Here is a 55062-nt window from a genome sequence, read left to right as displayed (position 1 = left end):
TCCAGATCATCGGCGACGAGCAGATGACCACGATCAACTTCCCCAAGAACTACGTCTATTACGCCGTGCTGCTCGGTTTCGTGCTGATGTTCCTGCGCTCGTTGCAGGCGGCGGTGCAGCACTGGCGGCAGGGTTACTCGGTCCTCGAACGTCCGGGTGCCTACGACGGATCGGAGATATAACGTCATGCTGTTGTTGCTCGGAGGCTTTCTCGTCCTGATGCTGCTCGGCGTTCCCGTGGCGATCGCCATGGCCGCGTCGTCGCTGCTCTACATCCTGGTCAGCGGCGTGACGCCCGACGTCACGCTGGCACAGCGCATGATCGCCGGCGTGGAGAGCTTTCCTTTGCTTGCCGTGCCGTTCTTCATCCTGGCCGGCAACCTCATGAACATCGCCGGCGTCACCGGGCGCATCTACAAATTCGCCGTCGCCCTCGTGGGCTGGATGCGCGGCGGCCTCGGCCACGTCAATATCATCGGCTCGGTGATCTTCTCCGGCATGTCAGGCACCGCGATCGCGGACGCCGCCGGTCTCGGCACCATCGAGATCAAGGCGATGAAGGACCACGGCTACTCCACCGAGTTCTCGGTCGGCGTCACCGCGGCCTCGGCGACGCTCGGGCCCATCATCCCGCCGTCGCTGCCTTTCGTCATCTACGGCATGATGGCGAACGTCTCGATCGGCGCGCTGTTTCTCGGCGGCGTCATTCCGGGCGTCGTCCTGACGCTGTTCATGATGATCACCGTCACCTATTTCGCGCACAAAAACAAATGGGGCAGCGACACGCCGTTCTCCTGGCCGCAGCTCGGCTCGGCCGGCCTCGAGATCGTCATCGTGCTCTCGTTCCCGATGGCGATCTGGCTGATGGTGCTGGCCGGCCTCTCGGTCAACGTCGCGGTGGTCATCGGTCTCGGCACGCTGCTGGTGATCGACTGGTACTTCGACTTCTCGGCGGTGATGGCGCTGATGGCGCCGGTGATCCTGATCGGCGGCATGACGCTCGGCTGGTTCACGCCGACCGAAGCTGCGGTCGCCGCCGTGATCTGGTCGCTGTTCCTCGGCCTCGTCCGCTACCGCACCATGACGCTGCAAACCGTCGCGAAGGCGACGTTCGACACGATCGAGACCACGGCCTCGGTGCTGTTCATCGTCACGGCAGCATCGATCTTCGCCTGGCTGCTGACGGTGTCGCAGGCGGCGCAGACGCTGTCGGACTGGATGCTTAGCGTCACCCACAACAAATGGGTGTTCCTCGCGCTCGCCAACGTGCTGATCCTGTTCGTCGGCTGCTTCATCGACACCACGGCGGCGATCACCATTCTGGTGCCGATCCTGCTGCCGATCGTGCTCAAGCTCGGCATCGATCCCATTCATTTCGGCCTGATCATGACGCTGAACCTTATGATCGGCCTCTTGCATCCTCCGCTCGGCATGGTGCTGTTCGTGCTCGCGCGCGTCGCAAAGCTCTCGGTCGAGCGCACGACGGTGGCGATCCTGCCCTGGCTGGTGCCGCTGATGCTCGCGCTGATCGCGATCACCTACATCCCCGAACTGACCCTCTGGCTGCCAAAATACATGGGACTCTCCAAATGACCTCGACCGCTCTCGCCGCAACCCTGTTCGGTCCCGAAGATCTCCGCATGATCGAGCATCCGCTCGACAGGCTCGCCGACGGCATGGTGCGCATCCGCTTCGGCGCCGGTGGCATCTGCGGCTCGGACATGCACTATTTCCGCCATGCCCGGACCGGCGATTTCGTGGTGAAGTCGCCGCTGGTGCTCGGCCACGAGATCTCGGGCGAGGTCGTGGAGATCTCCGGCTCCGCAGCGAACCTGAAAGTCGGCGACCGTGTCGCCGTCAACCCGTCACGCTGGTGCGGCCATTGCGTCGCCTGTCGCGAGGGCAGGCCGAACCTGTGCGAGAACATCTACTTCATGGGCTCGGCGTCGAAGACGCCGCACATGCAGGGTGGTTTCGCCAATTATTTCGACGCGATCCCCGCGCAATGCGTCAAGATTCCCGACCACGTGTCCTATCAGGCCGCGGCCCTGGCCGAGCCGCTCTCCGTCTGCCTGCACGCGGTCGCGCGCGCCGGCAATATCGAGGGCAAGCGCGGCATCATCTTCGGTGCCGGCCCGATCGGGCTGCTGACCATGCTCGCTGCGCACCGCGCCGGCATGGCCGACGTCACGGTCGCCGATATCGCGCCGGCGCCGCTCGCCTTTGCGACCAGGCTCGGCGCTTCGCATGTCGAGAACGTTTCCGCCGGCGAGGAAGGCCTGAAGGCCCAGGCTGCGGCGCGTCCCTATGACGTTGCCTTCGAGGTCTCGGGCACGGCCGCAGGCCTTGCCAGCGCGATCGGCATCGTCAGGCGCGGTGGCGTCGTGGTGCAGATCGGCAATCTGCCGGGCGGCCAGATCCCGACGCCGTCGAATGCGGTAATGGCGAAGGAGATCGACCTGCGCGGCTCGTTCCGCTTCGGCTTCGAGTTCATGACCGCGGTGGAGCTGATCTCCAATGGCAGCGTCGACGTGTTGTCGCTGGTCACCGCCGAGCGTCCGCTGTCGACCGCGCCGGATGCGCTGCGGCTGGCGCTCGACCGCTCGCAGAGCGTCAAGGTCGTGCTGACCGCGAACTGATCGGAGGGATTCATGATGTTGGAGGGATGGCGCTGGTACGGACCCGATGATCCGGTCTCGCTCGACGACGTGAGGCAGGCCGGGGCGAGCGACATCGTCTCGGCGCTGCATCAGGTGCCGATCGGGGAGGCCTGGACGCGCAAGGCAGTCGAGGAGCGCAAGAACTTCATCGAGAACGGCCAGCCGGGCCGCTCGCAGCTGACATGGTCGGTGGTGGAATCGATTCCGATCCCCGACGACGTCAAGCGTCTCGGCGGCAAAGCGACCAAGTCGATCGAGGCCTGGATCGCGAGCCTGGAGGCGGTCGCGAGCGCCGGCATCAGGATCATCTGCTACAACTTCATGCCGGTCGTGGATTGGTGCCGCACCGATCTCGAATGGGAGCTGCCGAACGGCGCCCGCGCCATGCGCTTCGACCAGGACCGCTTTGCCGCCTTCGAGCTGCATATCCTGAAGCGTCCGGCCGCGGTTCGGGAATATTCGCCGGAGCAGCAGGCCCGCGCGAAAGCGTTGTTCGAGAAGATGAGCCAGGCCGATATCGACTATCTCGTCATGGTGATCGCCAGCGCGCTGCCGGGCTCGACCACCGAGCCGATGACCATCCCGCAATTCCGGGACCGCCTCGAGACCTATCGCGACATCACGCCAAAGATCCTGCGGCAGCATCTCGCCGAGTTCCTGGCGCGCGTGACGCCGGTCGCCGAGCAGCTCGGGGTGTCGCTGACCTTGCATCCGGACGATCCGCCGCGCCCGCTGTTCGGCCTGCCGCGCATCGCCTCGTCAGGCGACGACTATCAGGCGCTGTTCGACGCCGTGCCGTCCAAGGCCAACGGCATCTGCCTGTGCACGGGCTCGCTCGGCGTGCGCGCGGAGAACAATCTGCCTGAAATGGCCGAACGCTTCGGCCCGCGCATCGCCTTTGCGCATCTGCGCGCGACCAAGCGCGAGGCGGACGGGCTGTCGTTCTACGAGTCCGATCATCTCGACGGCGATGTCGACATGGTCGCGGTGCTGAAGGCGCTGCTGAAGGAGAACGCGAAGCGCGCGCCGGACAAGAGGATCGTGTTCCGTCCCGACCACGGCCACCGCATGCTCGACGATCTCGCTGCCACCAAGCGCACCAACCCCGGCTACACCGCCATCGGCCGCCTGCGCGGCCTCGCCGAGCTGCGCGGTGCGATCCGCGCGATCGAGCATCGGTAGGGGGCTCTGAAGGCCGTGTGCCCCGGACGCAGCGCAGCGCTCCTTCAGCGGTGCGCTGCAGATCCGGGACACGAGACAATGTGACGCGATCGCCGCCCGCTTGCTGCTTCACCCCTTCGCCCCCAGCCACGCCAAAATCATCTCGACGATCTGCGTCCGGCTCTTCGCCAAGACCTTCGGCTCGCTCAGATCCCGATCGAACAGCGCGCCGAACGTGTGGCGGTTGGCGACGCGGAAGAAGCAATAGGAGGAGATGGCGAGATGCAGATCGATGGCATCGACGTCGTCGCGGAAGACGCCTTCCGCGCGGCCGCGCTTCAAAATGCCGTCGAGGGTTGCGATCACGCTGGCATTGAGCTGGCGCAGCTGCAAATTCTGCTTCAGGTGCTTGCCGTGGTGGATGTTCTCGATTGAGACGAGGCGGATGAAGTTCGGGTTTCGCTCGTCGTGGTCGAAGGTCGCTTCGATCAGCCGGCGCAGTCCCTCGCGTGCGTCGCAGCTCGCAATGTCGAGCTGGTCCTCCAGCGCGCGGATGCTGCGATAAGCCTCTTCGAGCACCGCGAGGTAGAGCTGCTCCTTGCCGCCGAAATAATAGTAGATCATGCGCTTGGAGGTGCGCGTCCGCGCCGCGATCGCATCGACGCGCGCGCCGGAATAGCCTTCCGAGGCGAATTCGGCCATCGCCACTTCGAGGATGTCGCGCTTGGTGCGCTCGGGGTCGTTGGTGCGCTTCGATGGGGGCGGCATGCGCTCGAGCATTGCTGTTACTCCCGCCAGTTTCCACGGATCACCTTGAAGGTGAAGGCAAATTTGGCGCCTTCCGGCGGTGATCCAACGCGTATTGCATAAACGTACTAGTTCGTACATTATGGCGTAAAACCACTGCTGCGGCAATCTGAACCAGAAACGCGCGCGAGGCGGCCCGCCTGACGCGAACCGCACCGGCCACATGGGGAGGAGATTCGAATGACGTTGACGTCAACCGCGGCGCTGCGCGCGTCATCCGGCGCGGAAGCCGCGCAAGACAAGCTGCCCAAGCGCGCCGCGCTGGTCAGCTTCGTCGGCAGCATGCTCGAATACTACGATTTCTTCATCTACGGCACCGCGGCGGCGCTGATCTTTCCAAAAGTGTTCTTCGCCAATGTCGATCCTTCGACGGCGACGCTGCTCGCGCTGCTGTCCTTCGGCATCGGCTACATCGCCCGGCCGGTCGGCGCCGTCATCCTCGGCCATTTCGGCGACCGCATCGGCCGCAAGACGGTGCTGCTGTTCACGCTGGTGCTGATGGGCGGCTCGACGCTCGCGATCGGCCTGCTGCCGGATGCCAAGGCGATCGGCAATGCCGCGCCTGTCATCCTGACGCTGCTGCGCCTGCTGCAAGGCCTGTCTGCCGCCGGCGAGCAGAGCGGGGCGAACTCGCTGACGCTGGAGCATTCCGCCAATTCCAACCGCGCCTTCTTCACGAGCTGGACCTTGAGCGGCACCCAGGCCGGCGCGATCCTGGCAACGCTGGTTTTCATCCCGGTGTCGAGCCTGCCGGAAGACCAGCTCCTGAGCTGGGGCTGGCGCATTCCCTTCCTGCTCTCCGCGCTGGTGCTGCTGGTTGCCTATCTGGTGCGGCGGACCATGCCCGAAACGCCCGTGTTCGAGGACATCAAGGACAAGGCGCAAGTGGCGCGCTTCCCCGTCGTTACGCTGCTGCGCGACTACTGGCCCGATGTGCTGCGCGTGATCGTCTGCGCGCTGATCGCCACCGTCAGCACCATGACCGCCGTGTTCGCGCTCGGCTATGTCACCTCCAAGTTCGGCGTGGCGCGTCCGACCATGCTGTGGGCCGGCGTGCTCGGCAACGTCACCGCGCTGATCACCCAGCCGCTGTGGGCCTTGCTGGCGGACAAGATCGGCCGCAAGCCGGTGTTCATCGGCGGCGTGCTGGGCTGCGCGGTGCTCGTGTTCCCCTATTTCATGCTGGTGACCTCAGGCAATACGCCGACGATCTTCGCCGCGGCGATGATCCTCTCGGGCATCGTCTATGCCGCGCCCAACGCGATCTGGCCGTCCTTCTATGCCGAGATGTTCGAGGCGCGCGTGCGCTATTCCGGCACCGCGATCGGCACCCAGCTCGGCTTCCTGGCCGCCGGCTTCACGCCGCTGGTGAGCGCGAGCCTGGTCGGCGAGGGACCGAACGGCTGGATTCCGGTCGCGATCTTCGTTGCCTGTTGCTGCGTGATCTCGGCGGCGGCCGCGGCGACCGCGCGCGAAACCCACACCGTCGACATCGCTGATCTCGGCAAGCGGCGTGCTTGAGCGACGGGCAGGGTGACAATCGCATGTTGACCAATGCAGTTTCGACCACGAGCGGGCCCGTCACAGGTCTCGTGCAGAACGGCATGCGCGTCTTCAAGGGCGTGCCTTATGCGACGGCGCGCCGCTTCGCGAAGGCGGTGCCGCCGGCTGGCTGGACGGCGCCGCTGATTTGCACGGATTTCGGTCCTTACGCGCCGCAACCCGGTCATCTCGATCATGCCATTGAGGAAGCCTGTCTCAGCCTGAACATCTGGGCGCCGGCGGGGGCCGATCGTCTGCTGCCGGTGCTGTTCTTCGTCCATGGCGGCGCCTTCGTCACCGGCGGCGGTGCGGACTATGACGGCGCCTTCCTCGCCGCGAACGGCCCGGCGGTGATCGTCACCATCAACTACCGGCTTGGCCCGCTCGGATTCCTGCAGCTGCATCGTCACGGCCTTCACGAGGCCAACAACCTCGCGCTCCAGGATACGCTCGCCGCGCTTCATTGGGTGCGCGCCAATATCGCGAATTTCGGCGGCGATCCTGACGCAATCACATTGTCCGGCCAGTCGGCTGGCGCCTCCATGGTGATCGCGCTCGCGACCTTGCCTCAGGCGAGGGGAAAATTCATCCGCGCGCTCGCGCTCAGCGCGCCCGGGCGAACCATCATGCGCGCCGATCACGCCGACGACGTCGCGCGCCGCGTGCTCGACGAGCTCGAACTGGCGCGCGACCCAGCCGCGATCGGGTCCGTGCCACTGCCAAAACTGTTCGCTGCGGTGGAGCGGGTCGGCCGCAGGCTGGCGGACGAGACCGAGCAGGGCACGTTGTTCGGGCCGGTGCTCGACGGCGCCGTGATCCCGCGCGAGCCGCGCGATGTCTTCGCCAGTGGGGCCTTGCGCGACATTCCGCTCTGGCTCGGCTCCTGCCGCGACGAGATGGTGATGTTCCTGAAAAGCACGCCGCCGGCCGCGATGATCCGCGCCACCGAGCGGCAGCTGCGCGCCTCATTCGGCGATACCGGCTGGGAGCGCCTGTTGTCCTCATACCGTGCCACCGCGCGCGCCGATGAGGATCCGTACGAGGCGCTGTTGTCGGATGCGTTCTGGCATCGCCCGATGGCCGATCTCGCGCGGCTGCAGGCCGGGGCGGGCGGCGCAGTGTGGCTCAGCCGGTTCGATCACCGACCGGCGCTGGAGCCGTTCCTGTCGCAAGGCCCGACCCACGGTGCCGACAACGCCTGTCTCTGGGCGCATCTGCCTGATTTCGTCGATCGCCCGATCCTGAAGCGCAAGGGCGGCCCGATGATGCCTGACGACGTCGAGGTCGCGGCGCGTTTTCAGGCCGATGTGCTGCGCTTCGTCACGACCGGCGTGCCCGACGCCGCGGAGGCCTGGCCGCGGTTCACGTCAGGCAACGAGCCGCTCGCGATTTTCGGCCAGCCGTTCCATGTCGTCTCTCTCAAAGACGAGGTGCGGTCGCGGCTATGGACGGAGCTGCTGGCGCAATTGGGCGGGCCCAAGGCGCGAGGCGTCGCTTAAGATCCCCCGATGGCGAAATCCGCCGCCGTCTCCGCGTGAATGGCCGTGGTGTCGAACGTCTCGACCGAGGTATCATCGGGCCCGACCAGCATCGTGATCTCGGTGCAGCCCAGGATGATGCAGTCCGCACCGGCGGCGACGAGCGCTGCCATCACGTCCCGATAGCGGCGACGCGAGGGGTCAGTGACGATTCCAAGGCACAGCTCGTCATAGATGATGCGGTTGACGTCGGCGCGCGCCTCGGTGGGAGGAACCAGCACGTCGAGATCATGCGCGCGCAACCGGTCGACGTAAAAGTCCTCCTCCATCGTGAACTTGGTGCCGAGCAGCCCGACCCGCCGGTAGCCTTTCGCCCGGATCCGCTGCGCCGTCGCATCGCCGATGTGAATGAACGGAATGCTGACGCCAGAGATGATCTCGGGCGCCAGCTTGTGCATCGTGTTCGTGCACAGCACGATCGCCCGTGCACCAGCGCTTTCGAGACGCCGCGCGACCTCGGCGAGGCTGGCCGCCGCCTCTGCCCAGCGGCCCGCATATTGCATCTGCTTGATCTTCTCGAAATCGTAGGAGTACAGCAGCAGCGGAGCCGAATGCAGCTTGCCCATGCGTTCGCGGACGCGCTCGTTGATCAGCTTGTAATAGAGCGCCGTGCTCTCCCAGCTCATGCCGCCGATCAGGCCGATGGTCTGCATTCCGGTGTCCCCGTTGAGTTCGGCCGGATCGTAGACGAAAACGTCGCGGCTCGGTAGCCGCCGCAAGTGCATGCGGTCTGGGCAGCGCACGCGTGCCTGTGTCGGCCTCTGTCAAGCGCAGCGTCAAAAATATTCTACTTTACCGAAATTCGGTTTCGGCGTATGTGTCGTCCATCCCGATCCGGCGAAAGGGGCGGTCGTACGTCGTTTCGAACCGCGGATCGGGGAGCGGTGGACGCAGGCGGCGTCGTGCACGACAGGCGGGAGCAGGGCGGGATCAACCCCGTGAGGTCCTGGCCGCGTGCGGACGAGCGGCGCTGAAGCGTACGGCCAAATCGCGTGGTCCTGGCTGTCGTTGCTACAGTCAAGCCTTGCGGAGGTGCGCCGAGCCCAACCGGGCAAGGCGCGCCGTCAATCCGCGAGACGAGGGAGGCCAAAGGAAAGGTCGGCTCCCGGGAGAGCGCGCCATACGCCGTCAAACATCGCGCAGGGAAGGCCGGACGTTTCCGGCTTCACCTGTCATCCGTTGTGCATTGCGTGTGCATTTTCATCGCACGACGGACAAGCGGGTGCCAGCCGGCGCCCGGCCTTCCCTGCGCCCTTTCATTGAGGGCGTGACGAGAAGCGCAAGACTCGGGCGCAAGGCGCTGCGAGAAGGCGAAGGCGCGTCTGCAAGCGAGATGGAGAAGAGCGATGCTGTTGCGTCATACTCCGTCATTGCGAGCAGCCTGTCGTGCAGGGGGCACGGACCGGCATGACGCCTGCGCAGGCTATGATCGCCTTTGGCGCTTGCGCGCTCTGTCGGCGTGTCTTACCCAGTTCGGCGAATAATGGCGTATCGCCAGAGCCTTGAGGGAGCCGACATGACCATCCGCAACACCCGCACCGGCGGCCAGATCCTGATCGATCAGCTCGTCGCGCAAGGCGTCGACCGCGTCACCTGCGTGCCCGGTGAGAGCTACCTGGCGGCCCTCGATGCGCTGCATGACAGCCCGATTGACGTCGTGATCTGCCGCGCCGAAGGCGGCGCTGCCATGATGGCGGAAGCCTACGGCAAGCTCACCGGGCGGCCCGGGATCTGCTTCGTCACCCGCGGCCCCGGCGCCACCAATGCCAGCCACGGCGTCCATATCGCCATGCAGGATTCGACGCCGATGATCCTGTTCGTCGGCCAGGTCGACACCGGCATGCGCGAGCGTGAGGCGTTCCAGGAGCTCGACTACAAGGCCGTGTTCGGCTCCATGGCGAAATGGGCGGTCGAGATCGACCGTCCCGACCGCATTCCGGAGCTCGTGGCGCGCGCCTTCCGCGTCGCCATGCAGGGCCGCCCCGGTCCCGTGGTGATCGCGCTGCCGGAGAACATGCTGACCGAGACTGCCGCCGTTGCCGATGCCATGCGCATCGAGCCGGCGGTGAGCTGGCCCGCCCCGGCCGATCTCGAAAAGCTCGGCGCCATGCTCGCGGGCGCCAAGGCGCCGCTGGTCATCCTCGGCGGCTCGCGCTGGACCGACGAGGCGACCAAGAGCATCGCGCGCTTTGCCGAGCGCTTCGACCTGCCGGTCGCGACCTCGTTCCGCCGGGCCTCGCTGATCGATGCCGATCATTCGCATTATGCCGGCGATCTCGGCATCGGACCGAGCCCGGGTCTGAAGGCGCGCATCGACAACGCCGACGTCGTCCTGCTGATCGGCGGCCGCATGTCTGAGATGCCGTCCTCGTCCTACACACTGTTCGACATTCCCAATCCGAAGCAGAAGCTGGTTCACGTACATCCCGGCTCCGAAGAGCTCGGCCGCGTCTATCAGCCTGATCTGGCGATCCAGGCAACGCCCGCCGCGTTCGCTGCCGCCGTCGAGACGCTGAAGCCCGCGGGCGCAATTGCCTGGAAGGGCGAGGCCGCCAAGGCGCATGCCGATTACCTCGCCTGGACCGACAAGGCGCGCGAGCTGCCCGGCACGTTCCAGTACGGCCAGGTCATGACCTGGCTGCGCGACCGGCTGCCGAAGGACGCCATCGTCTGCAATGGCGCCGGCAATTATGCCGGATGGATCCATCGCCATCACCGCTTCCACAGCTTTGCGGCGCAGCTGGCGCCGACCTCGGGCTCGATGGGCTATGGCGTGCCAGCGGCGGTGCTTGCGAAACGGCAATATCCGGATCGGATCGTCGTCGCCTTCGCCGGCGACGGCTGCTTCCTGATGAACGGCCAGGAGTTCGCCACCGCCGTGCAGTACGATGCGCCGCTGATCGCCATCGTCGTCGACAATGCGCAATACGGCACCATCCGCATGCACCAGGAGCGCGATTATCCCGGCCGCGTCGTCGGCACCCAGCTCAAGAATCCCGACTTTGCGATGTATGCGAAGGCGTTCGGCGGACATGGCGAGCGCGTCGAGCGCACGGAAGAGTTCGCGCCGGCGTTCGAGCGCGCGCTGGCCTCGGGCAAGCCGTCGATCCTCCACTGCATCATCGATCCCAGGGCGATCTCCGTCGGCAAGGACTTTACGCCGGCGGTGAAGGCTTAAAGCGATGGCGCCCGGTCGCCATGTCGCCATCATCGGTGCTGGCGCGGTCGGTGTGATCAGCGCCATCGAGGCGCTGCGCGAGGGCCACCGCGTCACGCTGATCGATCCGGGCGAGCCCGGCGGCGAGCAGGCGGCAAGCTATGGCAATGCCGGCTGGCTGTCGTCGCATTCGGTGATCCCGCCGGCCGAGCCGGGCATCTGGAAGAAGGTGCCGGGCTATTTGATGGACCCGTTAGGGCCGCTCGCGATCCGCTGGTCGTATCTGCCGAAGGCGCTGCCTTGGCTGATCAAATATCTGCTCTCGGGGTGGACCGCGGCGCGGGTTGAGACCACGGCGTTCGCGCTACGCGATCTCCTCAAGGACGCGCCGCTGCTGCACCGGAAGCTGGCCGAAGAAGCTGGTGTCCCCGAGCTGATCGAGCGCAATGGCGTCATGCATGTGTTTCCCTCGCGCGGCAATTTCGACAATGATCTCGGCTGGCGCCTGCGCCGGAAGGTCGGCGTCGAATGGCTGGAGCTTTCCGCCGACGAGATGCGCCAGCGCGAGCCTGACCTGCATTCGCGCTACACCTTTGGCGTGGTGGTGGAAGAGGCCGGCCGCTGCCGCGATCCCGGCGCTTATGTCGCAGCCCTCGCCAATCATGCGACCGCTGGCGGAGCCAAGCATATACGGGCCAAGGCGACCGGCTTGAGGCTCGACGGCGACAAGCTCGTCGCCGTTGTCACCGAGACCGGCGAGATACCTTGCGATGCTGCGGTGGTGGCCGCCGGTGCGCGATCGAAGCAGCTCACCGCCTCCGTCGGCGATTTCCTGCCGCTGGAGACCGAGCGCGGCTATCACGTCATGATCGAGAATCCGGAAACAGGTCCGCGCAGTTCGATGATGGCGTCTGACGCCAAGATGGTGGTGAACTGGACCAACAAGGGCCTGCGCGCCGCCGGCACCGTCGAGATCGCGGGCCTTGAGGCCGCGCCGAACTGGAAACGCGCCGAGATCCTGCGCGATCATCTTCTCGGCATGTTCCCGAAACTGCCGAAGGACATTCCAGCTTCGCGCATCAAGACGTGGTTCGGCCATCGGCCGAGCATGCCGGACGGGCGCCCCTGTATCGGCCATGCGCGCGCCTCGCGTGATATCGTCTATGCTTTCGGCCATGGCCATGTCGGCCTGGTCGGCTCGGCCCGTACCGGCCGCCTTGTCGCGCAGCTCCTCAGCGGCAAGCCGCCCGAAATTCCGCTTCTCCCTTTCGCGCCCGAACGTTTCCTCTGAGGTCGCAACATGACTTATCCTGCCAACTCGTCATCCCGGATCGCCCGTGGCGGCAAGGCCATCTATGGTGCGCCGCTCGGCATCTTGATGCTGGAAGCGCGCTTTCCCCGCATTCCCGGCGACATGGGCAACGGCACGACCTGGCCGTTTCCCGTGCTCTATCGCGTGGTGAGCGGCGCCTCTCCCGAGAAGGTGGTGCTGAAGGGCGCGGCCGGCCTGCTGCCTGACTTCATCGACGCGGCGAAGGATCTGGTGCGGCTGGGCGCCGAAGCCATCACGACCAATTGCGGCTTCCTCTCGCTGTTCCAGAAGGAGATCGCGGCCGCGGTCGGCGTGCCCGTTGCGACCTCGTCGCTGATGCAGGTGCCGTGGGTGCAGGCGACCCTGCCGCCGGGCAAGCGCGTCGGTCTCGTCACGGTCTCGGGCTCGACCCTGACGCCGGCCCATCTCGAAGGCGCCGGCGTGCCGCTCGATACGCCGCTGGTCGGCACCGAGAACGGCAAGGAGTTCTTTCGCGTCCTGATCAAGGCCGAGAAGGACGACATGGACATCGCACAGGCCGAGCGCGACGTGGTCGAGGCCGGCAAGCAGCTCGTCGCCAAGAATCCTGACGTCGGCGCCATCGTGCTCGAATGCACCAACATGCCGCCTTACGCGGCGGCGCTTCAGGCCGAGGTCGGGTTGCCCGTCTACGACATCTATTCCATGATCACCTGGTTTCATGCTGGACTGCGCCCGCGCGTCTTTGCGTGAGCGCGTCCGCGACATCGTCACAAGTCCTGGAGTGAGCCCATGAAACTATCCGGCAAGGTCGCCGCCATCACCGGCGCGGCGCGCGGCATCGGCAAGGCCTGTGCGAAGAGATTTTTGGACGACGGCGTCAAGGTCGTCATCTCCGACGTCGATGCCCAGGGCCTTGCCGCGACGGCCGCCGAGTTGGGCCGCCCGGACGCCCTGCGCACCGTTGTCGGCAACGTGGCCAAGCGTGCCGATGTCGATCAGCTCGTCGCCACCGCCGTGAAGGAATTCGGCCGGCTCGACATCATGGTCAACAATGCGGGCGTCGCCCGCAACCGGGACATCCTGGAGATCTCCGAAGAGGAGTTCGACGAGATCATCGGCATCAACCTGAAGGGTGCGTTCTTCGGTGTGCAGGCCGCGGCCAAGCAGATGATCGCGCAAGGTGGCGGCGGCGTCATCATCAACATGTCCTCGGTGAACGCGCTGCTGGCGATCCCGGCTCTCGCGACCTATGCGATGTCCAAGGGCGGCATGAAGCAGCTGACGTCGGTCGCCGCCGTCGCGCTCGCTCCGCACAACATCCGGGTCGTGGCGGTCGGGCCGGGCACGATTTTGACCGACATGGTCGCGTCGTCGATCTACACATCGGAGGAGGCCCGCAAGACCGTGATGTCCCGCACGCCTGCGGGGCGCGGCGGTGAGCCGAGCGAGGTGGCCTCCGTCGTCGCGTTCCTCGCGAGTGACGATGCGTCCTACATCACGGGACAGACGATCTATCCGGACGGTGGGCGGTTGATCCTGAACTACACGGTGCCGGTGAAGGAGAAATAGAGGCACTCACTCCGCGGCAGCGGTGATCCCGTGACCCAGCCGCTTCGAGATGCCGCCGGCGCAATCCCGCAAAGCATGCGCGATCGGGCTGTCCCAGCGCGCATCGAAGGTACCTTCCGGCCCCATCGCGGTGATGACCAGCGCGACGTGACCGGAATGGTCGAACACGGGGGCCGAGAACGCGTTGACGCCGGGCAGGGGATCGCCGAGCGCGCGGGCGAGGCCGTGCTTGCGCACCTCGGTCAGCATCTCCGCGACCTTGGCGCCCTTCACCGCGCGCTTGGGATTGTAACCGACGCCGTGACGGTCGAGGCCGCTCTCGAGCGCGGCGTTGATCGTCTTCTCCGGCAGGAAGGCCGCAAACGCCCGGCCGGTCGCGGTCTCCAGCAATGCCATCACCGAGCCGGCGCGCATGACGATGTGGACCGGCTGAGCCGGCTCTTCGAGCTGGACCACGGTCGGACCGTGCGTGCCCCATACGGCGAGGGACACCGCATGTCCGATCTGGCTCGCGAGCGCGGCGATCTTCGGCCTTGCGATGTGCACGCCGGAGAGCCGGCGCAGGCTGATCAGGCCGAGCTCCAGCGCCAGCGCGCCGATCTCGTAGCGGCCGGTGGTCTCGTCCTGCTCGATCAGGCCGATGCGCGAGAAGCTGGCAAGATAAGGGTGCGCCTTGGCCGGCGTCATGCCGGCCTCGCGCGCGAGATCGCGCAGCATCATCGGCTCGCCGCTGCGGGCGAGCGCGCGAAGCAGTTCTCCGCCGACCTCGATGGACTGAATGCCGCGGCTTTCTCTCTTCATGCGCCTCCGATGCGCTTGGCTTTAGGCCGCGTCGCGCTTGGCGGCGCTGTCGGCGAGATGCCGGCCGGCAATGTAGCCGAAGGTCAGCGCGGGCCCAAGCGTGATACCGGCGCCGGGATAATTGCCGCCCATGATGCTCGCCATGTCGTTGCCGGCGGCATAAAGCCCGGGAATCACCCGTCCCTCGGCATCGAGCGCCCGGGCATTCGCGTCGGTGACGATGCCGGCATAGGTGCCGAGGTCGCCGACCACCATCTTGATGGCATAGAACGGCCCGTTCTCGATTGGCGCGACGCAGGGATTCGGGCCGTGCATCGCATCGCCCTGGTAGCGGTTATAGGCCTTCGAACCCTTGCCGAAGGCGGCGTCATGACCTTGCGGCGCGGTCGCATTGAACTGCCTGACCGTCTCGGCGAATGCCCTGGCATCGATGCCGGTCTTCGCCGCCAGCGCCTCCAGCGTATCGCCGCGCATGAGATAGCCGGTCTCGAGGTGATGACCCAGCGGCATCGGGAAGGGCGGCACGCAGCCGAGGCCATATTTGCGCAGCGTCTTGTGATCGCAGACGAGATAGGCCGCGATCTCCTCGCCGGGCTTGGCCGCCTTGATCATGGCCTGGACGAAGTCGTGATAGGAGTTGCCCTCATTGGCAAAGCGCTTGCCGTCGCGCATCACCGCGATGACGCCGGGCTTGGCGCGGTCGATGAAATGCGGCATCACGCCCTTCGAGCCGTCCTTGCGCGTCGTCAGCGACACCGGCACCCAGGCCGCCGCGTTGGGCAGGCGGTCCTCGACATGGCCGCCGGCGCGTTCAGCGAGACGCAGGCCGTCACCGGTGTTGCCGGTAGGCCCCGGCGAATAATGCTCGTTCCCGGTCGGCGCGTGCGGAAACATCTTTTTGCGGCGCTCGACGTCGTGCGGGAAACCGCCGCAGGCGAGTACGACGCCGTGTCGCGCGCAGACGCGGACTTCGCGTCCCTCGCGCGACACGATGGCGCCGGTGACCGCACCGTTCTCGACCGTCAGCTCGCGCACGGGCGAGGACAGCCACATCGGAATCTTCAGGTCGAGCGCGGATTTGGCAAGGCGCCCCGCAAGCGCATTGCCATTGGTCAGCATCATGCCGCGGCCATAGCGCAGCACGTCCATCAGGTGTCGCGACAGGCGTTTGGCGACGTAGACCGCGGAGGTCAGCGACTTCGTCACGCGCATGAAGTGGATGATCTCCTTGCCGCTTCCGAGCATCATGCCGAACACGGTGAGCTCGGGCAGCGGCATGCCCAGCGACTTGATGAGGTCGCCGAGCTCGCGGCCGTCGAACGGACGCGTCACCATGGAGCGACCGCCTTGCGCGCCGCCGGGCGCCTCGGCGTGATAGTCCGGAAACACCAGCGGCATGTCGAAGCGCAGCGCCGTCTTGGTGGTGAAGAAATCGACCGCCTCGGGGCCGGCCGTGAGAAATGCATCGACGCGTTCCGCATCGAAATTGTTGCCGGCTTCGTGCCGCAAATAAGTGCGGGCCTGCTCCGGCGTTTCCGCGATGCCATAGGCCTTCGCCAGCGAGGTGCCGGGAATCCAGAGCCAGCCTCCGGAGCGGGCGGTGGTGCCGCCGAAGCGCGGCTCCTTCTCGACGATCAAGACGTCGAGGCCGCGGGAGCGGGCTGTGATCGCGGCCGACATGCCGGAGCAGCCCGATCCGGCCACGAGCACATCGCACTCGTAGGTTTCGCTTGCGCCATGCCCGTTGCCTGTCATCTGGACCTCACTTCTTCAGCAGCGGACATTTGGACTCGGAGACCGGGCGGAAGGCGTCCTCGCCCTTCACGGTCTTGACGATGTCCAGATAGTCCCACGGTTCCTTCGATTGGTCGGGCGATTTCACCTTGGCGAGATACATGTCGCGGATGACGCGGCCGTCCTCGCGCAACTTGCCGCCGTGGACGAAGATATCCTCGATCGGTAGCTCGCGCATCTTGGCCATCACCTTGGCGGAATCGTCGGTGCCGGCGGCCTTGATGCCTTTCAGGTAATGCAGGACCGAGCCATAGACGCCGGTATGGATCATGGTCGGCATCACCTTGGTTCGCTCATAGAACTTCTTCGACCAGGCGCGCGTCGCCTCGTCCATGTTCCAGTACGACGCCGTCGTCATATAGGTGCCTTGCGCGGCTTTGAGGCCGACCGCGTGCACGTCGGTGTCGAACATCAGCAGGCCAACCAGCTTCTGGCCGCCCTGCACGAGGCCGAACTCGCCGGATTGCTTGATGGCGTTGTCGGTGTCCTGGCCCGCATTGGCGAAGGCGACGACGTCGGCTTTCGAGCTCTGCGCCTGCAGCGCAAAGGACGAGAAGTCCGCGGTGTTGGTCGGATGCTTGACGCCGCCGAGCACCTTGCCGCCCATCTCATTGATGAAGCGCGTCGCGTCCTTCTCGAGCTGCTGGCCGAAGGCGTAGTCGGCGGTGATGAAGTACCAGGACTTGCCGCCTTCCTTGATCACGGCTGAGGCCGTCACCTTGGACAGCGCATAGGTGTCGTAGGTGAAGTGCACGGTGTTGGGGCTGCACAGCTCGTCGGTCAGCGAGCTCGCGCCGGGGCCGGAGAGCAGCGCGATCTTGTTACGCTCGCGCACCATGTTGTGCACGGCGATCGCGATGCCGGAATTGGGGATGTCGACGACGGCATCGACCTTGCCGTTGTCGAACCAGCCGCGCACGATCTGCACGCCGACATCGGTCTTCATCTGGTGGTCGGCGCTGATGATCTCGATCGGCTTGCCGAGCACGGTCGGCCCGAATTCCTCCACCGCCATCTTTGCCGCCTCGACCGAGCCTGGCCCCGAATTGTCACGGCCCCAGCTCGACAGATCCGTCAGCACGCCGATCCGCACCGCGTCGTCGGAGACTTGCGCGGTCGCGGCTGTGGTTACGGCAGCCGATGTCATGGCCGCGAGCAAGGCGCAGGCCAGAAGCCCTCTCATGGTTGTTTCCTCTCTCTTATTGGCCGCATGGCGCGGCGGGCTGGTCCTAGAAAAGTTAGATATAAGCGAATTAGTTTGTCAATAGCGAATATCTCTGGGTCTCTGTCGGGCTCTAAAAATTTTTGAACCGCCCCTTGAAAGCTATTTCTGATTTTCTAAGTCGTTTTTCGCCGCGAGAGCGGTGTGCCGGACGCCCGTATCGGGTCCGGTGCGGGCGCCGGGCCGGCTTCGGACCTCGTCTGGGATCCTGTCCTGCGCTCCTTCGTATCCATCTTGCTCTCAGGAGGACTTGGTTATGAGGACCAGTTTCGACTTCGCGCCCCTGTGGCGTTCCACCATCGGCTTCGATCACCTGGCCGACCTCGTCGACAGCACGCTGCGCCAGGCGACCGAGGACAATTATCCCCCTTACAACATCGAACGCTCCGGCGAGGACCATTACCGGATCAGCCTCGCGGTGGCGGGCTTCGGCGCCAGCGACGTCACGGTGACGGCCGAACAGAATGCGCTGACGATCGAGGGCAGGAAACCCGAGACCGCCGCGCGGGAATATCTGTACCAGGGCATCGCTGCGCGGCCCTTCCGGCGCGTGTTCAACCTTGCCGACTATGTCCAGGTGAAGCAGGCCTCGTTCCAGGACGGGCTGCTGATCATCGACCTCGTCCGCGAGGTTCCGGAAGCCATGAAGCCCCGCCGGATTCCGATCACGGGTGCCGCGCCTGCGGCCTCGCAGATCGAGCAGAAGAAAGCGGCTTAAGCTCTCGCTGTTGCAACCAACAGCATCAAGCTGGACGGCGGCGATTGTCGCCGCCGTCTCGTCGTCAACAAGCTCGTCCCTTGGAAAGGAGCATGAGGGGAGGTTCAGAAATGACCAACGTGAATAGCAATGCCGGGACTCCCAATCCGCTATTTTACCCTGCAGCCCATTACGATTCGCCTGACGATGTCCTGAATGCTGAGGAACTCTCTCCGCCGGAGAAGCGGATCATCCTGTCGTCCTGGGCATCCGACATGTACGCGGTCGAATCCTGTCCCGGCTTACGCGAGATCCCCGGGATGAGCCACACGGTACGGCTCGCCGATATCCTGGCTTGCTTGCGCAAGCTCGACGGCGACAACGACAATGACGATCCGCCGCGCGGCGGCGGCGTGCCGATGCGGCTGCGGCGGCCCTGGGCCGCCGCTGAGGGGCATGATCCATGATGCTCACGCAGACTGTTCTGGGATTGGTGTTGCTCGGCCAGGTTTCGGCGACCTTCGCCGCTCCGTTCCTCGCCATGCAAGGCTGGATCGCCGCGTCACGCGACGGCGAGTGAGCCACCCCGTTCTGCGATATCCATACAAGGCGGCAGGAAAAAAGATGAACGCTGTGCGTCCGCTCTTGCTGGCGATGCTGATGCTGACGCTCACGGCGTCACAGCCTGCTGCCGGCCAAATCCCCGACATGAAGACCGGCGGCTCGGTGCCGACCCTGGCGCCTCTGGTGCGCCGGGTGACACCCGCCGTGGTCAACATTTCCGTGCACGGCCGCGTGCGCGAGGACAACCCGCTCTATCGCGATCCCTTGTTTCGCGAGTTCTTCGACGTTCCCCGGCAGATTGAAAAGGAGGTCAACGCGACCGGCTCCGGGGTGATCGTCGATGCCGAGCGCGGTTATGTGCTGACCAACAATCACGTGGTCGAAGGCACGTCTGCCGTTCAGATCACGACCAAGGATGGTCGGCAGTTCTCCGCCAAGGTGGTCGGACGCGATCCGCCGACCGACGTGGCCGTGCTCCAGGTCCAGAACCCCACGGGCCTCAAGGCGCTGCCCTTCGGCGACAGCGACGCACTCGACGTTGGCGATTTCGTGCTCGCGATCGGCAATCCCTTCGGGCTCGGGCAGACCGTGACATCGGGCCTCGTCAGCGCGCTCGGCCGCACCGGCCTCGGCAAGCAGGGCTATGAGGATTTCATCCAGACCGATGCTGCGATCAATCCAGGCAATTCCGGCGGGGCGCTGGTCAGCCTGCGCGGCGAACTGGTCGGCATCAACTCGGCGATCATCTCGCCTGCCGGCGGAAATGTCGGCATTGGCTTTGCCATTCCGGTCAACATGGCGCGCAAGGTGATGGAGCAGATCGTCGCGAGCGGCCGCGTCGAGCGCGGTCGCATCGGTGTCTCTCTGAAAGACCTGCATCCGTCGATCAACAAGGGACTGACCCAGGGCGCCGTGATCGCCGAGATCGCTACAGACTCGCCCGCCGAGAGGGCAGGCCTGCGCAAGGGTGACGTCGTGACCGCTGCCGACGAGCGTCCGATCCGCACCGCCGCACAACTCCGCAATACGATTGGCCTGGCACGTGTCGGCGAGGAGGTGAGGCTCAATCTGCTGCGCAATGGCACACCGCTCACCGCGACCGTGCGGGTGGCACCGGCGAACCAATCAAGCAGTGCGCTCGCAGGCCCCAATCGCCTCGTTCGCTAGAGCATGACGGGATGAGGTTCAATTGCCGCGATGACGGAGGTGCGCTCCCTCCCCGCTCGCGGGGAGGGCCGGGGAGAGGGTGTCTCCGCCTCCCCCGCAAGCGGCAGAGGCGGAGCAAGTTAGGCGGCGCGATAATCCGGCTCGTCCTGCAGGTCGCGGATCAGCCGACGTTCGCGCTCGATGCGCTGCTGATAAAGCTCGCGCTCATGCTCGGTCTTGGCGCTCGCGAGCAGAAGCTCGTAATGGCCGATCACCTTTTCGCTGCCGCGAATGAGCAGCGCCCGCTGACTGTTCATTGCGCCACCCCCATCACCTCGGCCGTCACCCCGGGTGCGCGGAAGCCAACAGGGAAGGTCGCCGCGGTCAGCGCATCGAGCGCCGACTTCTCTTCTACGAGGCGCCGCTCTATGAAATTGCGCTCCAGCCGCGACAGCCTTGTTTTCAGCAGCCGCCGATAGCGGTGAATATTGTTGCGGTGCGCGCGTATACGGGCCAAATTCTCATCAAGCATCATCGTCTCTCCAGACGGTCGCTTTGGATCCTTTGATTCTCGAGGGTGAGAAAGTGCTTTCTCGACGAAAAAAATATTCAGCGCGAAGCAGCTGTCAAGATGTTTGAAGCCCGCACCGCGGCGTTCCTGTTGCTGGCACGCTGAAGATCGACTATCAGCCGGAGCGGCGCGCCTGAAGCGGCCCAACGACAAGGAAGGGAGCCCCGAGATGAAACGGACCTCACCGACGCGACGCGATCTGCTTGCAACTGCCGCCGTCGCGACCGCGGCAACCATGGCCGACGTCGTTCCGGCCGCAGCGCAGGCTGGACCCAAGCCGATCTTTCCGGTACCGATGGTGACCATCCCGATCGTCGGCGAGAAAGAGGTGTTCCAGGTCCGGCGCATCTACTGCATCGGGCGCAATTATGCCGCACACGCGATCGAGCGCGGCTCGGATCCGAACCGCGAGCCGCCGTTCTTCTTCCAGAAGCCGACCGACGCGATCCAGAACGTCGCGGTCGGCGAGGTTGCCGATCATCCCTATCCGTCGCTGACCAAGAACTATCATCACGAGGTCGAGCTGGTCGCTGCGCTGAAATCCGGCGGCACCAATATCCCCGTCGATAAGGCGCTCGACCACGTCTATGGCTACGCGCTCGGCCTCGACATGACCCGGCGCGACCTTCAGAACGGCATGGCCGCGGAGAAGAAGCCCTGGGAGATCGGCAAGAGCTTTGACCACGCCGCGGTGCTCGGCCCGATTCACCCCGCCAGCAAGACCGGCCATTTCGAGAAGGGCGCGATCTCGCTGGCGGTCAACGGCACGGTCAAGCAGAACTCGGATCTCAGCAAGATGATCTGGAGCGTGGCCGAGCAGATCGCAAAGCTGTCGGAAGCGTTCGAGTTGAAAGCCGGCGACATCATCTATTCCGGCACGCCGGAGAATGTCGGTCCCGTCGTGAAGGGCGACGTGCTGCTGTGCAAGCTCGAAGGCTTGCCGGATATGTCGATCAAGATCGTGTAGCTGCTTTCGCCCTCCCTGTGCGGCCGGACGATCGCGTTTGAGCGATTTGCGGCAACCTGGTCTCCACATCGTCATGGCCGGGCTCGTCCCGGCCATGACGATGTGCGCACCGGCGGGAGGAGTGCCACCGTCGCCCGACGCCCGGTTCCACCCGGCGATTGCCATTTGTTGGCCGGCAAGCGAACCTCGTGCGGCCATATTTGAGCAGGAGTGGTTTCCCGTGAGGGAGACGCTCCGATGACCAAAGCTCTGATCACTGCTGTCGCATTGCTGGCCTTTGTGCCCGTGAGCGCGGTTGCGCAGGAGCGTGCGGGGGACGCGGCGCTCGGCGCGGTGACGGGCGCGGTCGTGCTGGGACCGGTCGGCGCGGTCGCCGGCGCCTTGATCGGCTACACCGCGGGACCTTCGATCGCGCGATCGTGGGGCGTGAGAGGTTCGCGCTCGGCAGGACATCGGCCGCCGCCGCGTCGCGCAGCCGCGGCCAGGAACCAACCGCGTATGCGCCAGGCGATGGAGGCCAATGGCCAGATGAGAGCGGCCGCCAATCCGGCCCCGCCGCCGGTTCAAGCCGCGCCTGCCGTACCGGCGCAGAGTTCGACGCCGCCCGTTCAAGGTTTCGACTGAGACCGCAGCGTCAAGCCGGCGCCTTCGGCCGCAGCCGATCGACCGTGCGCGCGATCAGCGCGGCGACCTCGCCGACCCTGGGACCAATGCGGAATTCCGGGCCGGCGACGACGACCGAGAGGCGGCGGTCGCCGACCGGCAACGGGATCGCAGCGCCGGCGAGATCGCGGCTGTAATCGCCAAAGCTCTGGCAGTAACCGCGCGCGATCGAGTTGCGCAGCTCGGTCTCGACCGCCTCGATGCTGATCGGCGTCGACGAGCCGTATTGCTTGAACTCGATCTTGCGATAGACGGAGTCGCGCTCTTCCTGCGAATATTGCAGCAGCAACGAGCGGCCGCTGGCCGTTGCATGGATCGGCACGCGATGGCCGATGGTCGCGAAATAACGGATCGCAGCCTGAGATTCGACGACGTCGATGAACACGGCCATCACGCCGGCCGGCGCCACGATCGAGGCGGTCTCGCCGGTCTCGGCGGAGAGATCGGCGATCAGTTGATGCGTCCATTGCGGCAGGGGCTCGACCTCCGAGATCATCCGCGCCATCGCCAGCCAGCGCGGCGTCGGATAAAAGCCGGCGCGCGGCCGCGGCTCATAGAGGTAGCCCTTCTCCGAGAGCGTCGTGAGAAGGTTGAAGGTCGACGAGCGCGGCCAGCCGAAATGATCGGCGATCTCCGCAAGCGTCGCCGGCTTCCTCGCCTGCGCGAAGAATTCCATGATCTCCAGGACGTTTGCGGCTTGGCGAACGATCATGGCGGGCTTTGCGTCCTGATCTAGAGCGTTTTCAAGCCCAGTTCCGATTCCATCGGAACTGGGCTCTAGGGCTGGCCGAGGATCTTCTTTGCGGCGCGAAGATGCGGCTTGTCGATCATCTGGCCGTCGAGCCGCAGCGTGCCGGAACTCGGGTTGCTCGCGAACGCCGCGATCACCTTCTCCGCCCAGGTCCGTTCGGCCTCGGTGGGCGCGAACGCCGCGTTGACGACATCGACATGCTTGGGATGGATCAGGGCCTTGGCGGAAAAACCGTCGCGCCGCGCGGCGCGCGTTTCGGCTTCCAGGCCGGCGAGGTTGTCGATGTCGGTATAGACCGTGTCGATCGGCGCGACCTCGGCCGCGGCCGCGGCCATCAGGCAGAGATCGCGGGCGAGGCGATAGGGGCTGTGGAACACGCCACCCGAGGCTTTCTCGGTGGCGCCGAGCGAAGCCGAGAGGTCTTCCGCGCCCCACATCAGGCCGGCGAGGCGGGGGGAGCAGCCCTTGTAGCTGCCGAGGCCGAAGATCGAGCTTGCCGTCTCCGTCGCCACGCAGACGATGCGCGTCGTGCCGGCCGCGATGCCGGATGCCGCTTCCAGCGCTTCGAGCCAGGTTGCGACGTGCCGCACGTCGTCGCCGCCTTGCGATTTCGGCAGTACGATGCCGTCGGGCTTGCCGGGCAGCACCGCGGCGAGATCGGACAGCGTCATGCCGGTGTCGAGCGCGTTGACGCGGACATAGAGCTGGTGCGGGCCGGGGCGGCTCTTCAGCATCGAAAGCGTCAGGGTGCGCGCCTCCGGCTTCTTCTCGGCGACGACGGAATCCTCCAGGTCGATGATCAGCGCGTCGGCCTTGCCCTTGCTCGCCTTCTCGAATTTGCGCGGGGAATCGCCCGGCACGAACAGCATCGAACGCATCAGACCGGCCTCTTGTGCATCATCGCCATGCGGCGGCATTTTCCGACGATCTCGTCGTTCTGGTTCAAGGCGTGGTGCTCGAACTCGACGATACCCGCTCTCGGGCGCGATTTGGATTCCCTCAACGAAAGCACCTTCGTCGTCGCCCGCAAGGTGTCGCCATGGAAGACCGGTTTTGGAAACGTGACGTCGGTCATGCCGAGATTGGCAACGGTGGTGCCCATGGTCGTATCATAGACCGTCATGCCGATCATGATGCCGAGGGTGTAAAGGCTGTTGAAAATGCGCTGCCCAAACTCGGTCTTTTCGGCGAAATGCGCGTCGATATGCAGCGGCTGCGGGTTGAGCGTCAGCAGGCTGAACATGGTGTTGTCCATCTCCGTGACGGTCCGAGTCAGCGGATGCCTGAACTCCTGGCCTACGGAAAAGTCTTCGAAATAAAGTCCGGCCATCGCGGTTTCCTCCCTGTGTCTCGATTTTTGCCGGCGCCGCCCGCTTCTTACGGCAGCGGCGCCAGGTGAACTGCCTTCTGCTCTGCGAGCTGGTCGATCTCTTCAGTCGAGAAGCCGGCCTCATGCAGGATGTCGCGGCCGTGCTGGCCGAGCGTCGGCGCGGGACCGGCTGGCTCCGGCTGGGTTGCGCTCCAGGTGGAGGGTACGCGCATCTGGCGGATGCGTCCCTCAACGGGGTGGTCCACCGTCTTGAAAAAGTCGACCGCATTGAGGTGCGGATCGTCCAGGATGCTCTCCAGCGTGTGCATCGGCATCACCGGAATGTCGGCGCGCTCCAGCAGCTCTCGCCACTCCGCGGTGGTGCGCGTGGTGAAGATCTGGCCGATCTCCGCGTAGATCTCGTCGATATGCTTGGTGCGCGCGGCGTGGTTGGCGAAGCGCGGCTGATCGAGGAAATGTGGCTGCCCGATCGCCTCGAAGAAGCTGCGCCAGTGCTTGTCGTTGTAGATGAGGACGCAGAGATAGCCGTCGCTGGTCTTGTAGGGCCGGCGGTAGCGCGACAGCAGGCGGGGATAGCCGCCATGGTCGAGCGGCGGGTCATAGGTGAGGCCACCGAGATGATCGACCAGCACGAACTCCGCCATCGATTCGAACATCGGCACGTCGATGCGCTGGCCCACCCCCGTGCGCTGCTGGTGCATCAGCCCGCCCATGATCGCATTGACCATCATCAGCCCGACGATGCGGTCGGCGATGGTGACGGGGACGTAGCGCGGCGTGCCGTCGCCGGCGGCTGCCAGCAGTGTCGGGATGGTCGCCGCGCCCTGGATCAGATCGTCATAAGCGGGCTTTGCGGCGTAGGGACCGGACTGGCCGTAGCCGAACGCACCGACATAGACGAGCGCGGGGTTGATCGCGCGGAGGCTCTCGTAGTCGAGGCCGAGCCGCGCCATGGCTTGCGGGCGCACGTTGTAGACCAGCGCATTGGCGCGCTTCGCCAGTCTTAGCAGCGCGTCGCGGCCTTCCTTCTTCTTGAGATCGAGCACGATGCTGCGCTTGCCGCGATTGGCATTGAGGAACATCCCGCCCATGCCGGGCGTGCGGCCGGGACCGATCTGGCGGACGATGTCGCCCTCGGGGCTTTCGACCTTGATGATATCGGCCCCCATGTCGGCCAGCACCTGTGTGCCGTAGGGGCCCATCAACACGGAGGTCAGGTCGAGAATGGTGAAGCCGGCGAGCGGTCCCATGAGGCCTCGCGTGAGAGTTCATATACGTGGAGTTAGTGTTCAGAAAACGAGCATGTCAATTCGTAGGCTTCGCCAAGAGCCGCATAGGCCTATGCTTAGTTCATATACTTGACATATAAATTCACATATATGTACAAACTTCTCAAGCAAGAAGCGAGGCCGAAGCGACCGGCAGCAAATTGGCTGCCGCCGTCGGCGTGAGGGCGCGTCAGGGAGAAAGCGAATGAAGAGAAATTGGGTCTGGGCGGCCGCCGCGTTGGCATTCTCACTGCCGGTCTCGATATTGCCGGCGCAGGCGCTGGAGCTGAAGGTCGCCGACAGCTTCCCCGCCGACCACTATCTCGTCCGCCTGATGCTGAAGCCGTGGATGGACGATGTCGCCAAGCGCACCAACGGCGCGGTGACGTTCACGCATTATCCGAACCAGCAGATCGGCAAGGCCACCGACATGCTGCGGCTGACGCAGTCCGGCGTGGTCGACATCGGCTACATCGGGCCGTCCTACGTCTCCGACAAGATGCCGCTGTCCGAGGTCGCGCAATTGCCGGGCGCCTTCCAGACCAGTTGCCAGGGCACGCTGGCCTATTGGAAAACGGCGCGGGAAGGCATCCTCGCCAAGCAGGAATATGCGCCCAACAAGATCAAGCTGCTGATGGCCGTGGTGCTGCCGCCCTATCAGGTGTGGACCGCCAAGGCGAAGGTCGAGACCATCAAGGACATGCAGGGGCTGAAGCTGCGCACCACCGGCGGTGCGCAGGATCTGACGGTCCGTACGCTCGGCGCGGTGCCGGTGCGCATGGCCGCGCCCGATGCCTATGAATCGCTGTCGCGCGGCACGATGGACGGGCTGCTGTTCCCCATGGACAGCGTCGTCGCCTATGGCCTCGACAAGCTCGTCAAATACGCGACCGACGGCGTCAGCTTCGGCAGCTTCATCGTTGCCTACTCGATCAATCAATCGGTCTGGGACAAGCTGCCCGACGATGTGAAGAAGGCGATGGACGCCGCGTCGGAAGCAATCACGCCGAAGGCCTGCGCCGACGTCGACAAGGAGCAGGACGCGACACGGCAGAAGATGAAGGACGGGGGGATCGGCTTCACCGCGCTCCCGGATGCCACGCGTGCTGAGATGAAAGAGAAGCTCAAGGGCGTCGCGCAGGAATGGGCAGCCGGGCTCGACAGCCGCGGCAAGCAGGCTTCCGCCGCGCTGAAGGAGTTCGAAGGCTTGCTCGCGGCGAGTGGCGCGAAGTAGCGCCGCAGGGGGCGCTGCCTACAGGATCGAGCGGAAAGGGAGAGCGATGATCAAGCGGGCGACGGACGTGCTCGGCGTATTGGAGCGCGCGCTGACGGTGATCGCCGCGGTCGCTCTGTTTGCGATCATGGCCTTGGTGGTGGCCGACGTGTTCATGCGCTACGTCATGAACAGCCCGTTCTCCTTCACCTACGACCTGATCGGGCTCTACCTTCTGGCCGCCGTGTTCTTCCTGACGTTGTCCGATACCTTGCGCGTGCATGCGCATGTCGGCGTGGACATCCTGCTCTCGCGCTTTCCCACCGGGGGCCGGAGGCTGTCGGAGATCGTCACCGCACTCACCGGCCTGTTCGTCTTCGCTTTGATCTGCAAGGTCGGGTTCGAGCGCGCGCTGGAGAATTACGAGCAGCAAGACGTGCTGGCCGGCGCCATTGCCTGGCCGACCTGGATCTCGGCCGCGCTGGTGCCGTTCGGCTGCGGCGTCCTGGTGCTGCGGCTGGCGCTGCAGCTCGTCGGCAATGTCCTCAGCCTCATCTCGGGTCGTGATCTGTTTCCCCTGCCGCCTGTCAACGAGACCGGCGAAGCCCATTCCTTCGAATAACGGCGGCCGCGATGACAGTCATCCTCGTGCTTGGATTGCTTTTTGTCCTGCTGGCGATCGGCACGCCGGTCGGTTTCGCCATGGGATTCGCCGGCTCGGTCGGTCTGCTGATGGTCGGCGGCACCGGCACGCTGTTCGGCATTCTGCAGACGGCGCCGCTCTCGACGGTGTCGTCCTATGAATTGATCACCATCCCGATGTTCCTGCTGATGGCGGACCTCGTGCTGCTGTCCGGCGTGGCCGACGACATGTTCAAGACGGCCTCCGCGTGGGTTGGCCGGATCCCCGGCGGGCTCGGCATGGCGACCGCTCTGGCCGGAGCCGGCTTTGGGGCGATCTGCGGCACCTCGACGGCATCGGCCGCGACGCTGTCGTCGACCAGTCTTCCGGCCATGATCCGCCAGGGCTATGAGCCGAAGATGGCGGCAGGCGTCGTGGCGATCTCGGGCACACTGGCGATGTTGATCCCGCCCAGCGTGGCGCTGGTGATCTTCGGCCTGCTCGCGGAGGTCAATATCGGGCAGCTCCTGATCGGCGGCATCATTCCGGCAGCGCTCGTCACCGCCACCATCATGGCGACGATCTACTTCCTGGTCTGGCAGGATCCGTCGCGGGCGCCGCGCATCGAGCCCGTGTCCTGGCGCGAGCGTTTTTCGCTGCTGTGGCAGGTCGGGCCGATGGCGCTGCTGTTCTCGCTCGTCACCGGCACGATCTATCTCGGCGTGGCGACGCCGACGGAAGCCTCCGCACTTGGGGCTGCGGGTGCGCTGCTGCTGGCCATCGCCAAGGGGAGGGTGACGCCGGGATCGCTGTACAAGGCGCTGCTCAGCGCCTGCCACGGCACCTGCATGATCGTGACGATCCTCGTGGGCGCCTCGATCTTCGGCTATTTCTTCACGCTCACCCATGTGACGCAGGATCTCGTCGCCTGGATCGGTTCGCTGCAGACCTCGCGCTGGGTGATCATCACGCTGATCCTGTTCGGCTACATCGTGCTCGGCTCGTTCATGGACCAGATCGCGATCCTGGTGCTGACCGTGCCGATCGTGCTGCCGCTGATCAAGGCGCTCGGCTTCGATCCGATCTGGTTCGGCGTCATCAAGATCGTCACCGCCGAGGTCGGCATGATCACGCCGCCCGTGGGCCTCAACTGCTTCATCGTCGCCCGCTATGCCAAGCGGCCGGTGGCGGAAGTGTTCCACGGCACCTTCCCGCATTTCATCGCGCATCTGATCGCGATCGCGATTTTGGTGGCGTTTCCGTCTATCATCCTCTGGCTGCCCTCGCAGATGGGGCGCTAGGAACGAGCTCGCGGCTTCCAAGAAGGAGATCAAGCAACATGGATTTCGCGCTCACCGATCAGCAGGAAGCCATTCGCGATGCCATCGCAAAAATCTGCGAAGGCTTTCCGGATGCCTATTGGCTGAAGAAGGACCACGACGGCGGCTTCCCGCACGATTTCCACAAGGCGCTGGCGGACGCCGGCTGGCTGGGCATCTGCGTGCCCGAGGAGTATGGCGGCTCGGGGCTCGGCATCACCGAAGCTGCGATCATGATGCGCACCATCGCGGAATCCGGGGCCGGCATGTCCGGCGCCTCCGCGGTGCACATCAACGTGTTCGGTCTCAATCCCGTCGTCGTGTTCGGCACCGAGGCGCAGCGCAAGCGCATGCTGCCGCCGATGGTCGAGGGCCGCGAGAAGGCGTGCTTTGCCGTCACCGAGCCCAACACCGGCCTCAACACCACGCAGCTCAAGACGCGGGCGGTCGCCAAGAACGACCGTTACATCGTCAACGGCCAGAAAGTGTGGATCTCGACCGCGCAGGTCGCGCACAAGATCCTGCTGCTGGCGCGCACCACGCCGCTGGAGGAGGTGCGCTCGCCGACCCACGGCCTCAGCCTGTTCTACACCGATTTCGACCGCAACAGGATCAAGGTCCACGAGATCGAGAAGATGGGCCGCAAGATCGTCGATTCCAACGAGCTGTTCTTCGAGGACTTTGAAATTCCGATGGAGGATCGGATCGGCGAAGAAGGCAAGGGTTTTCAGTACATCCTTGAAGGCATGAACCCCGAGCGCATCCTGATCGCGGCGGAAGCGGTCGGCCTCGGCAAGCTGGCGCTGTCGCGCGCGACCGAATACGCCAAGACGCGGGTCGTGTTCAACCGTCCGATCGGCAAGAACCAGGGCATCCAGCATCCGCTTGCCGTGAATTGGGTCGAGCTGGAGGCGGCCTGGCTGATGGTGATGCAGGCGGCCTGGCAGTACGACAAGGGCCTGCCCTGCGGCGCCGGCGCCAATGCTGCGAAGTATTTCGCCGGTGAAGCCGGCTACCACGCTTGCGAGCAGGCCGTAATGACCCATGGCGGTTTCGGTTATGCCAAGGAGTTCCACGTCGAGCGTTATCTGCGCGAAGTGCTGATCCCGCGCATCGCGCCGGTCAGCCCGCAGCTCGCGCTCAGCTTCATTGCGGAAAAGGTGCTGGGCCTCGCCAAGTCGTATTAGGCTTAGCCTTCAGGGGGATCACAGTGAACCTCGCTCATCATCTGCTGCGTGCCGCCAAAGCGGACGCCTCCGCGCCGGCCCTGCTCAAGGGTCTGACGCCGGTCGCCGATTACGGCCGGCTCGCCGCGACGGTGGCATCGCTCGCGGGCGCGCTGCGGCAACGCCTCGGCCTCGCCAAGGGCGATCGCGTCGCGCTGCTGATGAAGAACGTGCCGGACTATGTCGCCTGCCTCTATGCCTGCTGGCATGCGGGCCTGGTCGCCGTTCCCATCAACGCAAAACTGCATCCGCGCGAGGTTGCGTTCATTCTCGACAATTCCGGCGCCGCGCTCGTGTTCGTGACCGAAGACATGGCGGGGGTTGCCTCCGAAGCGTTGGCGCTCGCGACGGTCAAGCCGCACATCGTCGAGATCGGCTCGGGCGAGCACCGCGCGCTGGAAAAAGCCGATGGCATCGCTATCGGCGATGTCGCCATCACCGATCCCGCCTGGATCTTCTACACCAGCGGCACCACCGGCCGGCCCAAGGGCGCCGTACTCAGCCATCGCAATCTGTTGGCGATGTCGCTGAGCTACCTCGCCGAGATCAATCCGATCGTCCCGGGCGAGGCGCTGCTGCACGCCGCCCCGATGTCGCATGGGTCAGGTCTTTATATGGTGCCGCATGTGCTAGGCATGGGCGCGCAGATCATTCCGGAGAGCGGCCGCTTCGAGTCGGACGAAATTCTGGACCTGACGGCGAAGCGCGAGAACATCTCCTTCTTCGCCGCGCCCACCATGGTGCGGCGCCTGACGGTCGCGGCGCAGGCGGCGGGTGCAACCACACCGGGATTGAAGACCATCATCTATGGCGGCGGCCCCATGTATGTCGCCGATTGCAAGGCGGCGCTGGGCGTGTTCGGCCCGAAGCTGGCGCAGATCTATGGCCAGGGCGAGACGCCGATGACCATCACCTACTTGCCGAAGCGCATGCATACGGCCGCCGGTCATCCTCGGTACGAGGAGCGCCTCGCCTCGGTCGGCATTGCCCAAGGCGTCGTGCAGGTGCGCACCGTGGACGAGACCGGACGCGATGTTGCCGCGGGCGAGATCGGCGAAATCATCGTGCGCGGCGATACCGTGATGTCCGGCTACTGGCAGAATCCGGAGGCGACCGCGAACACGTTGCGCGATGGCTGGCTCTACACCGGCGACATGGGCGCCTTCGATGCCGACGGCTTCCTCACGCTGAAGGACCGCTCCAAGGACGTCATCATCTCCGGCGGCACCAACATCTATCCGCGCGAGGTCGAGGAGGTGTTGCTGCGGCACGAGGCCGTCGCCGAAGTCTCGGTGATCGGCCGGCCGCATCCGGAATGGGGCGAGGAGGTCGTGGCGGTCGTCGTTCCCGTCGCGGGCAAGGCAGTCACGCGAGACGAGCTCGATCAGGTCTGCAATGCGTGGATCGCGCGCTTCAAGCGGCCGAAGCATTATTACTTCACCGCTGAGCTTCCCAAGAACAGCTACGGCAAGATTGTGAAGACCGAGCTGCGCACGTTGCTGGCTGAGTCCTCCAAGCGCCTCACGCCGATGGGCTGAGATGGCGATCCCCGAACCTTCGGCGCCGATCGATCTCTCCGGCCTGGTCCGCGAGGGCGATCTCGTCGTCTGCGGGCAGGCGACGGCGGAGCCGATTACCCTGACGCAGGCGCTGATGCAGCAGGCCGCCCGACTTCCGGCCTTCCGCATGATGGTCGGGCCGATCTTTTCCGACACGTTCCCGGTGGCTTGCGCCCCCAACGTGGCGTTCCAGAGCTACGGCGTGATCGGCAATGCGCGGCGGCTCGCCAGGGCAGGGCGGCTCGATGTGATCCCGAGCAACTACAGCGCCTTCTGCGCCGACTTCGCCGCGCGACGCCACAGGGCTGATGTCGTTCTGGTGCAGCTTGCCGAAGCCGGTGACGGCCGCTTGAGCGCCAGCCTGTCGAACGACTATGTCATCGACGCCGCGCGCGGCGCGCGTCTCATCATCGCCGAGATCAACCCGGATGCGCCGTTCACGTTTGGAGCGGAATGGCCCGCCGAGGTGCCGATCCATCTGCGCGTGACCGCGCGCCGGCCTCCCGTTGAACTGGTCTCACCGCCGCTCGATGACGTCTCGCGTCGGATTGCCGCCCATGCCGCAAGCCTGATCGCCGACGGCAGCACGCTGCAGTGCGGTGTCGGCCGTATTCCTGACGCGATCCTGTCCTCGCTATCCCACCTGCGCAATCTCGGTATCCATTCCGGCCTGATCAACGATGCCGTCGTCGATCTGATCGAACGCGGCGCGGTGACGAATGCGGAGAAGGGGATCGATGCCGGAATTACGGTCACCAATCAGGTGATCGGTACGCAACGGCTCTATCGCTTCGTGCACGAGAACGCGGCGGTATCGGTGCGACCGACGTCCTACACGCACGGCCAGGACGTGCTGGCGCGGATCAATCGCCTGGTCGCGATCAACTCGGCGCTGCAGGTCGGGCTCGACGGCAGCGTCAATTCCGAGACGCTGAATGGCGTTGCGATCGGCGCGATCGGCGGGCAGCTCGACTTCGTGCGCGGCGCCAACGCGTCGCCCGGCGGACGAGCGATCATCGCGCTGCCCGCCACGGCGCCCGACGGGACCAGCCGGATCGTCGCCGATGTCGAGACGGTGACGACGCCACGCGCGGATGTCGACGCCATCGTCACCGAATGGGGCATCGCGGAATTGCGCGGCTCCGGCTTTGCCGAGCGGGCACGCCGCATGATCGCGATCGCCGCGCCCGAGCACCGCGACGCTCTGTCGGCGCAGCTTCGCGCCTCCGTGCGTTAGCTCAGTTCATCATCGCGAGCGTCGGACGCTGGCTGCCGCCGGATCCGATGATCCCGGGGAGGTCCGTCGCCTCGCCGGCGATCATGTGCGACATGCCCCAGAACAGATGGGCGAGGCGGGAGAACACCAGCCGCTCGCGCTCGGCAGGAGCGGTGCCATCTGGGATCGTGACCGTTTCCAGGCCGACCACCTTCTTGAAATCCGGCCAGATCGTCATCGACTGCGCGATCACGGAGAAGCAGTGCGGATCGTCCTCGCTCTCGTCGGGCGCCGACGGCAGGCCCGGATATTGTGTCGGCGTGGCGTAGAATTTGTAGGCACCATAGCCGAGCCTGAGCAGGAATTTTTCGTGCATGGCGACGTCGGCGGCAAACGAAACCAGCCGTGCCTCACTCAGCACGTCAGGGTCGATGGCACTGAGGTCCGATGCGCGCAGCGCCGAGCAGAAGACGAGGTCGCGATTATGCTCGCGGAGCAGATTGGCCAGCGGCTGCTGCTGTTGCACGGTGTCGGTGAGCAGGATGATCGTCTTGAGCATCGTGATGGTCCCTTAGGGGAAAAGCTGGCGTGCGGTCATGACCGCGTCGTCGGACGCGTGGCTTGCGAAAAAGTCGTTGGCGATGCGCTGTCCCGGCGCGATCTCCAGGATGCGGTAACGTGCGAGGCTTGCGGCTTCCCGCGCGGCACCGACGTCGTCCTGCCAGGCGCAGAGCGACAGCTCGAGCCGGCCGTATCCGCCGCAATCGGCGGCATAGGCGCCCGTCACGGCCTCGACGGTCGTGGCGACCGCACCCGCGTCGCTGGCCGAGACGTCGCGCAGGATCACGGCGATGCCGCCTCTGGTCTCGGCCTTCGAGGTCATCACCATGAAGGCGTCGCGGGCGCCCGTGCGGCCGGCGCGGCGGGCGGTGCGCACGATGCTCGCGAAGCCGGGATCGGGACCGAGCTCCAGCGTCGTCGTCTGCTGGTCGTGCAGGATCGTCGCGCGCGAGGCGCCGAGATCGCCCTTCAGCGCGTGATAGGAGCGGGGCAGCCACACGGTATCGAGCGGCACCTGCGACGACGTCAGGCTCCAGGCCTGGTCCAGCAGATAGCCCTCCCAGATCGCGGGATAGGCGGCGGCAAGCTGCTGCCATGCGCGAAGCAGCCGTTCCGCATGCGCGGAGCGGCCGAGATAGAGCGTGCGCGCCGACATCTCCCAGCGATTCCACTTGTGCAAGGCGACGTCGCAGCCGAGGAAGGAGGGCAGCAGCGGCGCCTCGCGCAAGGTAGCGCCCGCGTCGACGAACAGCAGTGGTTCGCGATATTTGTTCCACATCCGCACCATGAACTCCGCCTTCTCGAAGCAGAGCAGGCGGTCGTCGAGCTGGGTGTCGATCGGCTCGATATGACAATCGAGCTGCACGCGTTCGAGCGAATGACGGAGGCGGAGGGACGCGGCCGCGTCGACACCGCGCGTATGGCAGGAGACGATTCGCGGCCGGGGCGTGGAGGCGTCGGCGGCGGCGAGGAATCTCGACCAGCCGATGCCGCCCCACCACATCTCGTGCGGGCCCTCGGCGCTGCAGGGGCCGACGGTGCCGAATTCGGTCAGCTTGGACTTGAGAAAGTCGAAGCCGGGATTCTCGCTTCTGGGGATGACGACCGCGCAGGCGGGATTGAGCGAACGGTAGAACAGCTCGGCCGCCGCACCGCTCAGTGGCTCCCTCAGAATAGCGACGCCGTTGTGCCGTCCGTCCGCGACGCCATCGAGCGCCGGCGCACCGTATTGGCCGATCAGCCAGCCCAGGCGGTCGAGCTGGGTCCGGCCGAGCTTGATGCCGCCGGACTGCAGTACCTGCCCAAGATTCGCCTGCGTCGCGTTCCGCAATTTCCGTGCCCCCTCGTAAGCCCCAGGACTTCAACGGCCGGGGCGGCGCGATCAGGCGCACTATTTGGGGGCGGCTCCGAGCGGGGTGATCGCGACGGAATAGATCGCGATCTCCTGCGTCATCGGGGCGACCGGGATCAGCAGGCAACCGTCTTCGGTCTCGGCGCGATAATGGCCGCCATTCCACTGCACGCCGCCGTAGATCAACCGCTCGGTCGCGATCGCGACAACATCCTGGCTCTCGGCGGCGTCACGAACGTCGCCGCCCTGCTGCAGGGTCACGCCGTGAAGCAGGCCTTCAGGCGCGAATTTCGCCAGCGGCAGTGCGATCGTGGAGATCGACATGCGACGCGACAGGGGAATGCGCAGACGCAGCTCGCCGAGCCCGGTGCGATGGACGGTCGCCGCCTCCAGCGCCGCACCGCCGTTGGCGCGGAACAGTCCGACCTGAACCAGGCCGGAGGCCCGTTCCTCAAAGACGTCGGCAGGCAGGCGGTTGGCGCCGAACAGCACGTACAGATAATTGTAGGATGGTGACAGGCCGGCGAAACTGCCGGCAAGCCACATGGGCGGCGCGGCCGCCGTGGAGGCCGCCGAGAGGCCGCGGGCGGTGATCTGGTTGCGCACGAACGGCGCGTCGAGCAGCGGCGCGAGCGCGTGGGTCCCGAGATTGACGTCGTGCTTCAACGGGCCGAGCAGCGCCAGTTCGTCATCATCAGGCAGCAGCAGAAGCCGCGCCAGCGTCGCCGCGCACCAGCGCGCCGCGACATCGGGGGTGGCATAGGGATCGAGATCGTAATCTCGCGCGACACCGTCCGCGCCGCCAGCGAAAGCCAGCGCGCCGGCCTGGATCTCCGCGGCAAGCGCCAACTGCTCGGGGGGACGCGGATTGATCTCGCGTAGCACCGCGCCGCCGTCGTAATCGCGCACCGAACCGTCCGCGGAGCAGCAAATCTGTTCCAGCAGCGCGACGTTGCGGATCAGCATGCGCTTGACGTGAGGCGTGACGACGAGGTCGGAGATGAAGCCTGCCGCGCTGTCCTGTTCGGCAAGGTCGTCGAAGGCGTCGTCGAGCGACATCAGATATGCGCCGTGCAGGCGGATCTCGATGCCTTCGAGGTCGAAGATGCGGCGCAGCGCCTTCTGCACGCTGCCGGAATAGCCGAGATCGGCCAGTACGAGATCGGTGCAGTCGTCGAAGCCGGGGATGGTCCGGCGGAGATAGGCGAGCAGCCGGGCGCGCAAGCCCGCGGCGAGCGCGACGATCTCGGCGAGATCGATCAGTCCGGGAAGCGCCTCGGCGAGCTCCTCGCCGGAGGCAATCCCGTCCGGAAAGCCGCCAAAGAACGCGGCAACTTTCGCCGGCATGATCTTCACCATGTCGCGGAAGGTCGGCGCGTCGATCTTGAGCACCTTGCCGAGCAGATCGACGAGCGGCTGCATCGTGTCGGCTGAGGCGATCAGGCTGACGCGACGGTTGATCTCGATATAGGCCGATGGGGCGCCATGCCGCTCCTGCCGGATCCGGTGCGACAGAAAACCGTCGCGGCCGAGAAAGCCGAGCACGACCTTGCGGCCCGGACCCGCCATCTCCTCGCAGCGCCGCGTCATGAAGGCATCGAACGCGGTCATGACAGGGCCGAGCACGGTCAGCCCGAGCTGGAAGGCCTGGGACCTCCCGGCGCTGCGCGCGGCGACCATGCGCCGCAGCGTCCGCGCGCCGTGATCTAGCCGCGCCGGCGCGCCGCTGCACAGCAGCTCGAACAGTGCCGTCTCGCGCTGAAATTTCGAGGCGAGCTGCGCTGATGCCTGCGGATAATAGCGGGGCTGAATGCCGTGGCGCTTCGCCCCCTTGATGTCCGCCTTCTCGTTGTCGCCGACGTGAAAGGAGGCATCGGCATCGATGCCCTGCTCGGAGAGGTAGGTCGCGAACAAGCCGTCGCTCTTGCCGCTGCCGTGGTCGCAGGACGCATAGAGGAAGTCCCAGGCGAGGCCGGGATGGCAAGCCCGCAGCAGCCGCGCCAGCCGGCCGGAATCCCAATAGGTGTCCGAGATGAATCCGACGCGGTGGCCGACGCGTTTCATGTCCAGATATTGCCCGAGCATGTCCGGGTTGACGCGGCAAAGCTCGACCTCGGCGCCGAACTCGGCCTCGACCAGATCGTTCAGGTCGGCTCGGGAAAGGCCGAACAGCTTGAATGGAAAACAGGAATAGATCTCCTCGATGCGCACTTCGCTCGCGCCGCATTTCTCCTTCGCGATTCGACGCGCGCGCGATTCGGCCTGGATGCGATGCTGAACGAAACTCGCGGAAACATTCGGACAAGATCGTGAAATGCCGGATAGCTCGTAAGTCCCTTCAAACACGCCATCCGGCGTCGTGCATGCACGCAGCAGAAACGTATCGAAAACATCGAACGACCAAGCAGAAACAATTTGCGCGCGACGCTCGGCGCCTACTGTTGCGATCTTCATGCTGCAATTCCCCGCCCATCAGGACGCTGAACGTGCGTCCGCGTCGAGTCAGGCGCCGCAAATGCAAAAAAATTCTCGTGCGATTCAAAATCGCGTTCGTCGCGACTGACAGATTCAAAAAAATCGCTAGGTTCGAAAAAGGTGATTCGGAAAAAATTGCCGAGTGCGGATGCTGTCTCGCGTTCATTCACACTCGGAAACAATCGCTTCTTGATGCGCCACGCGCGCGTTGCACGCGATCACCTAGTGCCGCGTAATGTCTGCGTTTTCTTACTGCTACATCTGTTCACGATGGATGATCTGTCATGGCGCGAGACGATGTGATGATTGCAGGATTGAAGCGCGAGAGCATCGCGCTATCGGCAATTATTGCCCGACGCTCGGCAAAAGATGCCAGGTAACATCTTGAAAAATAACAAAAATTCTTCGCCTGGATTGTTTTGGTCCTGCGTTCAACGCCTGGAAGCCGTGTGGCATGTGCGCCCCCGGCATTGTGGGTTGGAGGTTGCGGGATGAATTACGCTGCTGATGTCATGACGCCCGCCGAGTCCGCGATTGCGACGACGGTGCCAGCCGAAGCGATGGTGCCGATGATGCCCTCGGTGCCGCTCGCGCCGGACAGCGCACCTGTCGCCGACGATGTCGTCTATGATGAAGACAGCGAATTGCTCGACAAACTCGCGACCGGCGACGAGGTCGCTTTCCGCATGTTGGTCGAGCGTCACATCGATCGCGGCTACGCAATCGCGCTGCGCATCGTCGGCAACGCGGCGGACGCCGAGGACGTGGTGCAGGACACCATGCTCAAGATCTGGAGCCATCGCGGACGCTGGCAGCACGGCCGCGCCAAGTTCTCGACTTGGCTCTACCGTGTCATCTCCAATCGCTGCATCGATCTGCGCCGCAAGTCGCGCAACGAGAACGTCGAGACCGTGCCTGAGGTCGCCGACGGCCAGCCCGGCGCGGTCGAGATCATCGCGCGTAACGAGCTGAACGACATGCTGGAGCTGGCGATGCAGCGGCTGCCCGAGCAGCAGCGCATTGCTGTGATCTTCTCGTATCATGAGAACATGAGCAACGGCGAGATCGCCCAGGTGATGGACACGACGGTGGCTGCCGTCGAGTCGCTGCTCAAGCGCGGACGCCAGCAGCTTCGCCAGCTCCTGCGCAAGCACGAGCGCGACATCCGCACCGCGTTTACCGACTGCTAACCATAAAAATCGCCTCGCAAAAACTTTCGCGCCTGATCTCCTTGCGCTCCGTCGTTTGAGCGAACGGACGGGGCTGCGGTCCGCGTCGTCGTAAGCCGATTTCAACGATGCGGCACGCCATGCCCATCAGCACAGGAGCTTTCAATGCCCGCAATCAACACCAATACCGCCGCCAACGCCGCGGTTCGTTACCTCAACATCAATTCGTCGCAAGAGACCTCTTCGCTCTCGAAGCTGTCGAGCGGCTCGCGCATCACGTCGGCATCCGACGACGCCGCCGGCCTTGCGATCTCGACCCGCATCTCCTCGGATGTCACCACGCTGCAGCAGGCCGCGACCAACGCCTCGCAGGCCAACGCGATCCTGCAGACCGCCGACGGCGGCGCCTCGAACATCTCCGACATCCTCGCCCGCATGAAGTCGCTGGCTTCCGAATCCGCGTCGGGCACCACGACCGACTCCAGCCGCGCCTACATCAACTCGGAATTCACGCAGTTGACGAGCGAAATCGATTCAATCGCGTCCGGCACCCGCTACTCCAGCCAGAGCCTGCTCGACGGCTCCAGCGTGTTCGCTTCCGGCGTCTCGGTGCTGGTCGGCTCGTCGGGCTCCGATACCATCACCATCACGCTCACGAGCCTGACGGCCTCTTCGCTCGGCGTGTCCTCGCTCGACGTCAGCACGCTGTCGAACGCGACCTCGGCGCTGACCGCACTGGACACGGCGATCGACACGGTCTCCGCTGCCCGCGCCAGCATCGGCGCCCAGGAATCCCGCTTCAATTTCAGCGCGGACTCGATCTCGACCCAAACCCAGAACCTGCAATCGGCGAATTCGGCGATCAAGGACGTCGACATCGCGGCCGAGCAGTCCAAGCTCTCCTCCGCGGAAGTTAAGACCCAGGCCGCCGTGTCGGCACTGGCCGCTGCGAACCAGATGCCCCAGTACCTGCTCAAGCTGCTGGGCTGATGACGCGACGAGCGGGCCGGCGTGATGCCGGCCCGCTTCCTACCAGGGACAGATACGCACAGTGGCTTCCGTCAGTTCGACCAGCAGCAGCACAAGTTCGGGTGTCTCCGTCACCACGAGCGGGACCACCAATTCGAGCAGCATCGACTGGTCGGCGCTGATCCAGGCTGCCGTCGACGCGAAGACCGCGCAGGCGGACACGATATCGACCACGATCACGAACAACGAGGCCAAGATCTCGGCCTATCAGACGCTGCAGAGCGATCTGAAGACGCTGTACTCGGGATTGGCCTCGCTTTCGACCGCGGTGGTCAACTCGTTGTCCACCAGCGCGTTTGCCACGCGCGCCGCCAGCATCAGCTCGACCGGGGATGTCAGCGCTTCCTCGGCGCTCTCCATGACGATCAAGAGCGGGGCGGCGACCGGCGACCACTCGCTGACGATCAGCCAGCTCGCCACCGCCCACAAGGTGTCCGGCACGGCGCAATCGAGCCAGACCGACGAGCTCGGCTATTCCGGCACGTTTTCGATCGGCCTGGAGGGCGGTGCCACGTCCGACATCTCCGTCACCAGCACGATGTCGCTTCAAGACATCGTCGATGCCATCAACGCCCAGACCTCGACGACCAATGTCCAGGCCTCGATCGTGCAGGTGTCCAGCACCTCGTACCAGATGGTGTTGACCGGCACGGAGGATGCGGCTGATATCAGCTATTCCAGCACGTCCGGCGACGACATCATGAACGAGCTGGGCGTCACGGACAGCTCGGGGAGCTTCACCAACGTCATCCAGGCGGCGCAGTCGGCCGAATTCACGCTCGACGGCATCTCGATGACCCGCGGCACCAACGACATCTCCGACGTCCTGAGCGGGGTCACTTTCAACCTGCTCCAGGCGACGCCGGACGGAACGTCGCTGAACATCAGCATCGAGACCGACACCAGCCAGATCCAGTCGGCGCTGGAGACGTTCGTCACCAACTACAACGCCTTTCGCGACGAGGTTATCGCCCAACAGGCGACGGCGACCGACGGCACGGCGGATTCGAGCGCGGTCCTGTTCGGCGACGGAACGATGCGCAACATCATGGATGCGCTCCAGAGTGCGTTGAACAGCACGATCGGCGGCATGACCATGGCCGATCTCGGTCTGTCGTTCAACGAGAGCAACGAGCTGGAGCTCGGCACCTCGACACTGTCGGACATCCTGAGCACCGATCTGAGCGGCGTGACCAAGCTGTTGTCGGCGCAGACCACGACGTCGTCCAGCCAGCTCAGCGTCGTCAATACCGGGACGTCGCCGCAATCCTTCACGCTGGATGTGGCAGTCGATTCCGACGGCAACCTCGCCTCGGCGTCGGTCGGCGGCGATTCGACGCTGTTCACGGTCAGCGGCACCACGATCATCGGTGCCGCCGGCTCGATCTATGCAGGCATGGCCTTCACCTACAGCGGGTCGACCTCCCAATCGATCACGGTGACGTCGACCTCGGGCATTGCGACGCAGCTCTATCAGATCGCCAAGAACTACGCGTCCTCGACCGGCGTGCTGCAGACGCTCATCACCAATCTGACCACGCGCGATGACGATCTTCAGCAAAAGGTCGACGACATCAACGGTGCGGCCGCAACGCTGCAGTCGCAGCTCCAGACCCAATACGCAAAGTACCAGGCGGCGATCGAGAGCGCCAACAGCACGCTGACTTATCTCAAGGCATTGCTGAACAGCTCCTCGAGCGATTGATCGTGTGAGACAGAGTGATCGATGATGCATAACCAGATGGCGTACATGGCCAACCAGGCCTATCGGGGCGCGGCAACGAGCGTGCCGCCGCTCAAGGCGATTTCGATGCTGCTGGGGGGAGCCATCAGCTTCCTGCAGAAATCGCTGGCCGCGCAGGAAGCGCGCCGCTTCGAGGAGGGGCACGAGCACCTGATGAGGGCGACCGCAATCCTGCGCGGACTGAGCCACAATCTCGACTTCGCCAAGGGCGGCGCGGTGGCGGAACAGGTGTTCCAGACCTATAACGCGATGATCCTGGCAAGCCTCAAGGCGTTCGGCCGTCCGCACGCGCGCGCGAGTTTCGCACGCATCATCGCGGGGCTCTCCGAGCTTCGGGAGGCCTGGGAATTCGTCGATGCCGCCTCGCGCAGCGGAGGCGCCGCGCCGGCCGACATGGCCCGCAGGGGCTGAACCGCTCCGGCCGATCCCGGTGCGCTTCTGCGATCATCCGGGCCGCCATTTGCGCCGTCGTCCGTAGTGCTGCGGGCGCTTTTGGCGCCGCAGTTCGCCGAAATCCGGTTTTCGCCGCGCCTGCAATGCTTTATGACAGGCCTGACCGAAGCAGGATCGGCAGGCGATGGACGTCACCGAGTTTGAGGAACTGATCGACCGGCTGGGCGAGGATCTTTCCCGCTGGCCCGAGGATCGGCGCGTGCCTGCGCAAGAGCTGTTGGCGCGATCGCCCGCGGCGCAGGCCCTGCTCGAAGAGGCGCGCACCTTGCGCAGCGCGCTTGCGGCGCCGACCGTCCGCGCGCCCGCAGGCCTCGCCGACCGCATCGTCGCCGCTGCTGCCAAGATGAAAGACGATACCGCCGAGCCCCGCACGGAAGGTGAGACGGCGGGGAGCTGACGCTTCTTACTGATACCGAACACCACGCGAGGTCGTCATGCCCGGGCTTGTCCCGGGCATCCACGTTCTCGTGCCGCGCGGCGACGCGTGGATGGCCCGGGATAAGCTCGGCCATGCCGTCGTGGAGGCGTTAATGCTCGTGCTCGCGAGCAAGCAAGTTGTGGTGCGGCCTCGTCGCAGCAACGGACCAATTTGATCATCGCATTCCAGCGCGCGTACACGGCAGATTTTGCCGCGTCGAAAGCGGTTTTCGCGCAGCTAAATCCGCGCCTGAATCCGCGCGCCCACCCGTTTCATCAGCACACAGATTTCAAGCGTACCGGCCGGCATCTGGTCGCCGGCAGCGCGGGAAAGCCGGAGTTTCTGATGACCGTTTCCGCCGTGAGTTCCGCAACGACTGCGACCACCACGACATCGTCGTCGAGCGCGTCGTCCTCGTCGTCGCTGACGTCCAGCGACTTCCTCAGTCTGCTGGTCAGCGAGCTTCAGAACCAGGATCCGTTGAACGCGACCTCGACCACCGACTTCATCAATCAGCTCACCTCCTACGCCAATTTCACCCAGCAGCAGTCCATCAATTCCAACATGTCGTCGCTGGCGAGTTCGTTCTCGAGCCTCGTGACGCTGAACTCGGTGAACTATATCGGCCACACCGTGGAGGCGAAGACCGATACCTCGACACTCAGCAACGGTTCGGCGAGCTTCGGCTACTCGCTGTCCTCGGCTGCATCTGATGTTTCGATCAGCATCTCGGACTCCTCGGGTAACGTCGTCTACACCGGCACGGGGACGGGCAATTCCGGCTCCAACAGCTTCACCTGGGACGGCAAGGATTCCAGCGGCAACCAGCTCTCCGATGGCGGCCAGTATACCATCTCGGTGACCGCGACCGACTCCGCAGGCAACTCGGTGCTCAACTACACGACCGTCACCGGCACGGTGACCGGCATCGACACCTCGACCTCGACGCCCTCGCTCACGGTGAACGGTATTGCCGTCAGCGCCGCGAACATCCTGGGCGTCACGTCTTGATCCCAAGTTCCTGTCTTAACGTTCCCGATTTCCTCGGAGTTTCATCATGAGTCTCACCGGCGCATTGTCCTCGGCGATCTCGGCGCTCAGCGCCCAGAGCCAATCCCTGTCGATGATCAGCGACAACATCGCCAATTCCGACACGACCGGCTACAAGACGACGTCGGCCATGTTCGACGCGCTGGTGACGGCCTCCAGCAACACGACATCCTACGCCTCGGGCGGCGTCACCGTTTCGGGGCGCGCCAACATCACCCAGCAAGGCCTGCTCGCGGCGACCTCCAACGCCACCGACGTCGCGATCCAGGGCTCGGGCTTCTTCGTGGTGACCGACGCCACGTCCGGCGGCACAGTCGCCTATACCCGCAACGGCGCCTTCTCGATCAACAATGCCGGCTATCTCGAGAGCAACGGCTATTACCTCGAGGGCTGGCGTACCGACGCGGACGGCAACGTCGTCGGCAGTGAATCGGCGAGCAATCTCGGGGCGATCAACACCCAGGTCGCATCGACCAGCGGCAGCGCCACCACCAAGACCACGATCGCGGCGAACCTGCCGTCGGATGCCGCAACCGGCGATACCTACACCAGCTCGATGACGGTCTACGATTCGCTCGGCGCCGCAAACACGATGCAGATCACCTGGAGCAAGACCGGCACCAACACCTGGAGTGCCAGCTTTGCCAATCCGACGTCGGCCTCGGACACGACGACTGCGACGGGCACGGCCTCGGGCACCATCGACATCACCTTCAACAGCGACGGATCGCTCGCCAGCACGAGCCCGGATCCCGCGACAATTGCCGTGACGGGCTGGACCGATGGCGCCGCCGACAGCACGATCACGCTCGATCTCGGCACCGTCGGAGGCACCGACGGCCTGACCCAATACGCTTCCGGCGAGACCACGCCTGACGTTAACGTCACCAGTATCGATTCGGACGGTCTGTCCTATGGCAAGCTGTCCAGCATCTCGATCGGCAAGAACGGCGTCGTCGACGCCACCTATTCCAACGGCGAGACCATCGCGATCTACAAAATCGCGGTCGCGACCTTCGCCGATCCCAACGGACTGGCCGCTTCCAGCAACGGCATTTATTCGGCGACCGTGACATCGGGCAACGCCGCGTTACAGGCCTCAGGCGAGAACGGCGCGGGCACGGTCTACGGCAGCGAGCTGGAGTCGTCGACCACCGACACCTCCAGCCAATTCTCGAGCATGATTTCGGCGCAACAGGCCTATTCCGCAGCGTCGCAAGTGATCTCCACCGTCAACAAGATGTACGACACGCTGATCTCGGCGATGAGGTGAGCGATGCAGGGCGAAAGCGCGAGTGCTGCCGGAGAAGCGCTGCTGCGCCGGCTGCGGCGGTTGGTGGCGCGGGCCGCGACGGTCGGGAGCGGTGATCGCAAGCAGTTGCTCGCGCTCCTCGACGATTTCGAGATGGTTCGCCGCGGCCTTCTGCGCGAATGCGCTGAGATCGAAGGGCAGATGAAACAGGCAACCGCCAGGACGACCGCGATCGGCGCTTATTTGCGCAGTTCACAAGCCGGCCGCGGCAAGCCGCACAATTAGAGGGCGATGACGATGACCCTAGCCCAAGCCGAAAGCAAAGCCAAAAATCAGGCCTACAGCCAGTCCGCGGGGATGAGCGATGCCCGGATCAAGTCGCTGATCACGCTGATCGATACGCTGACCGCGCTGGTCGCGACGGAGAATGCAGAGCTCGCCAAGGGCCTGCCCGCCTCGCGCCTGAAGCAGGTCGACGAGAAGAACCGGCTGGCAGAGATGTTCGAGCGCACGGTGGCGGAATGCGCGGCGGGCAACACCAGCCTGAACGTCAGGGACCGCATCCTGCGCGAGCAGCTCCTGGAGCGGATCCTGAATCTGCGTGCGGCGATGGATGAGAACCTGCTCCGCCTGCGCGCGGCGATCGAGGCCAGCAACCGACGGATCGAGGCGGTCATGCAGGCGATCCGCGAGCAGATCTCGGCGGTGTCGCCCTATGGCGCCTCCGGCCGGCTCGCCGCGCGCGCGGTTTCCAGCGGCACCAGCCGCAGCGCCTGACCAGCCGAGGAGGCCGCCATGTCACTCGATATCGCGCGATCCATCGCCTTCAGCGGGCTCTCGGCCACGTCCGTGCAGATCAGCGTGACGTCGTCGAACATCTCGAACGCCGACACGACCGGCTATACCGCGAAGGCCGCGAACCAGTCGAGCAGCGTGACCAATGGCGTCGGCACCGGCGTCACGGTGACGGGCATCACCTCGACCGTCGACAAGCTGTTGCTGAAATCGCTGATCGCCGCGACCTCGGAGCTCGGATCGGCGGACACCACGAATACCTACCTGACGTCGCTTGGAAAGCTCTACGGATCGACCAGCAACACCGACTCATCGTCAACAGGGACCTCGCTCGCCAACAGCATCGCCTCGCTGGAATCGGCGCTGGCGTCGCTGGCGAGTTCGCCGGGCAGCGCCTCTCTGCAATCCAATGTGGTCAGCGCACTCGATGATGTCGCCAGTCAGTTGCGGGAGACCTCGAGCAGCATCCAGAAGCTCCGCGCCGGCGCCGACCAGGACATCGCGTCCGCGATCGATGACGTCAATACCGACCTGCAGCAGATCGCGGATCTGAACGCAGAGATCAAGCAGACGGCGGCGGCGGGCCAGTCGACCGCGGACCTCGAGGACCAGCGCAACACCGCGCTGCAGGACCTCGCCTCGAAGATGAACGTCAATTACTTCACTGCGTCGAACGGCGATATTCAGATCTACACCAAGTCCGGCCAGGCGCTGGTCGACAGCTCCGCGCATGAGATCAGCTATACGGCCGCTTCCAACGTGACGGCATCGACAACCTACACCGCCGGTTCCTCGTCGAGCGGCTTCAGTGCGATCATGGTGAACGGTGTCGACATCACCTCGCAGATATCGGATGGAGACATCGGCGCGCTCATCACGCTGCGCGACAAGACGCTCCCGGACGCGCAGTCCCAGCTGGACCAGCTTGCCCAGCAGCTCGCTTCAGTGATGAACAGTGTCTCGAACAGCGCATCCGCAGTGCCGGCGCCGACCAGCCTCACCGGTACGGCCAGCGTCACCAGCGGCACGGCGCTGTCCGCCTCGGGCACGGTACGCCTTGCCGTCACCGACCAGGGCGGCAATCTGGTCTCGTACGGCGATCTCGACCTGTCGTCCTATTCCACGGTCGGCGACCTCGTCACCGCCATCAACGGCATTTCCGGATTGTCGGCCTCGATCGATGCGGACGGCCATCTCTCGATCGCGGCGACCGGCTCGGGCAACGGTGTCGCCATCAACCAGATGACGAGCTCGGTCGGCAGCGCGGGGGAGGGGTTTTCGGAGTATTTCGGCCTCAACGACCTCATGACGGGAACGAGCGCGGCGGATATCGCGGTCAACAGCAAGATCCTGTCCGGGGTGAACGAGATTCAGCTCGCGACGCTGGATTCCTCGTCGAGCCTGACCGTCGGCAGCAGCGTGCTGTCGTCCGGTTCGACCAGCGTGGTCAACGCCTTCCACGACGCGCTGACGGAATCCCGGACCTTCGCATCCACCGGCGGCCTTGCGGCCACCACCGGCTCCCTGGCCGACTATGCCTCGGCCATCGTGTCCGACGTCGCCAGCAAGGCGTCGCGGGCGTCTGACACTTACACGGCAAAGGAAACCGCGCAGTCGACCTATGCCAACTCGTTGTCCTCGCAATCCGGCGTCAACCTGGACGAGGAATCCGCCAAGCTCAGCACGCTTCAGAACAAATACACCGCAGCGTCCGCGCTGATCCAGGCCGTCAACACCATGTATTCGGCGCTGCTGTCCGCCGTTCAATCGTAACAGCCCGGGGGCACGCTCATGGTCGCGATGCGGGTCGCCACCTTCGCGCAGTCGAACAGGATGATCGCCGACGCGATGCGCGTCGAGTCGGTGATGGCCAACAAGCAGATCCAGGAATCGACGGGGGTGATCTCGACCGATTTCGGCGGTTACGGCTCGGACGCGCAGCACGTCGTCAACCTCCAGGTCTCGGTCACGCGTGCACAGTCTTATGTCGACGCTGCGACGCTCGCCGACAGCAAGATCCAGGTGATGTATTCCGCCATCGGCTCCATGACCGACATCCTCACCCAGCTCCGTTCCCAGCTCAGCGCCGCTTCGACCGGCAGCTCGACCGAGACCAATTCGGTGATCACCACCGCCCAGCAGATGCTGCAGGAGATGGGCTCGCTGATGAACACGCAATATGACGGCCAGTATGTGTTCGCCGGCGGCAAGACCGATACGGCGCCGGTCGATCTCACGAGCTTCTCGTCCGGGACCGGTTCGACGACGACGGCCGACACCAGCTACTACGAGGGCGACGACGAGATCGCTTCGGTTCGGGTTGCATCGGATGAGACAGTGTCGTACGGCGTCACCGCCGACAATTCGGCGTTCGAGGAGGTCATGCGGGTCCTCAAATTCGTCGCGAACAGCTCCACGCTGTCGTCCTCGGACATTTCCAGCGCGCTCGATCTTGCCGGAACGGCGCTCGACGACACCGCGGCGGTGCAGGCTCGGCTCTCGAATGCGGCGTCCTCGATCGAGACGGCGAGTGCCCGCCAGGCCGACTACAAGAGCTATGCCGAAACGTTGTCGAATGACCTCACCGGCGTCGACGTCGCCGCCATCACGGCGCAGCTGTCGACCTACCAGGCACAGCTCACCGCGTCCTATTCGGCGCTGGCCAAGATCCTGAGCATCAATCTCGCGAGCTACCTGAAATAGCGCGGCTATTCGGCGGCGATCCGCTCCATCGCCATGGCGCGCAGCCTGGCGCGTTGGATCTTCACGCCGTTCGCGCTGTCGGTGACGGGAAAGGAATCCACGAGATAGATTCGCGCCGGCACCTTGTAGCCGGCGAGCCGCTGGCGCAGATGCGCGATCAACGTCTCCTGCATGGGCGGCTCCCTTGCAGGAATCACGAACGCGACACAGCGTGCCTGGCCCTTCAGATCGACTGCAACCACCTGCGCATCCGTCACGCCGGCACAGGATTTGAGTTCGTCCTCGATCTCGCCGGGCGCGACGAGGAAGCCGCCGAGCCGCATGGCATCGCCCGCGCGGGTCTCGTAGACGAAGGAGCCGTCGCCGCGCAGCCGGCCGATATCGCCGGTGCGGAAGAACCCGTCCGCGGTGATTGCGTCGCGCGTCGCCTCCAGATTGTTGAAATAGCCGAGGAAGCGCGACGGCGCGCTGATCTCGATCTCGCCGGACACGCCACTCGCTGCAAGCGCGCCGGTCTCGGTGTCACGTACACGCACGTGCGCGTCGGACGACATCGGCCAGCCGCCGCCCTCGATGCGGTCGGCGAAGGCATCACCAGGCCGCGCGATCGAGAACAACGCCTGGACCTCGCTCGAGCCGTAGAGGCCGAACAGCGGCAGGCCGCGTGCCTCGGCTTCCGCGGCAAGCTCGCGCCAACCGGGCTGGAAGGCGGCGAAGCCGCACGTTTCCAGATGCGGGAATGGACGCGGCGCATCGGTGAGGGCGAGAATGCGCCGGAACATCTCGTCGGAGCCGAAGGCGTGCGTGATCCCTTGCGTGCCGAGAATCTTCAGCGCCGGTGCCGCCTCGAAGGCGTCGAGCACATGAATGGTTGCACCGGCTGCGACGAAGCCGAGCAGGCTCGTCATGCCAAAGGTGCCGCAGAACGGCAGCATGGCCAGCAGCGCATGACGCTGCGGTGAGAGATTCAGGGCCTTGGCGACGGTGACGGCATGGCCCGCCAGTGTCCGCTGCGAATGCGCCACGAGCTTCGGTCCCTTGGTGGTGCCCGATGTCGTGTAGAGCAGCACCGGCAGGTCGATGTCGTCCTGGGCAGGGGGAGCGGGCGGATAGGATCCGTCGAAGGCATCGAAGCGCACACAGGGCCAATGCGCGGGGATCGCGTCCGCGCCGACCATTGCGAGCTTCCGCAGAGCGGGCAGCTCATCCCTGGCGATGCCGGCAAGGATTGCGGCAAAGTCGATCGAGCGGAATGCGGCCTCGACCACCATCAGCCTGGCGCCGGACAGCCGAAGCAGATGCGCGACTTCCGCACTGCGGTAACGCGTATTGACCGCGGCGACGATCGCACCACAGCGGGCGGCGGCGAACAGCAGCGCGAGCCACTCGATCCGGTTGACCAGCCAGACCGCGACCACGTCCCCCTTGCCGATGCCTTGCGCAGCGAGCCAGGCGGCGGTCTGCTCAACCTTCTCCGAGAACTGCGCGCGCGAGACCGGCGTGCCGTCGAAGACGAAGGCGGGGTCAGCGGCGGCCTCTGTCCGGATCAGCGATTGCAGCGAAAACGCATTGGTACTCATGGCAAGCGGAGTAACCCGATCGCTCAAATCTGTCTACTTGGTACCGAACATCCGGTCGCCGGCATCGCCCAGGCCCGGCACGATGTAGCCGTGATCGTTGAGCCGCTCGTCGATCGCGGCGGTCCAGATCGGCACATCAGGATGCTCGCTCTGGAATTGCGCGATGCCCTCGGGCGCCGCCAGAAGGCAGACGAAGCGGATGTCGCGGGCGCCGCGGGCCTTGAGCAGGGAGGCGCCGGCGCAGGCCGAATTGCCCGTCGCCAGCATCGGGTCCATCAGGATCACGGTGCGGTCGGACAGGTCCTGCGGCGCCTTGAAGTAATATTCCACGGCCTGCAATGTCTCGGGATCGCGGTAGAGCCCGATATGGGCGATGCGCGCGGAGGGCATCAGCGCCAGCATGCCATCGAGGAAACCGACGCCGGCGCGCAGGATCGGCGCCAGCGTGAGCTTCTTGCCGGCGATCTTGGGCGCCCGCATCGGCGCGATCGGTGTCTCGATCTCGACCAGCTCCAGCGGCAAATCGCGCGTAACCTCATAGGCGAGCAGCATCCCGATCTCGTTCAGGATCTCGCGGAAGCTCTTGGTCGAGCGATCCTTCTCCCGCATCAGGGAGAGCTTGTGCTGGACCAGGGGGTGGGCGACGACGTTGACATTGCCTGTGCTCATGAAACCGATCTACACGTTTCCCCCAAGTTGCGCCAGATCGCCGGGTCTTTTCCGAGGAGGCAGGTGGCTTCAACAGGGCACCGCCACGGCGCTGCGGGCGCGATTGCTCGCCGCGTAGGCAGCCATGGTCAACTCGCGGTCGATCGCCGCGCGCATCGCATCCATCGCGGGCTCGCGCAGGCGCTTCTTCGCGATCGCGTGCGACGGCCTGTGGATGGCGCGTAGCGCAGCGACGGTCTCCGCAAGGGCGGAGTCGATGGCTTCCGGCGGAACCACACGATCGAGCAAGCCTGCGGTCAGCGCATCCTCGGGCTCGTACATTTCACCCAGCGTGACGGTGCGGCTGAGCCAGGCCGGATGCAGGCGGCTGCGCGCCAGCTCGATGGCAAAGCTCGGCGGCGCGATGCCGATCGCGACCTCGTTCAGCCCCATGCGGTGCGGCCCGTGCGCACCCAGCCTGACATCGCAGGCGAGCAGCAGGAACGTTCCCATCGGGAAGGCATGGCCCTCCATCACGCCGATCACCGGGTGCGGATGAGACATCAGCCGCAGCGCCAGCTCGGCGCCGGCGCGGACCATCTCGAGACTCTTTGCGGCATCGCCCGAGGCGAACACCTTGAGATCGAAGCCGGCGGAGAAGATGCCGGGCCGTGCCGAGCGCAGCACCACGATCTCGGCTTCCTTTTCGGCCCGGTCGAAGGCGGCGCCGATCGCGGCCAGCATGCTGGTCGACATCACATTGACTTTGCCGTCGTCGAGCTCGATCCGCGCGACGCCATCGTTCACCTCGAAGCTCACTCCGACTGCCATTTGCCTCTCCCGTCATGGACTAGTCTTGACTGTCGGAGGCTGATGTAGACCAATCAATATAATTTCGTACGAGGGGGAAAGCGCCATGCCGGCCGTGCCGAAACACCGCCAGCCCATCATCAATGCCGCGCTGACGCTGTTCCGCCGCCAGGGCTTTGCCCGGACCGGCCTCAACGACATCGTCGAAGCCAGCGGGGCGCCCAAGGGATCGCTCTACCATTACTTTCCGGACGGAAAGTCCTCGATTGCGGTGGCGGCGGTGGAGGAGGCGGGCCGCCGCGTCGCGGCGACGGTCGCCAAGCTCGCGCAGGAATGCGGCTCGACCACCGACCTCTTGCGCGCCCACGCGCGACTGTTGGCAGGCTGGATGCAGGGCTCCGGCTTCCGCAACGGCTGCCCGATCACGACCGTGCTGCTCGAGCTTGCGCCGCGCGAACGGGCCGTCTCCGAGGCCGGTCGCAAGGCCTATGCGGCGCGGATATCGCTCCTGCGTGACAAGCTCGTCGCCGACGGGTTTGCCAGGTCGCGGGCGGAGACGCTTGCCGTGCTCTGCACGTCGGCGCTCCAGGGCGCGCTGATCCAGGCCCGCGTCGAGCGCAGCGGCCGGCCGATCGAGGCCACCGCGGCGGAATTGGCGCGGCTGATCGAAGCGGAACGGCGAAGCTAGACGCCGAGGCCGCGCGCCACCAGCGTGATCACGAGCGTCAGGATCGCCCCCCAGATCAGGCTCAGCGTCATGGTCAGGATGGTCACGGTGACCATCTGCTCCAGATTTCCCTTGAGGAACGGCATGCTGGTCGGTCCCCGTCAGGCATGGAGCTGCCAAAGATAGATGGCGGCCCTCAGCGCGATCAGGGCGGTGAGCACGCTGCCCATCGAGAGCACGGTCAGCACAGGCCGCGCGAGATGCTCGAGCTGGGCGCTGCGCACTTTCGATTGCGCGGGCCGGCGTTCAGCCCAGCGCGGCGGTTGTTCAGCGTGTTGTAGCAGCACCGGCATGTCCAGGGTCCCTCTGTCATAGCTTCAGCCGAAATTGTCGCAGGCGAGCGGCTCGTAAAGCCGATCCCGCAGGGGGCGAACGGAAGGAACGCTCGGCCGCGTCACCTCTGCGGCCAATGCCCGGACCTCGACCAAGGCCGACAGCAGAGCCAGCGACAGGTCGGCATGGCGGGCCTCGACCGCGGCGTCCAGCCAGTCCGGCAACTCGCGCTCGCGTGACAGCGCGCAATGCCACTCGCCCTCGTCATAGGCGAGGCGGCGGACGTGCCACATCGGCAGCTCGAGCTCCAGCAGAGCCAGCGCCCCGTCAGCCCAGGCCCCGGCATCGATCAGGCGCATGAGGCGTGTGATGCGTTCGCTTTGGCCGAGCGAGCGGACGCGCGGGCAGGCCTTGTCGATGATTTCGAGCATCAACGGGCGTGTCATCCCTGCGGCCGCGCGAAGGTGCTGGCTGAGCGAAGGTGGGTCGAGGCGTCGGAGAATGGCGATCATGTCTGACCTCCTGGAACTGGCGTCGGTCAGTCGGCCGGCACCGCCAAGATGGCCGGGGAGGGCATTTGAAAGCGAGATGGGGATCGGGGGCGAGATATAGGGATTTCATAAGTGAGCGGGTGGGACGTGAGGGGCGTCATCAACCGCTGTCGTCCCGTGAAGCCATAGCATGAGATGTGGGCTAGGGGGCACTGAGAGTTACCACGTCGTCATGGCCGGGCTTGCCCCGGCCATCCACGGCAGCGCGAAGAACGTGGATGCCCGGGACAAGCCTGGGCATGACGACCTTGGCTGAATGTTTATGCGATTGCCACGGCTTCGCGGGGAGCCAGCGGGACATTTGGCGAGATCGTGGCTCAATCGAGCCACCGCCCGGCCTTTATGAGATTCCTATAACGTCGCCATAGCCCTCATCTCGAAAACCTATGCCCGCGCTGGCACTTCAGCACGGTCGAAAGTCCCGGCAGCCACCGCGCAAATATCTTCCATCTTCTGCGCGCGGCCGTCGGGCCCCCGAGAAAGGTTGCGTCCGCTTGGGGCGCAACGAGGAGAATCCCATGATGGACATTCTGATGCTGGCGCTTGGCTTCGGCTTCTTTGCCCTTGCGATCGGCTACACCTACGCCTGCGAACGGCTGTGAGGGAGCGCACCATGATCTTCGATTATGCGCTCGCTGGTGCCGTCTCGTTCGGGCTGCTGGTCTATCTCACCTACGCGCTGCTGCGGCCCGAGCGGTTCTGACCCGTGCTGCTGATTGTCGAACTACTGCTGGCGGACGCCGTGCTCGTCGCCGGCCTGCTGGCGCTGCTGCTGCCGCTGCTGCGGCGGACACCAAGCTTGAAGGGTTGATTCCATGACCATGATCGGTTGGCTCCAGATCATTCTGTTCTGTGTCGTCATTGTCGCACTCACAAAGCCGCTCGGCCGGTACATGACGCGCGTGTTCGGCGGCGAGCGGACGTTCCTGTCGCCGGTGCTGCGGCCGATCGAGGCCGGCATCTATTGGATCTCCGGCGTGGACGAGAAGCGCGAACAGCACTGGCTGACCTACACGGTCGCCATGCTGCTGTTTCATGTCGGCGGCTTCCTCGTCATTTACGGCGTGATGCGGCTCCAGGCTGTGTTGCCGTTCAATCCCGCTGGACGAGGCGCGGTTGCCGAAGATCTTTCCTTTAACACTGCGGTCTCCTTCATCACCAACACCAACTGGCAGAACTACGGCGGCGAAAGCACGCTGTCCTATCTGACCCAGATGGTCGGCCTGACGCATCAGAACTTCCTGTCGGCGGCGACCGGCATCGCGTTGGCGGTGGCGCTGATCCGCGGCTTCTCGCGCGCCTCGATGCGTACCGTCGGCAACTTCTGGGTCGACGTCACCCGCTGCACGCTCTATGTGCTGCTGCCGATCTGTATCGTCTACGCGCTGTTCCTGGTCTGGCAGGGCATGCCGCAGACGCTCGGAGACTACGTCGAGGCGACCACGCTCGAAGGCGCCAAGCAGACCATCGCGGTCGGCCCGGTCGCCTCGCAGGTCGCGATCAAGATGCTCGGCACCAACGGCGGCGGATTCTTCAACGCCAACGCCGCGCATCCGTTCGAGAACCCGACGGCGCTGTCGAACTTCGTGCAGATGCTCTCGATCTTCGTGCTCGGTGCTGCCCTGACCAACGTATTCGGCCGCATGGTCGGCAACCAGCGTCAGGGCTGGGCGATCCTCGCGGTCATGGGCGTGCTGTTCCTGGCCGGCGTCGCCGTCACCTATTGGGCGGAGGCGAGCGGCACCTCGACGCTGCAGGCGCTGGGCCTGACCGGCGGCAACATGGAGGGCAAGGAGGTCCGCTTCGGCATCGTCGCGTCCTCCCTCTTCGCCGTGATCTCCACGGCAGCCTCCTGCGGCGCCGTCAACGCCATGCATGACAGTTTTACGGCGCTCGGCGGCATGATTCCGCTGATCAACATCGAGCTCGGCGAAATCATCGTCGGCGGCGTCGGCGCCGGCATGTACGGCATGCTGCTGTTCGTCATCCTTGCGATCTTCGTCGCAGGCCTGATGGTCGGCCGCACTCCGGAATATGTCGGCAAGAAGATCGAGGCGCGTGAGGTCAAGATGGCGATGCTCGCGATCCTGATCCTGCCGCTGATGATCCTGGGCTGGTCGGCCGTGGCCGTGGTGCTGCCCACGGGCGTGGCCTCGATGGCCAACGCCGGCCCGCATGGCTTCTCGGAAGTGCTCTATGCCTATTCGTCGCAGACGGGCAACAACGGCTCGGCCTTCGCGGGTCTCACCGGCAACACCCCGTTCTACAACTTGACGGGTGCCTGCGCGATGTTCGTCGGCCGCTTCCTGATGATCGTGCCGGCCATGGCCATAGCCGGCTCGCTCGCGGAGAAGAAATCGATCCCGCCGTCGACGGGCACCTTTCCGACCACCGGCGGACTGTTCGTCGGCCTCGTCGTCGGCGTCATCCTCATCATGGGCGGCCTGACCTTCTTCCCGGCGCTCGCCCTCGGCCCGATCGCCGAGCATCTCGCGATGAACGCCGGCAACGTTTTCTGATCCAGCTTTCGGAGTGACCTCCATGGAACCAGTCCACAAACCCAACAAGCGCATGCCAGTCTCGGCGATGCTGGATCCCAAGATCGTGGTGCCGGCGATTGGTGCTGCCTTCACCAAACTCGATCCGCGATCCATGATCAAGAACCCTGTGATGTTCGTGGTCGAGATCGTGGCCGCGCTGACCACTGTGATCTTCGTCCGCGACCTCGTCACCGGCGGGGAAAATCTCGCCTTCACCTTCCAGATCATTCTCTGGCTGTGGTTCACCGTGCTGTTCGCCAACCTCGCTGAAGCGGT

The 55062-nt window shown here is 65.1% G+C and carries 56 protein-coding genes and 1 pseudogene (2 of these 57 cut by a window edge); 37 read left to right on the top strand and 20 right to left on the bottom strand.

Features of this window, described 5'->3' with window-relative positions; genetic code table 11:
• The 4 genes in view from XH83_RS29550 to uxuA are tightly spaced (at most 12 nt apart) and all read left to right on the top strand, a layout consistent with a single transcriptional unit that may run on beyond the window.
• Positions 1-182, top strand: the end of a protein-coding gene (locus XH83_RS29550; protein ID WP_194404142.1) for a TRAP transporter small permease. The gene continues 397 nt to the left of window position 1, outside the view; only the last 182 of its 579 coding nucleotides appear in the window; its start codon lies beyond the left edge, outside the window; its stop codon occupies positions 180-182.
• A gap of 4 nt (positions 183-186) precedes the next feature.
• Complete coding sequence (locus tag XH83_RS29545; protein ID WP_194404141.1) at positions 187-1593, top strand: TRAP transporter large permease; 1407 nt, start codon at positions 187-189, stop codon at positions 1591-1593.
• Positions 1590-2639 carry an L-idonate 5-dehydrogenase gene (locus XH83_RS29540; RefSeq protein WP_194404140.1) on the top strand — a complete coding sequence of 350 codons (1050 nt, stop codon included), beginning with the start codon at positions 1590-1592 and terminating at the stop codon, positions 2637-2639. Before XH83_RS29545 ends, XH83_RS29540 begins: the two co-directional genes overlap by 4 nt.
• A 12-nt stretch (positions 2640-2651) precedes the next feature.
• Positions 2652-3842 (top strand): mannonate dehydratase, encoded by a 1191-nt coding sequence (uxuA, locus tag XH83_RS29535; protein ID WP_194404139.1) that lies wholly within the window; start codon positions 2652-2654, stop codon positions 3840-3842.
• Positions 3843-3950: 108 nt separating this feature from the next.
• On the opposite strand, the gene XH83_RS29530 is transcribed toward uxuA, so the two are convergent.
• A complete protein-coding gene (locus tag XH83_RS29530) occupies positions 3951-4601 on the bottom strand; it encodes a TetR/AcrR family transcriptional regulator (protein WP_194404138.1) in 651 nt (216 codons plus the stop codon).
• Positions 4602-4808: 207 nt separating this feature from the next.
• Here XH83_RS29530 and XH83_RS29525 point away from each other — a divergent pair, with 207 nt between their 5' ends.
• Positions 4809-6149, top strand: coding sequence for an MFS transporter (locus tag XH83_RS29525; RefSeq protein ID WP_194404137.1), 1341 nt, complete (start codon positions 4809-4811; stop codon positions 6147-6149).
• Positions 6150-6172: 23 nt separating this feature from the next.
• Positions 6173-7669, top strand: coding sequence for a carboxylesterase/lipase family protein (locus XH83_RS29520; RefSeq protein ID WP_194404136.1), 1497 nt, complete (start codon positions 6173-6175; stop codon positions 7667-7669).
• Here XH83_RS29520 and XH83_RS29515 read toward each other — a convergent pair.
• Positions 7666-8361, bottom strand: coding sequence for an aspartate/glutamate racemase family protein (locus XH83_RS29515; protein ID WP_194404135.1), 696 nt, complete (start codon positions 8359-8361; stop codon positions 7666-7668). The two genes, XH83_RS29520 and XH83_RS29515, sit on opposite strands and share 4 nt — an antisense overlap.
• An 863-nt stretch (positions 8362-9224) precedes the next feature.
• Between XH83_RS29515 and XH83_RS29510 the strand changes: the two genes are divergently transcribed.
• Genes XH83_RS29510 through XH83_RS29495 form a run of 4 tightly spaced genes read left to right on the top strand, consistent with a single transcriptional unit; the run spans position 9225 to position 13728 of the window.
• Positions 9225-10886, top strand: coding sequence for a thiamine pyrophosphate-binding protein (locus XH83_RS29510; protein ID WP_194404134.1), 1662 nt, complete (start codon positions 9225-9227; stop codon positions 10884-10886).
• 4 nt (positions 10887-10890) lie between these two features.
• On the top strand, positions 10891-12156 hold the full coding sequence (locus XH83_RS29505; RefSeq protein ID WP_194404133.1) for an FAD-binding oxidoreductase: 1266 nt from the start codon (positions 10891-10893) through the stop codon (positions 12154-12156).
• Between the two features lie 9 nt (positions 12157-12165).
• Positions 12166-12909 carry an aspartate/glutamate racemase family protein gene (locus XH83_RS29500; RefSeq protein WP_194404132.1) on the top strand — a complete coding sequence of 248 codons (744 nt, stop codon included), beginning with the start codon at positions 12166-12168 and terminating at the stop codon, positions 12907-12909.
• Positions 12910-12948: 39 nt separating this feature from the next.
• Positions 12949-13728 (top strand): SDR family NAD(P)-dependent oxidoreductase, encoded by a 780-nt coding sequence (locus tag XH83_RS29495; RefSeq protein ID WP_194404131.1) that lies wholly within the window; start codon positions 12949-12951, stop codon positions 13726-13728.
• A 6-nt stretch (positions 13729-13734) separates the two neighbouring features.
• Here XH83_RS29495 and XH83_RS29490 read toward each other — a convergent pair whose 3' ends face one another.
• From XH83_RS29490 to XH83_RS29480, 3 genes are read right to left on the bottom strand one after another with little or no spacing between them, the layout of a single operon-like run.
• Positions 13735-14529, bottom strand: coding sequence for an IclR family transcriptional regulator (locus XH83_RS29490; protein WP_194404130.1), 795 nt, complete (start codon positions 14527-14529; stop codon positions 13735-13737).
• A 21-nt stretch (positions 14530-14550) separates the two neighbouring features.
• Positions 14551-16284, bottom strand: coding sequence for an FAD-dependent oxidoreductase (locus XH83_RS29485; protein WP_194404129.1), 1734 nt, complete (start codon positions 16282-16284; stop codon positions 14551-14553).
• Between the two features lie 7 nt (positions 16285-16291).
• Entirely contained in the window at positions 16292-17506 is a 1215-nt protein-coding gene (locus XH83_RS29480; protein ID WP_194404128.1) for an ABC transporter substrate-binding protein, read from the bottom strand.
• Between the two features lie 295 nt (positions 17507-17801).
• Here XH83_RS29480 and XH83_RS29475 point away from each other — a divergent pair, with 295 nt between their 5' ends.
• From XH83_RS29475 to XH83_RS29465, 3 genes are all read left to right on the top strand, one after another.
• Entirely contained in the window at positions 17802-18263 is a 462-nt protein-coding gene (locus XH83_RS29475) for an Hsp20 family protein (protein ID WP_194404127.1), read from the top strand.
• 110 nt (positions 18264-18373) lie between these two features.
• On the top strand, positions 18374-18709 hold the full coding sequence (locus tag XH83_RS29470) for a hypothetical protein (protein WP_194404126.1): 336 nt from the start codon (positions 18374-18376) through the stop codon (positions 18707-18709).
• Between the two features lie 157 nt (positions 18710-18866).
• Entirely contained in the window at positions 18867-19973 is a 1107-nt protein-coding gene (locus tag XH83_RS29465; protein WP_194404125.1) for a trypsin-like peptidase domain-containing protein, read from the top strand.
• A gap of 119 nt (positions 19974-20092) precedes the next feature.
• Here the strand turns inward: XH83_RS29465 and XH83_RS29460 are convergent, their stop codons facing one another.
• Both XH83_RS29460 and XH83_RS29455 read right to left on the bottom strand, forming a co-directional pair.
• Positions 20093-20269, bottom strand: coding sequence for a hypothetical protein (locus XH83_RS29460; protein ID WP_194404124.1), 177 nt, complete (start codon positions 20267-20269; stop codon positions 20093-20095).
• Positions 20266-20487, bottom strand: coding sequence for a hypothetical protein (locus tag XH83_RS29455; RefSeq protein ID WP_371746178.1), 222 nt, complete (start codon positions 20485-20487; stop codon positions 20266-20268). Before XH83_RS29455 ends, XH83_RS29460 begins: the two co-directional genes overlap by 4 nt.
• A gap of 205 nt (positions 20488-20692) precedes the next feature.
• On the opposite strand from XH83_RS29455, the gene XH83_RS29450 reads away from it, so the two are divergent.
• Both XH83_RS29450 and XH83_RS29445 read left to right on the top strand, forming a co-directional pair.
• Positions 20693-21490, top strand: a complete 798-nt coding sequence (locus XH83_RS29450) for a fumarylacetoacetate hydrolase family protein (protein WP_194404123.1) — start codon at positions 20693-20695, stop codon at positions 21488-21490.
• A 237-nt stretch (positions 21491-21727) separates the two neighbouring features.
• The gene (locus tag XH83_RS29445; RefSeq protein WP_194404122.1) at positions 21728-22114 is read left to right on the top strand and encodes a hypothetical protein; all 387 of its coding nucleotides are present in this window, start codon (positions 21728-21730) and stop codon (positions 22112-22114) included.
• A 10-nt stretch (positions 22115-22124) separates the two neighbouring features.
• On the opposite strand, the gene XH83_RS29440 is transcribed toward XH83_RS29445, so the two are convergent.
• From XH83_RS29440 to XH83_RS29425, 4 genes and pseudogenes are all read right to left on the bottom strand, one after another.
• A complete protein-coding gene (locus tag XH83_RS29440; RefSeq protein WP_194404121.1) occupies positions 22125-22865 on the bottom strand; it encodes an IclR family transcriptional regulator in 741 nt (246 codons plus the stop codon).
• Positions 22866-22930: 65 nt separating this feature from the next.
• A complete protein-coding gene (locus tag XH83_RS29435; protein ID WP_194404120.1) occupies positions 22931-23782 on the bottom strand; it encodes a CoA ester lyase in 852 nt (283 codons plus the stop codon).
• Positions 23782-24249: pseudogene (locus tag XH83_RS29430) on the bottom strand (MaoC family dehydratase); the annotation flags it as partial. The gene XH83_RS29435 and the pseudogene XH83_RS29430, both read right to left, overlap by 1 nt.
• Before the next feature lie 32 nt (positions 24250-24281).
• Entirely contained in the window at positions 24282-25484 is a 1203-nt protein-coding gene (locus XH83_RS29425; RefSeq protein ID WP_194404119.1) for a CaiB/BaiF CoA-transferase family protein, read from the bottom strand.
• A gap of 223 nt (positions 25485-25707) precedes the next feature.
• Between XH83_RS29425 and dctP the strand changes: the two genes are divergently transcribed.
• From dctP to XH83_RS29395, 6 genes are read left to right on the top strand one after another with little or no spacing between them, the layout of a single operon-like run.
• Entirely contained in the window at positions 25708-26736 is a 1029-nt protein-coding gene (gene dctP, locus XH83_RS29420) for a TRAP transporter substrate-binding protein DctP (RefSeq protein ID WP_194404118.1), read from the top strand.
• 46 nt (positions 26737-26782) lie between these two features.
• Positions 26783-27337, top strand: coding sequence for a TRAP transporter small permease (locus tag XH83_RS29415; RefSeq protein WP_194404117.1), 555 nt, complete (start codon positions 26783-26785; stop codon positions 27335-27337).
• A gap of 11 nt (positions 27338-27348) precedes the next feature.
• A complete protein-coding gene (locus tag XH83_RS29410) occupies positions 27349-28638 on the top strand; it encodes a TRAP transporter large permease (protein ID WP_194404116.1) in 1290 nt (429 codons plus the stop codon).
• Between the two features lie 38 nt (positions 28639-28676).
• Complete coding sequence (locus XH83_RS29405; RefSeq protein WP_194404115.1) at positions 28677-29843, top strand: acyl-CoA dehydrogenase family protein; 1167 nt, start codon at positions 28677-28679, stop codon at positions 29841-29843.
• A 23-nt stretch (positions 29844-29866) separates the two neighbouring features.
• Positions 29867-31420, top strand: coding sequence for a class I adenylate-forming enzyme family protein (locus XH83_RS29400; RefSeq protein ID WP_194404114.1), 1554 nt, complete (start codon positions 29867-29869; stop codon positions 31418-31420).
• Between the two features lies 1 nt (position 31421).
• The gene (locus XH83_RS29395; RefSeq protein ID WP_194404113.1) at positions 31422-32678 is read left to right on the top strand and encodes an acetyl-CoA hydrolase/transferase family protein; all 1257 of its coding nucleotides are present in this window, start codon (positions 31422-31424) and stop codon (positions 32676-32678) included.
• 1 nt (position 32679) lies between these two features.
• Here XH83_RS29395 and XH83_RS29390 read toward each other — a convergent pair whose 3' ends face one another.
• The 3 genes from XH83_RS29390 to XH83_RS29380 are packed head-to-tail and all read right to left on the bottom strand — an operon-like array spanning position 32680 to position 37023.
• A complete protein-coding gene (locus XH83_RS29390; protein WP_194404112.1) occupies positions 32680-33216 on the bottom strand; it encodes a hypothetical protein in 537 nt (178 codons plus the stop codon).
• Positions 33217-33228: 12 nt separating this feature from the next.
• Positions 33229-34548 (bottom strand): hypothetical protein, encoded by a 1320-nt coding sequence (locus XH83_RS29385; protein WP_194404111.1) that lies wholly within the window; start codon positions 34546-34548, stop codon positions 33229-33231.
• 60 nt (positions 34549-34608) lie between these two features.
• Positions 34609-37023 (bottom strand): hypothetical protein, encoded by a 2415-nt coding sequence (locus XH83_RS29380; protein WP_194404110.1) that lies wholly within the window; start codon positions 37021-37023, stop codon positions 34609-34611.
• Between the two features lie 512 nt (positions 37024-37535).
• Here XH83_RS29380 and XH83_RS29375 point away from each other — a divergent pair.
• The 12 genes from XH83_RS29375 to XH83_RS29320 all read left to right on the top strand — a co-directional run bounded on the left by XH83_RS29375 (position 37536) and on the right by XH83_RS29320 (position 47657).
• On the top strand, positions 37536-38234 hold the full coding sequence (locus tag XH83_RS29375; RefSeq protein WP_194404109.1) for an RNA polymerase sigma factor: 699 nt from the start codon (positions 37536-37538) through the stop codon (positions 38232-38234).
• A 144-nt stretch (positions 38235-38378) separates the two neighbouring features.
• Entirely contained in the window at positions 38379-39203 is an 825-nt protein-coding gene (locus XH83_RS29370) for a flagellin (protein WP_194404108.1), read from the top strand.
• Positions 39204-39264: 61 nt separating this feature from the next.
• The gene (gene fliD, locus XH83_RS29365; RefSeq protein ID WP_194404107.1) at positions 39265-40947 is read left to right on the top strand and encodes a flagellar filament capping protein FliD; all 1683 of its coding nucleotides are present in this window, start codon (positions 39265-39267) and stop codon (positions 40945-40947) included.
• Positions 40948-40968: 21 nt separating this feature from the next.
• Entirely contained in the window at positions 40969-41397 is a 429-nt protein-coding gene (gene fliS / locus XH83_RS29360) for a flagellar export chaperone FliS (RefSeq protein ID WP_194404106.1), read from the top strand.
• Between the two features lie 166 nt (positions 41398-41563).
• The gene (locus XH83_RS29355) at positions 41564-41836 is read left to right on the top strand and encodes a hypothetical protein (protein ID WP_194404105.1); all 273 of its coding nucleotides are present in this window, start codon (positions 41564-41566) and stop codon (positions 41834-41836) included.
• 37 nt (positions 41837-41873) lie between these two features.
• Positions 41874-42032: a hypothetical protein gene (locus XH83_RS29350; protein ID WP_194404104.1), complete on the top strand. Its 159-nt coding sequence runs from the start codon at positions 41874-41876 to the stop codon at positions 42030-42032.
• A 170-nt stretch (positions 42033-42202) separates the two neighbouring features.
• Entirely contained in the window at positions 42203-42868 is a 666-nt protein-coding gene (locus XH83_RS29345) for a flagellar hook assembly protein FlgD (protein WP_194404103.1), read from the top strand.
• Between the two features lie 46 nt (positions 42869-42914).
• Complete coding sequence (gene flgE, locus XH83_RS29340) at positions 42915-44180, top strand: flagellar hook protein FlgE (RefSeq protein WP_194404102.1); 1266 nt, start codon at positions 42915-42917, stop codon at positions 44178-44180.
• 3 nt (positions 44181-44183) lie between these two features.
• A complete protein-coding gene (locus tag XH83_RS29335) occupies positions 44184-44444 on the top strand; it encodes a hypothetical protein (RefSeq protein ID WP_194404101.1) in 261 nt (86 codons plus the stop codon).
• A 6-nt stretch (positions 44445-44450) separates the two neighbouring features.
• Positions 44451-44936 carry a flagellar protein FlgN gene (locus tag XH83_RS29330; protein WP_246776347.1) on the top strand — a complete coding sequence of 162 codons (486 nt, stop codon included), beginning with the start codon at positions 44451-44453 and terminating at the stop codon, positions 44934-44936.
• A gap of 18 nt (positions 44937-44954) precedes the next feature.
• Positions 44955-46727: a flagellar hook-associated protein FlgK gene (gene flgK, locus XH83_RS29325; protein ID WP_194404100.1), complete on the top strand. Its 1773-nt coding sequence runs from the start codon at positions 44955-44957 to the stop codon at positions 46725-46727.
• An 18-nt stretch (positions 46728-46745) separates the two neighbouring features.
• Positions 46746-47657, top strand: coding sequence for a flagellin (locus XH83_RS29320; RefSeq protein ID WP_194404099.1), 912 nt, complete (start codon positions 46746-46748; stop codon positions 47655-47657).
• A gap of 5 nt (positions 47658-47662) precedes the next feature.
• Here XH83_RS29320 and XH83_RS29315 read toward each other — a convergent pair whose 3' ends face one another.
• From XH83_RS29315 to XH83_RS29305, 3 genes are all read right to left on the bottom strand, one after another.
• Positions 47663-49237, bottom strand: coding sequence for an AMP-binding protein (locus tag XH83_RS29315; protein ID WP_194404098.1), 1575 nt, complete (start codon positions 49235-49237; stop codon positions 47663-47665).
• Between the two features lie 33 nt (positions 49238-49270).
• Positions 49271-49906, bottom strand: coding sequence for a uracil phosphoribosyltransferase (upp, locus tag XH83_RS29310; RefSeq protein ID WP_106948511.1), 636 nt, complete (start codon positions 49904-49906; stop codon positions 49271-49273).
• 69 nt (positions 49907-49975) lie between these two features.
• Entirely contained in the window at positions 49976-50716 is a 741-nt protein-coding gene (locus XH83_RS29305) for a crotonase/enoyl-CoA hydratase family protein (protein ID WP_194404097.1), read from the bottom strand.
• 85 nt (positions 50717-50801) lie between these two features.
• Between XH83_RS29305 and XH83_RS29300 the strand changes: the two genes are divergently transcribed.
• A complete protein-coding gene (locus XH83_RS29300; RefSeq protein WP_194404096.1) occupies positions 50802-51383 on the top strand; it encodes a TetR/AcrR family transcriptional regulator in 582 nt (193 codons plus the stop codon).
• Here XH83_RS29300 and XH83_RS40265 read toward each other — a convergent pair.
• From XH83_RS40265 to XH83_RS29290, 3 genes are read right to left on the bottom strand one after another with little or no spacing between them, the layout of a single operon-like run.
• Positions 51380-51508: a hypothetical protein gene (locus tag XH83_RS40265; protein ID WP_256438865.1), complete on the bottom strand. Its 129-nt coding sequence runs from the start codon at positions 51506-51508 to the stop codon at positions 51380-51382. The two genes, XH83_RS29300 and XH83_RS40265, sit on opposite strands and share 4 nt — an antisense overlap.
• Positions 51509-51523: 15 nt before the next feature.
• Complete coding sequence (locus tag XH83_RS29295; protein ID WP_194404095.1) at positions 51524-51715, bottom strand: hypothetical protein; 192 nt, start codon at positions 51713-51715, stop codon at positions 51524-51526.
• A 24-nt stretch (positions 51716-51739) separates the two neighbouring features.
• A complete protein-coding gene (locus XH83_RS29290; RefSeq protein ID WP_194404094.1) occupies positions 51740-52207 on the bottom strand; it encodes a hypothetical protein in 468 nt (155 codons plus the stop codon).
• 652 nt (positions 52208-52859) lie between these two features.
• Here XH83_RS29290 and XH83_RS29285 point away from each other — a divergent pair.
• From XH83_RS29285 to kdpB, 3 genes are all read left to right on the top strand, one after another.
• A complete protein-coding gene (locus tag XH83_RS29285) occupies positions 52860-52949 on the top strand; it encodes a K(+)-transporting ATPase subunit F (RefSeq protein WP_018641117.1) in 90 nt (29 codons plus the stop codon).
• Positions 52950-53061: 112 nt separating this feature from the next.
• Positions 53062-54765 carry a potassium-transporting ATPase subunit KdpA gene (kdpA, locus tag XH83_RS29280; RefSeq protein WP_194404093.1) on the top strand — a complete coding sequence of 568 codons (1704 nt, stop codon included), beginning with the start codon at positions 53062-53064 and terminating at the stop codon, positions 54763-54765.
• Positions 54766-54787: 22 nt separating this feature from the next.
• Positions 54788-55062: the 5' end (the start) of a potassium-transporting ATPase subunit KdpB gene (gene kdpB / locus XH83_RS29275; protein ID WP_194404092.1), read on the top strand. It continues 1843 nt past the right edge of the window; only the first 275 of its 2118 coding nucleotides appear in the window; the start codon lies at positions 54788-54790; its stop codon lies off the right edge, out of view.

It is taken from the genome of Bradyrhizobium sp. CCBAU 53351, from assembly GCF_015291745.1.
Classification (GTDB): Bacteria; Pseudomonadota; Alphaproteobacteria; order Rhizobiales; family Xanthobacteraceae; genus Bradyrhizobium.
This window is presented reverse-complemented; position numbering and strand designations above follow the sequence as displayed.

What these genes read in the sequence shown, in the direction of transcription:
- XH83_RS29515 (WP_194404135.1), bottom strand. Translation starts at nt 8,361, where the DNA reads ATGCAGACCATCGGCCTGATCGGCGGCATGAGCTGGGAGAGCACGGCG.
- XH83_RS29335 (WP_194404101.1), top strand. Translation starts at nt 44,184, where the DNA reads ATGCAGGGCGAAAGCGCGAGTGCTGCCGGAGAAGCGCTGCTGCGCCGG.
- XH83_RS29355 (WP_194404105.1), top strand. Translation starts at nt 41,564, where the DNA reads ATGGACGTCACCGAGTTTGAGGAACTGATCGACCGGCTGGGCGAGGAT.
- upp (WP_106948511.1), bottom strand. Translation starts at nt 49,906, where the DNA reads ATGAGCACAGGCAATGTCAACGTCGTCGCCCACCCCCTGGTCCAGCAC.
- XH83_RS29445 (WP_194404122.1), top strand. Translation starts at nt 21,728, where the DNA reads ATGACCAAAGCTCTGATCACTGCTGTCGCATTGCTGGCCTTTGTGCCC.
- XH83_RS29485 (WP_194404129.1), bottom strand. Translation starts at nt 16,284, where the DNA reads ATGACAGGCAACGGGCATGGCGCAAGCGAAACCTACGAGTGCGATGTG.
- XH83_RS29395 (WP_194404113.1), top strand. Translation starts at nt 31,422, where the DNA reads ATGGCGATCCCCGAACCTTCGGCGCCGATCGATCTCTCCGGCCTGGTC.
- XH83_RS29460 (WP_194404124.1), bottom strand. Translation starts at nt 20,269, where the DNA reads ATGAACAGTCAGCGGGCGCTGCTCATTCGCGGCAGCGAAAAGGTGATC.
- XH83_RS40265 (WP_256438865.1), bottom strand. Translation starts at nt 51,508, where the DNA reads ATGCCGTTCCTCAAGGGAAATCTGGAGCAGATGGTCACCGTGACCATC.
- XH83_RS29510 (WP_194404134.1), top strand. Translation starts at nt 9,225, where the DNA reads ATGACCATCCGCAACACCCGCACCGGCGGCCAGATCCTGATCGATCAG.
- XH83_RS29425 (WP_194404119.1), bottom strand. Translation starts at nt 25,484, where the DNA reads ATGGGACCGCTCGCCGGCTTCACCATTCTCGACCTGACCTCCGTGTTG.
- XH83_RS29465 (WP_194404125.1), top strand. Translation starts at nt 18,867, where the DNA reads ATGAACGCTGTGCGTCCGCTCTTGCTGGCGATGCTGATGCTGACGCTC.
- XH83_RS29440 (WP_194404121.1), bottom strand. Translation starts at nt 22,865, where the DNA reads ATGATCGTTCGCCAAGCCGCAAACGTCCTGGAGATCATGGAATTCTTC.
- kdpA (WP_194404093.1), top strand. Translation starts at nt 53,062, where the DNA reads ATGACCATGATCGGTTGGCTCCAGATCATTCTGTTCTGTGTCGTCATT.
- XH83_RS29410 (WP_194404116.1), top strand. Translation starts at nt 27,349, where the DNA reads ATGACAGTCATCCTCGTGCTTGGATTGCTTTTTGTCCTGCTGGCGATC.
- XH83_RS29375 (WP_194404109.1), top strand. Translation starts at nt 37,536, where the DNA reads ATGAATTACGCTGCTGATGTCATGACGCCCGCCGAGTCCGCGATTGCG.
- XH83_RS29390 (WP_194404112.1), bottom strand. Translation starts at nt 33,216, where the DNA reads ATGCTCAAGACGATCATCCTGCTCACCGACACCGTGCAACAGCAGCAG.
- fliS (WP_194404106.1), top strand. Translation starts at nt 40,969, where the DNA reads ATGATGCATAACCAGATGGCGTACATGGCCAACCAGGCCTATCGGGGC.
- XH83_RS29380 (WP_194404110.1), bottom strand. Translation starts at nt 37,023, where the DNA reads ATGAAGATCGCAACAGTAGGCGCCGAGCGTCGCGCGCAAATTGTTTCT.
- XH83_RS29530 (WP_194404138.1), bottom strand. Translation starts at nt 4,601, where the DNA reads ATGCTCGAGCGCATGCCGCCCCCATCGAAGCGCACCAACGACCCCGAG.
- XH83_RS29350 (WP_194404104.1), top strand. Translation starts at nt 41,874, where the DNA reads ATGCCCGGGCTTGTCCCGGGCATCCACGTTCTCGTGCCGCGCGGCGAC.
- flgK (WP_194404100.1), top strand. Translation starts at nt 44,955, where the DNA reads ATGTCACTCGATATCGCGCGATCCATCGCCTTCAGCGGGCTCTCGGCC.
- XH83_RS29545 (WP_194404141.1), top strand. Translation starts at nt 187, where the DNA reads ATGCTGTTGTTGCTCGGAGGCTTTCTCGTCCTGATGCTGCTCGGCGTT.
- XH83_RS29330 (WP_246776347.1), top strand. Translation starts at nt 44,451, where the DNA reads ATGACGATGACCCTAGCCCAAGCCGAAAGCAAAGCCAAAAATCAGGCC.
- XH83_RS29520 (WP_194404136.1), top strand. Translation starts at nt 6,173, where the DNA reads ATGTTGACCAATGCAGTTTCGACCACGAGCGGGCCCGTCACAGGTCTC.
- XH83_RS29345 (WP_194404103.1), top strand. Translation starts at nt 42,203, where the DNA reads ATGACCGTTTCCGCCGTGAGTTCCGCAACGACTGCGACCACCACGACA.
- XH83_RS29525 (WP_194404137.1), top strand. Translation starts at nt 4,809, where the DNA reads ATGACGTTGACGTCAACCGCGGCGCTGCGCGCGTCATCCGGCGCGGAA.
- XH83_RS29500 (WP_194404132.1), top strand. Translation starts at nt 12,166, where the DNA reads ATGACTTATCCTGCCAACTCGTCATCCCGGATCGCCCGTGGCGGCAAG.
- XH83_RS29495 (WP_194404131.1), top strand. Translation starts at nt 12,949, where the DNA reads ATGAAACTATCCGGCAAGGTCGCCGCCATCACCGGCGCGGCGCGCGGC.
- XH83_RS29415 (WP_194404117.1), top strand. Translation starts at nt 26,783, where the DNA reads ATGATCAAGCGGGCGACGGACGTGCTCGGCGTATTGGAGCGCGCGCTG.
- XH83_RS29490 (WP_194404130.1), bottom strand. Translation starts at nt 14,529, where the DNA reads ATGAAGAGAGAAAGCCGCGGCATTCAGTCCATCGAGGTCGGCGGAGAA.
- XH83_RS29320 (WP_194404099.1), top strand. Translation starts at nt 46,746, where the DNA reads ATGGTCGCGATGCGGGTCGCCACCTTCGCGCAGTCGAACAGGATGATC.
- XH83_RS29315 (WP_194404098.1), bottom strand. Translation starts at nt 49,237, where the DNA reads ATGAGTACCAATGCGTTTTCGCTGCAATCGCTGATCCGGACAGAGGCC.
- dctP (WP_194404118.1), top strand. Translation starts at nt 25,708, where the DNA reads ATGAAGAGAAATTGGGTCTGGGCGGCCGCCGCGTTGGCATTCTCACTG.
- XH83_RS29305 (WP_194404097.1), bottom strand. Translation starts at nt 50,716, where the DNA reads ATGGCAGTCGGAGTGAGCTTCGAGGTGAACGATGGCGTCGCGCGGATC.
- XH83_RS29455 (WP_371746178.1), bottom strand. Translation starts at nt 20,487, where the DNA reads ATGATGCTTGATGAGAATTTGGCCCGTATACGCGCGCACCGCAACAAT.
- XH83_RS29295 (WP_194404095.1), bottom strand. Translation starts at nt 51,715, where the DNA reads ATGCCGGTGCTGCTACAACACGCTGAACAACCGCCGCGCTGGGCTGAA.
- uxuA (WP_194404139.1), top strand. Translation starts at nt 2,652, where the DNA reads ATGATGTTGGAGGGATGGCGCTGGTACGGACCCGATGATCCGGTCTCG.
- XH83_RS29435 (WP_194404120.1), bottom strand. Translation starts at nt 23,782, where the DNA reads ATGCGTTCGATGCTGTTCGTGCCGGGCGATTCCCCGCGCAAATTCGAG.
- XH83_RS29450 (WP_194404123.1), top strand. Translation starts at nt 20,693, where the DNA reads ATGAAACGGACCTCACCGACGCGACGCGATCTGCTTGCAACTGCCGCC.
- flgE (WP_194404102.1), top strand. Translation starts at nt 42,915, where the DNA reads ATGAGTCTCACCGGCGCATTGTCCTCGGCGATCTCGGCGCTCAGCGCC.
- XH83_RS29470 (WP_194404126.1), top strand. Translation starts at nt 18,374, where the DNA reads ATGACCAACGTGAATAGCAATGCCGGGACTCCCAATCCGCTATTTTAC.
- XH83_RS29285 (WP_018641117.1), top strand. Translation starts at nt 52,860, where the DNA reads ATGATCTTCGATTATGCGCTCGCTGGTGCCGTCTCGTTCGGGCTGCTG.
- XH83_RS29300 (WP_194404096.1), top strand. Translation starts at nt 50,802, where the DNA reads ATGCCGGCCGTGCCGAAACACCGCCAGCCCATCATCAATGCCGCGCTG.
- XH83_RS29475 (WP_194404127.1), top strand. Translation starts at nt 17,802, where the DNA reads ATGAGGACCAGTTTCGACTTCGCGCCCCTGTGGCGTTCCACCATCGGC.
- XH83_RS29505 (WP_194404133.1), top strand. Translation starts at nt 10,891, where the DNA reads ATGGCGCCCGGTCGCCATGTCGCCATCATCGGTGCTGGCGCGGTCGGT.
- XH83_RS29370 (WP_194404108.1), top strand. Translation starts at nt 38,379, where the DNA reads ATGCCCGCAATCAACACCAATACCGCCGCCAACGCCGCGGTTCGTTAC.
- XH83_RS29480 (WP_194404128.1), bottom strand. Translation starts at nt 17,506, where the DNA reads ATGAGAGGGCTTCTGGCCTGCGCCTTGCTCGCGGCCATGACATCGGCT.
- XH83_RS29540 (WP_194404140.1), top strand. Translation starts at nt 1,590, where the DNA reads ATGACCTCGACCGCTCTCGCCGCAACCCTGTTCGGTCCCGAAGATCTC.
- XH83_RS29405 (WP_194404115.1), top strand. Translation starts at nt 28,677, where the DNA reads ATGGATTTCGCGCTCACCGATCAGCAGGAAGCCATTCGCGATGCCATC.
- XH83_RS29290 (WP_194404094.1), bottom strand. Translation starts at nt 52,207, where the DNA reads ATGATCGCCATTCTCCGACGCCTCGACCCACCTTCGCTCAGCCAGCAC.